This is a genomic window from Skermanella rosea (assembly GCF_016806835.2).
Taxonomy (GTDB): Bacteria; Pseudomonadota; Alphaproteobacteria; order Azospirillales; family Azospirillaceae; genus Skermanella; species Skermanella rosea.
Genome location: NZ_CP086111.1, coordinates 284,316 through 338,978 on the forward strand (window position 1 = coordinate 284,316; position 54,663 = coordinate 338,978).

Consider the following 54,663-nt stretch of genomic DNA (forward strand, 5'->3'; position numbering starts at 1 on the left):
TCCCAAGCGCGCCCGCGCCTTCACCGACTGCGGCGTGGAGGTGGTGTCCCTGGTGCCCGACGCGTCGGGCGTGCTGGACGTGGCCGGAACGCTGAAGTCGCTGGCGGCGCGGGGCACCACCCGCCTGCTGGTCGAGGGCGGCGCCCGGCTCAGCGCCTCGCTGATGCAGCAGCGGCTGGTCGACCGGCTGGAATGGTTCCGGGCGCCGCGCATGATCGGCGGCGACGGGCTGCCCGCCGTCGTCGGCTTCGGCGTGGACCTGCTGGAGGACACCGCCGACTTCATCCGCGTCGGCGTCCGCCGCGCCGGCGACGACGTGATGGAGAGCTATCGGCGCTGAGGGCGGCGCTGAGCCGGGGCGGGGCGCTCAGGCCGCTCCCAGCAGCGCCGTCCGCGTCCAGGGGTTCACAGAGGCCAGGCGCTGCAGGACCATCGGCCCGACGCAGCCGCCCGCCGTCGCCAGCAGGAAGACCTGCCAGTCGTCGGCGCCGAGCCGCATCAGCAGGATGCGGACGGCCGCCTGGAAGAACATGTGGTGGAGGAAGATCGCGTAGGAATGCTGCCCGACGGTGCGCAGCAGCGGCACCGCCGGCATGGCCCGGACCAGGACCAGCGCCGCCGCCGATCCGGTGACCAGGGCCAGCAGGCTGGTCCGGCCGAATTCCACCGGGATCAGGTGCCACAGGGAAGCCTGGTGGATCAGCGCGCCGGCCGCCAGCATCGCCACGGCCCCGATCCTGGCAGGCGGGGCGGACAAGGCGCCGTGGAACCGCGTGAAGGCGACGCCGAGCAGGAAGTAGGGCAGCAGGTACGCCGCCTGGCTGACCGAGAACAGGTCCACCGTCTTGTACAAGGTGCCGCCGAAAGTCAGGTTCAGCGCCACCGCGGCCGCCGACAGCGCGATGAACGGCGCGGGCCGGAACAGCGCGCCGTGGGCATCCAGGAACCCTATCAGCAGGAAGATCAGCAGCAGCGCCTGCAGGTACCAGAAATGCTGGTAGGGCAGCACCGGGATGGTCAGGAACTCGTACCAGTCCGGCGATGCGGTCGTCCCCGGCGTGACCGCCTGGAGCACGAAGAAGGCCGGTGCGACGATCAGAAGCGGGATGCCGAGCCGGCGCAGCTTCTTGCCGTAGAAATCGGCCAGATGCTCCCGCCGAACCGGCCGCAACGCGTACACCAGGCCGGAGATGAAGGTGAACAGCGGCATCCGCACGAACAGCCAGCTGTCCACGGCGTACCGGTACCAGCTGTCGTCCGGGACCCGCATCGCCACGGACGGATCGTGTCCGATCACATGCAGCGATACCAGCAAAAGGCAGGCGAATCCCCGCAATTCATCAATATTGAATTTATCGCGCATCGCGAAGGTCTTTCAAATAACTGAATTCGTTTCAGTAAAGGGGGCGGGAACAGGTAAGGTTCCAGCATATATTGTTGGTAATGCAGGGTATGAAAGAAGGCTATTTGCCGGATTGGGGCGTGCCTCAATAAAGCTGAGTCGGAACGTGAGTATTTATTTGAAATACTTTGGGCGCCGGTCCCGGCCGTGCGAAACCGTCGGCCTTCCCGGCGCCCCCAGCCCCGCCGGGAAGGCCGCGCCGCGACCCATCCGCAGTTGACTGGCACCGTGTCGGATGCCATGTCATCTCCCCTGCGGCTTACCGTTACGTGGCCGGCATCCGTCGAAGCTGCTAGGCTTGTGCCCATGTTCACCGGAATCATCACAGACGTGGGTCGCGTCGCCGCCGTGGAGCGGCGGGGCGATACCCTTTTCACCATCGAGACAGCCTTCGACATGGGCACCGTCGACATGGGCGCCTCGATCGCGTGCAGCGGCTGCTGCCTGACGGTGATCGACAAGGCGCCCGGCCGGTTCACCATCTCGGCCTCCGGCGAGACCCTGTCCAAGACGACTCTCGGCACCTGGGGGCAGGGTACCGAGATCAACCTGGAGCGGGCGCTTCGGCTCGGCGACGAGCTGGGTGGGCACATCGTTTCCGGACACGTGGACGGCGTCGCCGACGTGGTCTCCGCGGCGCAGGAGGGCGACAGCTGGCGCTACCTGTTCGAGGTGCCGGCCGACCTGGCCCGCTTCGTGGCGCCCAAGGGCTCGGTGGCGCTGGACGGCGTGTCGCTGACCGTCAACGAGGTCGAGGGGCGCCGCTTCGGCGTCAACATCATCCCGCATACCCGGACCCACACCACCTTCCGGACGCTGGGTCCCGGCAGCAGGGTGAACATGGAAGTGGACATGCTGGCCCGCTACGTCGCGCGCCTGGCGGAGAGCCTTTAGATCATGCGGACCGTCAACAAGACCGACCTCGTCGCGGGCCTGCGCAGCCCCCACGACACGGAATACCTCTCGACCACCGAGGAGATCCTCGAGGAGGCCCGTCAGGGGCGCATGTTCATCCTGGTCGACGACGAGGACCGGGAGAACGAGGGCGACCTCGTCATCCCCGCCCAGATGGCGACGGCGGAAGCGATCAACTTCATGGCGAAGTTCGGCCGCGGGCTGATCTGCCTCGCCATGACCGGCGAGCGGATCGAGAAGCTGCGCCTGCCCCTGATGGCCAAGCAGAACGCCTCGCGCCACCAGACCGCCTTCACCGTCTCGATCGAGGCGCGGGAGGGCGTCACCACCGGCATCTCCGCGGCCGACCGGGCGCGCACCATCCAGGTCGCGATCGACCCGGAGATGGGCGCCGACGACATCGCGACTCCCGGCCACGTCTTCCCGCTGATGGCGCGCGACGGCGGCGTGCTGGTCCGCGCCGGCCACACGGAGGCCGCGGTCGACGTCGCCCGCATGGTCGGCCTGAACCCGGCCGGCGTGATCTGCGAGATCATGAACGACGACGGCACCATGGCCCGCCTGCCGGACCTGGTGAAGTTCGCCCAGTTCCACGGGCTGAAGATCGGCACCATCGCCGACCTGATCGCGCACCGCCGCCGGACCGAGACGATCATCGACCGCACGCTGGAGACGGTGCTGGACAGCCGCTACGGCGGCCAGTTCCGCATGATGGTCTATGTCAACAAGGTGCAGTACGCCGAGCACATCGCGCTGGTGAAGGGCGACATCACGGCGCCCGGCCCGGTGCTGGTCCGCATGCATGCGCTGAACGTGCTGGACGACGTGCTGCACGACCGGTCCTGCGACCGGGGCGGGGAGCTCCAGGCGGCGATGCGGGCGATCGGCGAGGCCGGCCGCGGCATCGTCGTGCTGTTGCGCGAGCCCCAGCCGACCAGCCTGTCCAGCCGCGTCAAGGCGCAGCTCGAAGGCATGCCCAACCCGGCGGGCGAACTGCGAGACTACGGCATCGGCGCCCAGATCCTGTTCGACCTTGGCGTGCGGGAGATGATCCTCCTGTCCAACCACAAGAAGACGATCATCGGGCTCGACGGCTACGGCCTCACCGTGGTCGGCCAGCAGCCCATCCCGCTGACCAGTCCTGACGCAACCACTTCCGGAGCCGACTGAGGCATGTCCGCCGTTTCCGACTCAGTAACCCAGATCATGGGTCCCCACGTCCTGATCGTCGAAGCCCGCTTCTACGAGGACATCGCCGACGAACTGGTGCGCGGCGCCATCCTGGCGCTGGAGGCGGCGGGGGCGACCTATGACCGTATCGCGGTGCCCGGCGCCTTCGAGATCCCGGCCGCGATCAATTTCGCGATCCAGGCCGGCGACAACGCCACGCATGCAAACGACGATGCCGGGACGCCGCCGCGCTACGACGGCTACGTGGCACTCGGCTGCGTGATCCGGGGCGAGACGACCCACTACGACTATGTCTGCGTGGAGAGCGCCAGAGGGTTGCAGGATCTCGCCTTGCGCCATAACGCCGCGATCGGCTACGGCATCCTGACGGTCGAGAACGACGACCAGGCCTGGGCGCGCGCCAAGGTGGATCAGAAGAACAAGGGCGGGGCGGTCGCCAACGCGTGCCTTGACATGATCCGGTTGAAGCGCCACTTCGGCCTCACGTCCTGAACGGGACGTTCGGATCAGACATAGACGCGGTTGAAAAGCTCCACCATGGCACAGTCCGACGACGCGCGAGACGGCGCCCCGCCCAAGCGCGGCTCTTCCGGTTCGGGGTCACGCCGCACCGGCGGCGGCTCCGCGAAGGCTCGCCGCAAGGCGGCCCGGCTGGCGGCCGTGCAGGCGCTCTACCAGATCGACCTGACCGGCACCAACGCGGAGTCGGTTCTGGGCGAGTTCATCAAGCACCGGCTGGGGCATGAAGTGGACGGCGACACCTATGTCGCCGCCGACCCCCAGCTGTTCTCCGACATCCTGCGCGGCGCCAGCGCCCGCCGGGCCGAGCTGGACGAGATGCTGGGCACCTGCCTGGACGCCCAATGGCCGGTGGACCGGCTGGAGCTGCTGATGCGCGCCATCCTGCGGGCCGGCGCCTTCGAACTGCTGGTCCATGTGGACACCCATCCGCGCATCGTGATCAGCGAGTATGTGGACGTGTCGCACGCCTTCTTCGCCGGGCGCGAGCCGGCCATGGTCAACGGCGTGCTGGACAAGCTGGCCCGCGCGATCCGGGCCGAGGACCTGGCGACGCCGGACCCGTCCCGTGCCGCTCGGTGAATTCGGCCGGATCGAACGATACCTGAAGCCGCTGGCGGCGGGGTTTCCCGGCGCCCTCGGCCTGACCGACGACGCGGCGGTCTTCGGCATTCCCGCCGGGCAAGAGCTGGTGGTGACCACCGACGCGCTGGTCGCCGGCGTGCATTTCCTGGCCGACGATCCTCCGGCGGACATCGCCGCCAAGATGCTGCGGGTCAACCTGTCCGACCTCGCCGCCATGGCCGCCGAGCCGCTGGCCTATTCCCTGGTCACCAGCCTGCCCGCGGGCCTCGACGACGCTTGGCTGGAGGCATTCGCCGCCCAACTGGCGGAGGACCAGCGGGAATACGGCATCCACCTGATGGGCGGCGACAGCGTGTCCACGCCCGGCCCCGTCACCCTGTCGGTGACCGCCTTCGGCCTGGTGCCCGCCGGCCGGGCGCTGCGCCGGGGCGGGGCGGACCCAGGCGACCTGGTCTTCGTCAGCGGCACCATCGGCGACGCGGTGCTCGGCCTGGCCGTGCTCCAGGGGAACCTGACCGCCGCCGACCCCCGGCCGCTGATCGACCGCTACCGCCGCCCGCGGCCGCGCCTGTCCCTGGTGCCCGTGCTGCGGCGCTTCGCCACGGCCGGCCTCGATGTGTCCGACGGCCTCGTCGCCGACCTGGGCCACCTGTGCGAGGTCTCGGGCCGCGCCGCCGTGATCCATGCGGACCGCGTCCCCCTGTCCGCCGCCACCCGCACCGTCGTGGCCGCCGACGCGACCCTGCTGGCGACGGCGCTGACCGGCGGCGACGACTACGAAATCGTCCTCACGGTGAAGCCGGAGGACCGCGACGCGCTGCTCGCCACGGGCGCCGACGTGACCGAGATCGGCCGCCTTGTTCCCGGCGGCGAGCCCGGAAGCGTCACCGTCCTGAACGCCGCCGGCCAGCCCCTGCCGCTGCCGTCCCGGGGCTGGACGCACTTCTGAAGCCGACGGCGCCGATTTCTCGAAAGCGAAAGAATTTCGGCCACAGATAACGGCGATCGACGGAGATGATCCGGTCGGTATCCCCCTCCATCGCCGTTCATCTGTGGCAAAACCCTTTCCGCCCTTACGGGAACAGCGGCGCCTGCTCCAGGCCCATGGTCTCGATCAGGCCGGCCATCACGTTCATGTTCTGGATCGCTTGGCCCGAGGCGCCCTTGACCAGGTTGTCGATCACCGACAGCACGATCGCGCGGCCCTTGATCCGGTCCGGGAACACGGAAATGTGGATCTGGTTCGATCCGCGGACATGCTTGGTGTGCGGCACCACGCCGGCCGGCAGCACCTGGACGAACGGCTCCGCCTCGAACCGCGCCGCCAGCGCCGCGCGCAGGTCGTCCGGCGTGTTGCCGCCGGCCAGCCTGACATAGGTCGTGACGAACTCGCCCCGGTTCATCGGGATCAGGTGCGGGGTGAAGGCCATGGTCACCGGCTTGCCGGCGGCCAGGCTCAGTTCCTGCTCCATCTCCGGCATGTGGCGGTGGCGGCCGACGCCGTAGGCGTGCATGCCCTCGCTGACCTCGCAGAACAGGTTCTGCTGCTTGGCGTCGCGGCCGGCGCCGCTCACCCCGGACTTGGCGTCCACGATGATGTCGTCGGTCTCGATCAGCCCGTCCAGCACCAGCGGCAGCAGCGGGATCAAGGTGGCGGTCGGGTAGCAGCCGGGATTGGCGACCAGCCGCGCGTTCCGCACGCCCTGCCGGTTGAACTCGGTCAGCCCGTAGACCGCCTCGGCCTGGAGCTCCACCGCCTGGTGCTCGTGGCCGTACCACTCGGCGTAGGTCGCCGCGTCCGACAGCCGGAAATCGGCCGACAGGTCGACGACCCGCAGCGAGTGCGGCAGCGCGCGGATGATCTCCTGCGTGGTGCCGTGGGGCAGGCCGCAGAAGACGAAGTCGATCTCCGACCAGTCGACCTGCTCGACCTTCACCAGATCAGGCATCTTCAGGTAGGCCAGATGGGGAAAGACGTCCGACAGCGGCTTGCCGGCCTGGCGCTCGGCCGTCAGGACGCGGATGTCGGCGGCGGGGTGGCGGGCCAGCATGCGGACCAGTTCGGCACCGGTATAACCGCTGGCTCCCAGGATGGCGATCCGGATCCGATCGACCGTTTCGGGCATGGAACGAACTCCCAAAGGCGAAGAGCGGGACAGAAGAACGGAGGTAATGGCGGCAGGTACGAAAACGAACAGGGCGCCCCGATCGGGACGCCCTGCCGCAGTATAACAGAAATGCGGGGCTTGGTGCCCTGGGTACCCGTTAGCGCTTCGAGAACTGGAAGCTGCGGCGGGCCTTGGCGCGGCCGTACTTCTTACGCTCGACGACGCGGGCGTCGCGGGTCAGGAAGCCGGCGGCCTTCAGCGGCGAGCGCAGGCCCGGCTCGTAGTAGGTCAGCGCCTTCGAGATGCCGTGGCGCACCGCACCGGCCTGGCCCGACAGGCCGCCGCCGGCGACCGTGCAGGTCACGTCGTACTGGTCGATGCGGGCGACGATCTCGAACGGCTGGTTCAACAGCATGCGCAGCACCGGGCGGGCGAAATACACGCCGATGTCGCGGCCGTTGACGGTGACCTTGCCGGAGCCGGGCTTGATCCAGACGCGGGCGACCGCGTTCTTCCGCTTGCCGGTGGCATAGGCGCGGCCCTGGGCGTCGATCTTCGGCTCGGGCGCCGCGGCGACGGCGTCGACGGCGGTGACCGTGGAGGAGGCGCCGCCGGTCAGGTTCTTCAGATCGGCAAGGGTGGTGGTGACCTGCGCCATGATTATGCGATCCTCTTGTTCTTCGGGTTCCGGGCGCCGATGTCCAGCACTTCCGGCTGCTGGGCTTCGTGCGGATGGGCGGTGCCGCCGTATACCTTCAGGTTGCCCATCTGCTTGCGGCCCAGCGGACCGCGCGGAACCATGCGCTCGACCGCCTTGATGATCACGCGCTCGGGATACTTGCCATCCAGGATCTGCCCCTTGGAACGGCCCTTGATGCCGCCGGGATAGCCGGTGTGCCAGTAGAAGATGTCGTCGTTGCGCTTGTTGCCGGTCAGGCGGACCTTCTCGGCATTGATGACGATGATGTTATCGCCGCAGTCGACGTGCGGGGTATAGAACGGCTTGTGCTTGCCGCGCAGGATGTTGGCGATGATGCTCGCCATACGTCCGAGGACGAGGCCTTCCGCGTCGATTACGAACCACTTCTTTTCGACTTCGGACGGCTTCAGGGACAGGGTCTTCATTGCCACTCTCTCAAGAAATACCGGTAACGGCACGAGAGCGGGACTCCCCTGCCGAAGTTGGGCGCTGTTCTAGGGTGCCGGCAGGGTGCAAGTCAACCGAAAAGCGCCACCATGGCAGGGATTTAGCGTTGCGGTATCATAATACCGTTCGGTTTATGCCCTTGTTGGAAAAGGCTTTTTTCGATTGGTTTCACCATGCGGTATCAAGATACCGCACCCGTCTCAAGCCAGCATGGTGACGGGAGGGCGGTCGGGCGGGATGCTGTAGGTGCCGGTGACGTGGGCGACCGGGTCGTCCTCGCCCTCGGAATAGAGCAGGATGTCGCCATAGGCCAGCCGCTTGCCCAGCTTCAGCACGCGCGCTTCCGCGATTACCGCCCGCTGGCCGGGCCTGCGCAGGAAATTGATGGTCATGCTGGTGGTGACCGCCAGCTCGACCCGGCCGATCAGGCTGAGCACGGCGCCGTAGAGCGCCACGTCGGCAAGGCCGAACAAGGCGGGACCCGTCACGGTGCCGCCCGGCCGCACGAAATCCTGGCGGTAGGGCATGCGCAGCCGGATCGTCCCGGCGCCCACGCTCTCGACCGCGACGCCATAGCTGCCGACCAGCGGCACGCCCTCCCGGATCAGCGTTTCCAGTTCCGCCGCCGCGATCGCCGACTCACCCATTTCCCAGGCCCCCCGTCATCTCGTCTCTTGAATCCCTTCGTCGCATGGTTTCCCATGCGCGTCACCATCCAAGCGCACCATCGCCCCAAGCGAACCATCACACAGCCAAAATGAACGGGAGACCGCCACCATGACAGCCACAGGCTCGGCCCCGGCCGCCGCCCGCCCCGCGGAACCGATCCTCCTGCGCGAGGTCCGCGACGGCGTGGCGACGCTGACGCTGAACCGGCCCGCCGCCCGCAACGCGCTCTCCATGGAGCTGATGACCCTGCTGATCGAGGAGCTGGAGGATATCCGCGACGACGCCGGGATCGCGGTGGTGGTGCTGGCCGGGGCCGGCCCGGCCTTCTGCGCCGGCCACGACCTGAAGGAGATCCGCGCCAACCCCGGGCGGGAGACCTACGAGGCGCTGTTCCGCCAGTGCTCCCGCCTGATGCTGACGATCACCCGCCTGCGCCAGCCGGTGATCGCCCGGGTCCACGGCATCGCCACGGCGGCCGGCTGCCAGCTGGTCGCGACCTGCGACCTCGCCGTCGCGGCGGACACCACCCGCTTCGCGACCCCCGGCGTCAATATCGGCCTGTTCTGCTCCACCCCCATGGTGGCGCTGTCCCGCGCGGTCGGCCGCAAGCACGCGATGGAGATGCTGCTGACCGGCGACATGATCGGCGCCGGCGACGCCGTGATGTTCGGCCTGATCAACCAGGCGGTGCCCGAAGCCGAGCTGGACGCGACCGTCCAGGATCTCGCCGCCCGCATCGCGTCCAAGTCGCCGCTGACCCTGGCGATCGGCAAGGAGGCCTTCTACCGCCAGCTCGACATGGGCCTGGACGACGCCTACGCCTATGCCAGCGACGTCATGACCAGGAACATGCTGGCCCGCGACGCGGAGGAGGGGATCGACGCCTTCCTCGCCAAGCGCCCGCCGGTGTGGGAAGGCCGGTAGGGAGGGACTGCCTGAGACCCTGGCTTCATTGCCTGCCGTAGACGATGTCTGCCAGGAAGATGAGGGAGTTGCCCACAAATGCGCGCAAGTAGGCCAGAATGTTTTTCAGGTCTTATCTGTGTCCATCTGCGTGAATCTGTGGATGAATGATGATCCCTGCCGCTGACGACGCTGGGCCGGGAAGAAGGAGTTTTGCCACAGATTACGGCGATATCCTCAGATGATCCGGGCCGTATCTTTGTCCATCGCCGTAATCTCTGGCAAGAACCTGAAATACGCTTGCGTCCCTCCCGATGTACCGGACCGCACCCCTGGACCGGGACACGGAAAATGATGACGATCCATGACATTTCGCCCCTTCCGCCGGGGGTGGGCGGCGGGACCGCCGCCGCGCGCCGGCAAGGCCGCGCCCCGCCGCATCCCCCGAAAGCGCCGAATATCGCCGCCGGGCTTTGATGTATCGCAATGTCGGGACCGACCTGTCCGGTTCACACTGCGTTCCGTGATCCGCGGCGTGCGCGCCGGCGGAGACGGCGATGCAGACCCGAGGCGGACGGAATGACGACGACGACCCAGATCCACGGCGCGGCGGAGGAGCAGGCTCCCAAGTCGCTTTTCAAGAACCGGGAGAAAGTCTACCCGCGATCGGTCGCGGGCAAGTTCCGAAACCTCAAATGGGCCGCCGTCGTCGTCCTGCTCGGCATCTACTACCTGGTTCCCTGGATCCGCTGGGACCGCGGGCCGACCGCGCCGGACCAGGCGGTGCTGGTCGACATGACGGGGCCGCGCCTGTATTTCTTCTTCATCGAGATCTGGCCGCAGGAGATCTACTACCTCACCGGGCTGCTGATCATGGCCGCGGTCGGGCTGTTCCTCGCCACCTCGTTGGCCGGGCGCATCTGGTGCGGCTACGCCTGCCCGCAGACCGTGTGGACCGACCTCTACATGTGGGTCGAGCGCAAGATCGAGGGCGACCGGTCGGAACGCATCCGGCTGGACAAGGGGCCGTGGACCGGGTCCAAGGCGCTGAAGAAGATCGCGAAGCATTCGTCCTGGCTCGTCATCGCCTTCCTGACCGGCGGCGCCTGGGCGATGTACTTCACCGACGCGCCGACGCTGGTCTACAACCTGTTCCACTTCCAGCTCGACAGCCAGTCGATCTTCTTCATCTCCCTGCTGACCTTCACCACCTACCTGCTGGGCGGCTGGGCGCGCGAGCAGGTCTGCACCTACATGTGCCCCTGGCCGCGCTTCCAGAGCGCCATGATCGACGAGGACAGCCTGATCGTCACTTACGAGGGCTGGCGGGGCGAGCCGCGCGGGGCCAAGCGCAAGGACCAGTCCTGGGAAGGGCGGGGCGACTGCATCGACTGCAAGGCCTGCGTCCATGTCTGCCCGACCGGCATCGACATCCGCGACGGGCTCCAGATGGAATGCATCGGCTGCGGCCTGTGCGTCGACGCCTGCAACGACATCATGACGAAGATCGGCCGGCCGCTCAATCTCGTCACCTTCGACACGCACAACAACCAGGTCGCCCGCTCCTGCGGGGAGAAGACCAGCGTCAAGCTGCTGCGGCCGCGCACCGTCATCTACGGCCTGATCCTGGTCGTCCTGCTTGGCCTGATGGCCGCAGGCCTGATCTTCCGCCCGCAGCTCGACATCAGCGTGCTGCGCGACCGCGCGCCGCTGTTCGTCACGCTGTCGGACGGCGACATCCGCAACGGCTACACCTTCAAGATCTCCAACATGACCCGGTACCAGAAGGAATACAGCCTTCAGCTCGCCGGCGTGCCCGGCGCCACCCTGTCGGTGATCGGCCAGGACGAGAGGCTGGACCGGATCGAACTCTCCGCCAAGCCGGACACCGTCGCGACGTACCGGATCTACGTGCGGACCCCGCCGGCCGCCCTCAAGGCGACCTCGACCCCCGTCACCTTCACCCTGACCGACCAGCAGACCTCCGAGACGGCGGGCTACGACTCGGTCTTCATCGGCCCGGACAAGTGACGTCACGATGGACCCCATGAGCAGCACCATGAACATCGACCAGCAGCAGTCCCGCCCGGGCGGAAGATCGCCGGGGTGGTGGTACCCGTGGATCTTCGTCGCCTTCTTCTTCGTCACCGTCGGGGTGAACGCGACGATGGTCTATTTCGCGATGAACACCTGGACCGGGCTGGAAACCCAGCACTACTGGCAGCGCGGCACCACCTACAACGCCGCCATCGAGGGCGCCCGCCGCCAGCAGGAACGCGGCTGGCAGGTCGGGATCGACTTCCAGGCGGCGGCCCTGCAGGGCCGGCTGACGGTGGACCTGAAGGACCATCACGGCAACCTCCTGAACGGCGCCACGGTGACCGCCCGGGTCGTCCGCCCGACCAGCGAGGGCCACGACTTCGCGGTCGACCTGACCTACCAGGGCCAGGGCCGCTACGGCGCGGAGTTCGCGATGCCGTTGGCCGGCCAGTGGGACATCCGGATCGTCGCCGACCATCCCCAGGGAGACTACCAGGAAGTCCGCCGGGTCGTGGTCAAGGGGTGATGACCCGGGCATGAGCACCTCAACCGCTTCCATTCCCGCCTCCACGCTTCCCGGCACCTGCCTCCATTGCGGCCAGGAGGTCCCCGGCCGGGGCGCCGGCTTCTGCTGCTCCGGCTGCGAGGCCGCCTGGGCGCTGATCCGCGACCTGGGGCTGGACACCTACTACGCCCGCCGCTCCATCGATCCCGACGCGCGGCCGATCCGCCCGGACGAGGACGCGGCCCCCGCCGACTTCTCGGCCCATGTCTCGGCCGGCGCCGACGGGCGGGCCAGCCTGCACCTGATGGTGGACGGCCTGCAATGCGCCGCCTGCGTCTGGCTGATCGAGACCGTGCTGCGCCGGCAGCCCGGCGTCACCCATGCCCGGCTCAACATGACGACCCGCCGGCTGACCGTGACCTGGGACCCGGCCGTGACCGACGCCGCCGGGGTCGCCGGCGCCGTGGTCCGCCTGGGCTACCGGCTGGTGCCGTTCGATCCGGCGAAGCTGGAGGCGGCCGAGGCGGTGAAGGAACGCGAGCTGCTGCGGGCGCTCGGCGTCTCCGGCTTCGCCGCCGCCAACGTGATGCTGCTGTCGGTCGCGATCTGGGCCGGGCACTCCCAGGGGATGGGGCCGGCGACCCGCGACCTGATGCACTGGGTCTCGGCCCTGATCGCGATGCCGGCGATCCTCTACGCCGCCCGTCCGTTCGCCCGCTCCGCGTGGGCGGCGCTGTCGGCCCGGCGCACCAACATGGACGTGCCGATCTCCATCGGCGTGACGCTCGCGACCGGGATGAGCCTGGCCGAGACGATCCGCGGCGCGGAGCACGCCTATTTCGACAGCGCCGTGACGCTGCTGTTCTTCCTGCTGATCGGGCGCTATCTGGACCTGCGGGCGCGGGGTCGGGCGCGGTCCGCGGCCGAGCACCTGCTGGCGCTGGGCTCCTCGGCGGTCACCGTGATCGACGCCGACGGGCGCGGGCGCGTCGTCCGGCCGGGCGAGGTCGCCGCCGGCATGACCGTGCTGGTCGCCGCCGGGGAGCGCATCCCCGTGGACGGCCGGGTCTCCGACGGCGTCTCGGACATCGATACCGGCCTGATCACCGGGGAGAGCGTGCCGGGCGCCGCCAGGCCGGGCGACCAGGTGTTCGCCGGGACCCTCAACCTGACCGCGCCGCTCCGGCTGACCGTCACCGCCGTGGGCGAAGGTACCCTGCTGGCCGAGATCGTGCGGATGATGGAGGTCGCGGAGCAGGGCAGGGCGCGCTACGTGGCCCTGGCCGACCGGGTGTCGCGGGGCTATGCGCCGGTGGTCCACCTGACCGCCCTGGCGACCTTCCTCGGCTGGGTGGTCCTGGCCGGCAGCCCGTGGCAGCCGGCCCTGCTCAACGCCATCGCTGTGCTGATCATCACCTGCCCCTGCGCGCTGGCGCTGGCGGTGCCGGTGGTCCAGGTGATCGCCAGCGGCCGGCTGATGCGCCAGGGCATCCTGCTGAAGTCGGCCACGGCGCTGGAGCGGCTGACCGGAGTCGATACCGTCGTGTTCGACAAGACCGGCACCCTGACCGAGGGGCGGCCCGAACTCCAGGGTGCCGACGGGGCGGAGGACGCGGACCTGCGGCTTGCCGCCGCGATCGCCGGGGCCAGCCGCCACCCCCTGGCGCGGGCCCTGTGCCGTGCCGTGCCGGGGGTTCCGGTGGCGTCCGGCGTGCGCGAGGTGCCCGGCGCCGGCCTCGGCCTCGATGGGCCGGGAGGGGAGATCCGGCTGGGCAGCCGCCGCTTCACCGGCGCGGAAGAGGGGGGCGAGTCGGCCGGCGAGTCGGCCGGTCCGGAGCTGTGGCTGGCCCGGCCGGGCCGCCGCCCCGTCCGCTTCGCCTTCAGCGATGCCCTGCGGCCCGACGCCGTCGAGGTGGTTGCGGCCCTGCGGGCCGGCGGCAAGCGGGTTCTGCTGCTGTCCGGCGACCGGCGTCCCGCCGTGGCGGCCTGCGCCGCCCGCCTGGGCATCGAGGAGTGGCGGGCCGCCCAGGCGCCGGCCGACAAGGCCGCCTGCCTGGAGGAGCTGGCCCGGTCCGGGGCCACCGTGCTGATGGTCGGCGACGGCCTCAACGACGCGCCGGCGCTCGCCGCGGCCCATGTCTCCATGTCGCCGGCCACCGCGGCGGACGTCAGCCAGACGGCGGCCGACGTGGTGTTCCAGGGTATCAGGCTGAGACCGATCCTGGAGGCGCTGGACGTCGCGCGGCGGTCGGACCGGCTGGTCCGCCAGAACTTCGCCCTGACCTTCCTCTATAACTTATTGACTATACCGGTGGCGGTGGCCGGGCTGGTGACTCCGCTGATCGCGGCGCTCGCCATGTCCTCGTCGTCGCTGATCGTCATCCTCAACGCCCTGCGCCTCGCCCGGCGCCGGGCCAACCCGGGACAGTCCCATGGACGTGCTCATATATCTCATTCCCTTGGCGGTGGGCCTGGGACTCCTGGGCCTTCTGGGCTTCCTGTGGTGCCTGAGGTCCGGCCAGTTTGACGACCTCGACGGAGCCGCCAACCGCATCCTGTTCGACGATGACGAGCGTGTAACACCGCAGCCGCGAAACGACCAAAAATAACCCCTATGAGAATGGTTATATTCAGGCGTGTTGCAATCTTGCGAAAAATCCAATTTATAACCAGAATGGAATAGGGAAGCAGAAGGGCGGGGGGAATTGCGATGCCTCCATTCGACATGGGCAGGGTGCGCGACAAGGGTGCTGCCGCGGAGACGACGCCCTGCGGCGCGTGTCCGGTTCGGACGCTGACGGTCTGTGCGGCGTTGGAGGCGGACGAGGTGCGTCGGCTCGCCGATATCGTCCAGATGCAGCGCATGGAGGGCAACCAGACGATCTTCGCCGAAGGCGATCAGGCGGACGCCCTGTTCAACGTGACCTCCGGCACGGTCAAGCTCTACAAGCTGCTGCCCGACGGACGCCGCCAGATCACGGGGTTCCTGGTCACCGGCGACTTCCTCGGGCTCGCCATGAACGAGAGCTACGCCTATTCGGCGGAAACGGTGACGCCCACGTCGCTCTGCAGGTTCCCGCGCCGCAAGATGGAGGCGCTGCTGGACGAGTTCCCCAAGATGCAGCGGCGCCTGTTCTCCATGGCGTCCAACGAGCTGGCGGCGGCGCAGGACCAGATGCTGCTGCTCGGCCGCAAGACCGCGCGGGAGAAGATCTGTTCGTTCCTGCTGATGCTGTCGCAGCGCCAGTCGCGCCGGGGCCACAAGGAGAACCCGGTCTACGTCCCGATGAGCCGGGCCGACATCGCCGACTATCTCGGCCTCACGACCGAGACCGTCAGCCGGACCTTCACCCAGCTCAAGACCTCCCAGGCGATCTCGCTCCAGGAGGGCAACCGGATCCAGATCGCCGACATGGACGGCATCTACGACATGGCCGAAGGCGTCTGATCGCTCCCGGCCGCCGCGGTTTTCCCCGGGTTCGCCGGGAACCGAGCCGTCAGGGTTCCGCCTTGTCGCCCGCCGGCCGCTCCTCCGTCCTCAGGGCGTCGGCCAGCCTCGCCTGGGCGGTGCCCGGCTGCATCGGTTTCTGCTGGCTCTCGTGCGGCGACCAGCCGGCAAGATAGAGCACCTGGAAGGTCGCGGTCACCCGCCCATCGGGTTCGGAGAACAGCTCGGCATAGCGCCGCGCGGCGTCGATCAGCAGGGCCCGCGGAGTCGGCCGCCGGCGGCGGTTGAGCCCGGCGTTCGTCTCGCCCATGCCGCGCAGGTCGGCCATCAGCTTGAAGGCGCTGTCGTAGGTCACGGTCAGCGTGTCGCTGTCCACCACCGGCAGGCTGAAGCCGGCGCGCTGGAGCAGGCCGCCGGCGTCCCGGACTTCCGCGAAGGGGGAGATGCGGGCGCTGACCCCGCCGGTCAAGTCCAGTTCCGCCTCCATCAGGCAGCGCCGCAGCTCGAACAGGGTGTCGCCGCCCAGCATGGCGCCGATGAACATGCCGTCCGGCTTCAGCGCGCGGCGGAGCTGGAGCAGCGCCCCCGGCAGGTCGTTGACCCAGTGGAGGCTGAGGTTGCTGACCGCGAGGTCGAAGCTGCCGTCGGCGAACGGCAGCAGTTCCTCGTCGCCGGCCACGCACAGGCCCCCGGCGGCGGCGGCCATGGCGGGCGACAGGTCGCACTGGACCAGCCGCTCGATCCCCTTCCGCCCGCGCAGCGCGCGGCCGACCTCGCCGGTGTGGCAGCCCAGGTCGAGCGCCGTGGGGAAGTCGCGGACGACGTCCTCCAGCCGGTCGGCCAGCCGCTCCGCGATCTCCTCGAACAGGAAATTGTAACCGGCGAAACCGGCCGCGGCCCGGTCCCGGTGGCGGCGGACCGCGGCGCGGTCGAACACGTTCATGATGTCGCTGTCGTCCATCTCCCCTATATGGAGGTTCCCCCGCGCCGCACAACACGTGACGGGTGCGGTCGGGGTGCGGCATCCGGACCGTTGCCGCCGGGCGGGGGCGGTTCGATCCTGCGCCATGGACTGGCCGCTGACCGCCTCCCTGACGACCCTGGCGCGCGCGGCGCTCGACGCGGTGCTGCCGCCGCGCTGCCTGTCCTGCGCCGAGTCGGTCGACCGGCAGGGGACGCTGTGCATGCGCTGCTGGGGTGCCCTGACTTTCCTGGCGCCGCCCTGGTGCTCGTGCTGCGGCGAGCCGTTCGAGGGCGTGGTCGATCCCGGCCCGGCCGAGACGCAACGGGCCGAGACGCTGCTGTGCGCCCGCTGCGTCGCCAGCCCGCCGCCGTTCGGCAGGGCCCGGTCGGCGCTCCGCTACGACGACGGCAGCCGCGGCATGATCCTGGGCTTCAAGCATGCCGACCAGACCTATGCCGCCGTCGCCTTCGGCGGCTGGCTCGCCCGGTCCGGGGCGGAACTGCTGGCGCCCGACGCCGTCCTGGCGCCGGTGCCGCTCCACCGGTGGAAACTGTTCGCCCGGCGCTACAACCAGGCGGCGCTGCTCGCCAGGGATGTCGGCCGGCGCTCCGGCGTCGCCGTGTTGCCCGGCCTGCTGGTCCGCCACCGCCGGACCACGCCGCAAGGCGGCCATTCCCGGACCGGCAGGCAGCGGAACGTCCGCGGCGCCTTCCGGGTGCGGCCAAGCCTGGCGGAGCGCATCCGCGGGCGGCCGGTCGTGCTGGTCGACGACGTTCTGACGACGGGGGCCACGGTCTCCGAATGCGCCCGCGTCCTGCTGCGCGCGGGTGCCGCCAGGGTCGACGTCCTCACGCTCGCGCGCGTCATACGGTCCGGCGTCTAGCGAAATCGCCGGTATCGATCATATAACGGGATAGTCAATCCACAGTGGAGCCGGAGTCCATGGCCGAAGTCGTCATTTATACCAGTCCCTGGTGCCCGTACTGCACGCGGGCCAAGAAGCTGCTGGCCGAGAAGGGCGTCCAGTTCGAGGAGATCGACGTGATGATGCAGCCGCGCAAGCGGGTGGAGATGACGCAACTGGCCGAAGGACGGACCTCGGTTCCGCAGATCTTCATCGACTCGAAGCCGATCGGGGGCTGCGACGACCTCTACGCGCTCGACCGGGCCGGCAAGCTCGACCCCATGCTGGGCCGCGCCTGATGACCGGCTCCCCTCCCGCCGCGTCGCTCACCGTCGCCTGCGTCCAGGTCAATGCCGGGCCGGACATCGAGCCGAACCTGACCGCGGTCGGGGACCTCATCCTGCGCGCGCGCGAGGCCGGGGCCGATTTCATCACGACGCCGGAGAATGTCAGCATGATGGTGCTGGGCCGCAGCCGCGTCCTGCGGCGGGCCCGGCCGGAAGGCGACCATCCGGCGGTCCCCTTCTTCCGCGACATGGCCAGGCGGACCGGGGCATGGCTGCTGGCCGGCTCCCTGGCGGTCAAGCTCGACGAGGAGCGGGTCGCCAACCGCAGCCTGCTGTTCTCGCCCGAGGGCGAGATCGCGGGGCGCTACGACAAGATCCACATGTTCGACGTGGACTTGGCGCGGGGGGAGAGCTACCGCGAGTCGGCGACGTTCCGGCCCGGCGACCGGGCGGTGCTCGCCGCGACGCCCTGGGGCGGGGTCGGCATGACGGTCTGCTACGACCTGCGCTTCGCCTACCTGTACCGCATGCTGGCCCATGCCGGCGCGTCGATCCTGACCGTTCCGTCCGCCTTCACGGTGCCGACCGGCCGGGCGCACTGGCACGTCCTGCTGCGCGCCCGGGCGATCGAGACCGGCTGCTTCGTCGTGGCTCCGGCCCAGTGCGGCACCCATGACGGCGGCCGCACCACCTACGGCCATTCGCTGATCGTCAGCCCGTGGGGCGAGATCCTGGCCGACGGCGGCGAGGAGCCGGGCGTCGTCACCGCCCGCCTCGACCTGGAGGAGGTCGCCAAGGCCCGCGCCCAGGTGCCGTCGCTGAAGCACGACCGGACCGTCGAGCCGCCCGAAGCGGTGACTTGAGCGTCAGCCCGTGAAGCTCCGGATGATCTCCAGGAGCCGTTCGACCTCGATCGGTTTCTGCATCACCACCAGCCTGTCGCCGGCGGGAATGGCCTCCTCCTCGTTCGGCGACATGTAGCCGGTCATCACGACGATCGGGAGGAGGTCGTCGGTCGATCGCAGGTTGCCGATCAGCTCGTGCCCGCCGCCGCGCGGCATCCGCATGTCGGTCACCACGATGTCGGCCGGGTCCTGCCGGTGGATCGCCAGCGCCTCCCTGCCGTCGCAGGCGGTGGTGACGCGGTAGCCCTTGCGGGTCAGGAACCGCTCGAGCGCCATGGCAGCGATCGCCTCGTCGTCCGCGACCAGGACGTGGCTCCTGGGCTGCTCTTGCGTCACGGCATCGGTGTCAGGCATTCGGGTTCTCATGTGATGGTCTGCTGCGGACCGGCAGCAATATCGTGAAGCGGGCTCCCTGGTCCAGGTTTTCGGCGGATATCCGCCCGCCCATCGCGCCGATCAGGCTGGCACAGATCGACAGGCCGAGGCCGACCCCCTTGGTCGCCTCCTTGGTGGTGACGAACGGGTCGAAGATCCGGTCCGCCATTCCCGGCGGAAGGCCGGTTCCGTCGTCGCTGATCGTGATGCGGATCTGGTGCGGGCCTTGCTCCTCGGACAGGCCGACCTCGATGCGCCCGCCCTCGAAGGCAGGGTCGGCGGTCCGGCGGGCGGCGATGGCGTCGTGGGCGTTGCTCAGCAGGTTGATCACGACCTGCTCCAGGCGGCCGGGCCGGCCGGCCACGGCGGGCGCGGCCGGCGGCGCGTCCAGGGCCAGGGCCATGCCCTCGGTCGCGAAATGGCGTTCGAGCAGGCCGACGGCGCGCCGGACCGGCTGGACCGGGTCGAACGGCACGACCTCCGGGCCGTCGCGCCGGCTGAAGGAGCGCATCTGGTCGACGATCTCGCCCATGCGGGCCGCCTGGGTCGAGATCAGCTCCATCCCTTGGCGGAGATAGGCCGCGTCGGCCTCCACGCCCTCCTCCTCCATCAGGAGCCGGTTGTCGTCGGCGGTGATCCTGATGATGTTCAGCGGCTGGCTCATCTCGTGCGCGATGCCGGCGGCCAGGGTGCCCAGCGTGGCCAGCTTGGAGGTCTGGGCCAGCTCCTCCTGGAGCGTGCGGTACTCGGTCATGTCGCGCGACGTGCCGAGCAGCTTCGTCGGACGGCCTTCGGCGTCGAGCACGGGAGCCAGGTTGGTCTGCCAGATGCGCGTGCCGTCCCGGAGATCCAGCGTCTCCTCGTACTGGATCGGCTGCCTTGCCTCGCAGCAGGCGCGGTAGCGCTCGACCAGATGGTCGGCCACGGCAGGCGGGAAAATCTCGTGCGGCGTCCGGCCGGCCACCTCGGTCGAGACCAGGCCGGTCTGGCGCTCGTGGCTGGGGTTGAGCGCTTCGAACCGGAACTCGCCCGGGCCATCCACGCGGACGACGAACAGGCCCTCGGCCAGATGGTGGAAGATGCTGGAATAGTGCAGTTCGCTGGCGCGCAGCCGGCGGTTGGCCTCCGACAGCTCGGCGGTGCGTTCGGCGACCCGGATCTCCAGCGTCTCGTTGGCCCGCTGAAGCGCCGCGTTGGCCGCCTCCAGCTCGGCGGTGCGATCGGCGACCCGGCGCTCCAGCGCCCCGTTCACGAGGCGGACCTCCGCCTCCGCGCGCTGCCGCTCCCGGATCTGCTGTTCGAGCCTGAAATTGGCGTCGCGGAGCTGGGCCGGGCTGGGCAGGGCGAGCGCGTGGGGGATCAGGGGCCAGAGCATGACCGCGGTCACGACCGAGATCGCGGCGGTGAAGGCCTTGACCGCGCCCTGCGCTACGTAGTCCGGGTTCCACAACGTCCAGGCGCCGAAGAAGTGGGTTATCCCGCAGGCCAGGATGAAGCCGCAGAACATCAGGAAAATCCACTTGTAGGCGAGGTCCTCGCGCCGCCATACGAAATAGATCAGGCCGATCGGGATGGAGCAGTAGGCGAGGCCGATCAGAATGTCGGACAGCAGGTGCGTCCAGATCAGCTCCGGTCGCCAGGTCAAGCAAAGGCCGTGGGGCAGGAAGTCGCCGGGCTCGCCGAGGGCGCGAAAGAAGGTTTCCATGCAGTGTCCGGTTTAATATCGCAGTATGCAGCGCACCACGGTTACCAAAAGCCAACCTCTCGCTCGTTCGGGGAACCCAAAACAAGGTTAATAATTGTAAGCCATAGGCACGCGCCTTGTCTCGCCTTATCGTACCGAAGGTTCTGTCCAATCGTGCGCGGCGGTCACTCCTCCGGACGATGCGGCGGGATCGGCCGGGGATGGGGATCGGCCACGGCGCAGAGGCGCTGGACGACCGCCCGCCTCGGGAAATCGATCTCGCCCTGTTCGAAGGCTACCACCTGGAGTTGGTGTCCGACGCGGTCGAGGAGCTCGCCGGGAGCCAGCAGGAAGTCCGGAGAGGAAGGTTTGCCGAACCGCTCGTTGCCCCGCGCGAACGTCTCGTAGATCAGCACGCCGCCGGGTTCCAGCGAGTCCAGCAGCCTGGGAAACAGGGGGCGGTGAAGGTAGTTGGTGACGACCACGGCGGCGAAGCGCCTGTCCGCCGGCAAGGGCCAGGGGCTTCCGTCCTCCAGGTCGGCCTCGATCAGTTCCGGGGAGGAGCCGTTGGCCAGATCGGCGACGCCCGCCAGGGTCCGGTCGACCGCGGTGACCGGGTGTCCCAGCCCGGCGAACAGGCGCGTGTGCCGGCCGGACCCGCAGGCCACGTCGAGCACCGGGCCGCCCTGGCGCACCAGCGGCGCGAAACGGACCACCCACCGGGACGGGGGCGGGGAAAAGGGCGTGGGGGATTCAGTGTGGTCCATGGTCCGTCAACCCGCTTGTGCTTTCACCTTGGCCTAACCAATTCGTACATATATGACAGTCCGGTCAGATCGGTGAACATTCGGCGGCGCCGCCGCCGGGAGCGGAACGAGTAACGGTCGATGATCCTCTTCGATCTCAAGTGCCAGGCCGGCCACGTCTTCGAAGCCTGGTTCAGGAACAGCGGCGCCTACGAGGCCCAGGCGTCCGCGCAGGAGATCTCATGCCCGATCTGCGGGGACGTCAGGATCGGCAAGGCGCCCATGGCCCCGCGCATCGCGAAGTCGCGCGACGCCGCCGAGGGTACCGACGAGGCGGCCCGGCGCAAGGCCGAGATCCTGCGCGAACTGAAGGACCTGCGCCGCAAGGTCGAGGAGAACTGCGACTATGTCGGCGACCGCTTCGCCGAGGAGGCCCGGCGCATCCATTACGGCGAGGTCGAAAGCCGCGGCATCTACGGGGAGGCGACCGAAGCCGAGTCGTCGGAGCTGAAGGAGGAAGGCATCACCGTCGAGCGCATCCCCTGGGTTCCGACGACCAACTCCTGACGGCGGGACGGCCGTCGTCAGGCATCCGGGCGTTCGCGGCGGCGCAGCGGGACCAGGTTGATGGCGGCGGGATTCTGACGCCAGCCCTGGAGGATCGGCAGGGCCGATTCCGGAGTCAGGCGGTCGTAGAGCGCCAGCACCCGTGACAATTCGCGCGGATCGACGATCTGCTCGCCCGGCCGGGCCGCCCGGCTCAGCAGGAAGATCGAGGCGAAGAAGCCCTTGTCGATCCTCAGCGCCCGGCAGGCCAGCGTCATGGCTTCGCCGCCGGTCTCGGCGATCAGCTGGTGCATGGCTTCCGGACCCAGGCCGGCGATCCGGCCGAACAGCGCCTTGAACAGGTCGATCTGGCCGAGCCGCAGGGTCTGGATCAGCACCTGCGGCGTGATGGCGCCTGCCTCGGCCATCCGCTCGACCGTTTCCAGCTGGTCGGCGGTCAGGCTGGTCCGCCCGCGCGTCCCGTCGATCAGATCCTGGAGCGTGGCCTGGAGCGCCGCGTCGAGCTGCGCCCTCGGGATGGCGAAGCGGTCCAGGATGGTCCGCCGAAGCTCCTGCGAGACGAGCCAGTAGATCTTCGTCGCCAGTTCCGGCGTCAGTTCGGGCCGCCCGAGCAGGGGGGACCGCAGGGGCGGCACCCGGCGCGCGACGTTGGTCAGGCGGATCATGGCCTGTCCGGACAGGCTGGCGCCCCGGTTGCCCAGCAGCGTCTCGGCGACGCGCGTGTTGCCGGTTTCGATGAGGACGTCGCTGAGCGCCGTGCTGATCCTGGGCCGGCCGGCGACCGCCAGCTGGTGGGCTTCGGCGTGGGCGCGGACGATCGCGATCAGGTCCTCGTCCTCGAGCACTTCGCTGCGCAGCAGGATCGGCCGAGCGATCTCGATCTGGTCGTTCGCCAGGGTCACGATCAGGTCCCGGGGCGCTTCGGCGTGGGGCGCCAGCCGTTCGGCGAGCGACCGCCGGACGTCCATCTCGGCGTCGCGCAGCACTTGGCGGAGGATGTCGACCACCAGGTCGCGCTCGCGGTCGGACAGGCTGTGCCCCGCGAAATAGAAATCGCCGACCTTGTCGGCCAGAGCCCGCCGTCCGGTCTGGCTCCTGTCCCGCGCCATCTCGAACAGATCGGCCAGATGCGCCATTGTACCGCCGCCTGTCCTTGCTTCCGATCCGGGTTCCGCCACGCCTCCGCTCATCGGCGCCCTCCGGCCGGGGCGCGCCGGGAGATGTCCCGGCCGCCTTGGCGATGCGCCGCAGGACGGTCCTTTCGATCGGCCGGCATTTCCTGGGAAACCAAAACCAAACACTTCATCTTCGCGACCCTTCTGGTCGGCCGGTCATCGGATCGGAACCGTGTTCCCGCTGACTTCGCAGCGTGAAGAGCATGCGGAATCTTCCTTAGTAAAATGTTAATCCGCCGGTCCGCCATCGCCGTGTCCGTGACTGGCCCTCAGATTCCCTGACATTTTAAACTATTTGACTCGAACCCGCAGGACGCCGGAGAATAGGGCGACGAAGGTCTTTCATCTTACTGGAAGGCGACATCGCCGCAGCCTCATGGGTATGGCTTTCTCCCGCCTGTACGGGTTATACTCCCAAAGGACTAATCCTTGTTCGGAATGCACCGGGCTCGTGCGATACCCGGCTTCCGCAACGCCTCCAGGAGATCGCCATGCAAGTGCAAGCATCGGGAGTCGGTCCCGCATCGGGCTACTCCAGCCCCCTTCAATCACCCGCGACACGTCCCCAGGACGAGCAGCAGGGCGGCCAGGGGGGCGGCCAGGCCGTCGGCGCAGCGCAAAGCGGCACGCCGGAGAACCAGCCGGTGACGGACCCCTTCGCAACCCGCGGCCGGAACGTGAACATCACGGTCTGAAGTCCCCGTCCGAAGGCATCGGCGCGTTCCGCTTGCCCGCCCTCACGGGCTGCGCCACATTACGGCCATGACTTCCGATCCAAAGCCGAGCGGGCCGACAGTCCGCATCATCCCCGAGGGCGACGACCGTCACCGCCTCGTATGCCCCGATTGCGGCTTCATCAATTACGAGAACCCGAAGATCGTGGTGGGTTCGGTGGCCGCGTGGGAGGACCGCATCCTGCTGTGCCGCCGGGCGATCGAGCCGAGCAAGGGGCTGTGGACCCTGCCGGCCGGCTACATGGAACTGAACGAGACGACCGCCGAGGGGGCGACCCGCGAAGCCTGGGAGGAGGCGCGGGCAAGGATCGAGATCGATTGCCTGCTCGCCGTGTACGAAATCCCGCGCATCAGCCAGGTCCAGCTCATCTACCGCGCGCGGCTCCGGTCGCCGGACGTGGCGGCGGGACCTGAGAGCCTGGAGGTGGGGCTTTTCAGGTGGGACGAGATCCCGTGGGACCTGATCGCCTTCCCGACCGTGCGCTGGGCCCTGGACGAGTTCAACAGCCGGCGCCGCGAGCACGAGTTCAGTCCGGCGACCAACCCGGAACCGGAACCGCCGCCGCCCACGGGCCTGTAGGGGCCGGCCGTCAGGTTCATCTTCTGGAAACCCTGATCGCCGATAAAGGTTCGGGATCGGCGCGGCGAGCCCATGCCGCGCCCGGCAGACCAGGACAGATCGTGCCCAGCAGAGAGCAGAACCCGCCGGCCGACGGCCCGCTCGATTACGAGACCTCGAAGCGCATGGCCCAAAGCGAGGACACCGCCGTCCGCGCGCGGGTGGCCGGGCGCGAGGATGTCAGGCCGGAACTGCTCTACTATCTCGCGATCGATCCCGCGGTGGAGGTGCGCCGCGAAGTGGCGGCCAACCCCTCGGCGCCGGCTCAGGCCAGCGCGGTTCTGGCGCGCGACAACGACGAGAGCGTGCGCCGCCTGCTGGCGGACAAGCTGAGCCGCCTGCTGCCCGACCTCTCGCGCGAGGCGCAGGGCCAGCTCTTTCAGCTCACGGTAAGGACGCTGGAGCAGCTGGCGCGCGACCAGGCGGTCGGCGTCCGGCAGGCGCTGGCGTCCAGCCTGAAGGACGTCGCCTGCGCGCCGCCCGACCTTTGCACGCATCTGGCGCGCGACGTCGAGCGGGAGGTCGCCGAGCCGATCCTGCACTACTGCGCCACGCTGACCGACAAGGACCTGCTGAGCATCATCGCCAACCAGCCGAAATCCTGGGTGCTCAGCGCGATCGCCCAGCGCGACGGCGTCTCCGGCCCGGTCGCGGCGGCCTTGTACGAGACGGGCGACGTCGAGGCATCGACCGCGTTGCTCGACAACCACGGCGCCCTGATCCCGGAGAGTACCCTGTCCGGCATGGTCGAGCAGTCGGCCGCCCGCCCGTCCTGGCAGGAACCGCTGGCCAGGCGGCCCAGGCTGCCCGGCCGCTTGGCGGTCCGGCTCGCCGAGTTCGTCGACCAGCACGTGCTGACCATCCTGCGCCAGCGCCGCGACCTGGACGCCGAGACCGCGGCCGAGGTGGTCAGCGTCGCCCGGCGCCGGATCGACTACCTGGACCAGAGGTCCGAGGGCGAGTCGCCCGAGCACCGCGCCCGCCGGCTGTTCATGGTCGGACAGCTCGACGAGAGCGCCATCAGCGACGCGCTGTCGTGGAACGACATGGTGTTCGTCAAGCTGGGCCTGGCGCTGATGGCCGGCATCGCGCCGTCCCTGGTGGAGGAGATCATCGCCGCGCAGAGCCCCAAGGGGGTCACGGCGCTGGCCTGGCGGGCGGGCCTGAGCATGCGGTGCGCCATGCAGCTCCAGTCGCGCGCCGCCAACATCCCGCCGCGCATGCTGCTGAATGCCCGCAACGGCGTGGATTATCCGCTGACCCCGGTCGAGATGACCTGGCAATTGGAGTTCTACGGGGTCAGGCTTTAGGAGCAAGCGGGCTCCGACCTCCTTCACCCTGGGGCGGCGATGCCGTGCCGGCTCCCCGGGCGGATCGGCCCGGGGCGCTTCCGCGGGCAACTCCAACATGAAGATTTCCAGAACGGCCTTTCGGCCGGCGGTATGTTTCGCCCGCGCCGCACGTAGCTATACGAATCTGTCTGGAACGCCCTCCGGCCGGCCGACTTTCGGGCACTGCGTCAATCTGCCGCCACAACCGGAAACTGCCCCCGAAGCACCCCGGAACGGCCTTCCGGCCGACCGCCGGGGTCCCCCGCGCGGGGACCGGCGACGCTCACATTCCGGGACGCGGCACCCGATCGACCGGCCGCTCGACCGGAACGTTTTCCTCGAAGCTCACGACCGGGGAGGCCAGGATGTCGAAGCAGCGCTGCCGTGCCGCGAGCTGTTCGAGCGTCGGCTCGTCCCGGACGAACGGTTCCTGGAACCAGGCGGTCGCGCGCTCCCAGGAGGGGATGTCGACCCGCAGCAAAGTCAGCAGGGACCTGCATTCGAAGGTTTCCGCGGCATCCGAGCCCGGGGTCACGGAGGTGAAGGCGGGCGGGGTCGGCTGGGCCCGCCGGGAGGCCGGGTCGGGCGCCGTTCCGGGGGATGGTGATACCACTTGGGCTTGTACCGGCAGCGAGGCCGCGAGCAGTGCCGCCGCACCGCACAAGCGGGAAGTCCAGGTCAACATGAGCGCTCTCCTCAGCCAAATTTGGTATTACCATCCAAACCTTAAGCGGGGTCCGCGGGTTCCCGAAGCGCGATTCCGGGGAGGGTCGGCGCGATGGTCGTGAGCGGGTGCTACTCAACCGCCGCTCGGTTATGCCCGGCCCGTCCCCCTTGCCCTCGGCACGGAATCGGAGTACGTAGCCGCGCGGATTTGAGGGCCGATCTCAGGACCGGCCGGCCCGGACCAAAGCGACCCTCGCTCCCTCGTAAACAAAGCTCGGCAACACTTGGGGAACGCTTCATGGCACGCAATAAGATCGCGCTCGTCGGCGCCGGCCAGATCGGTGGCACGCTCGCCCTGCTGGCAGGCTTGAAGGAACTCGGCGACATCGCCGTGTTCGACATCGCGGAAGGCATGCCGGACGGCAAGGCGCTGGACATCGCGCAGTCCGCCCCGGTCGAGGGGTTCGATGCCAAGCTGGTCGGCGGCAGCGACTACTCGATCATCGAGGGCGCCGACGTCGTGATCGTGACCGCCGGCGTTCCCCGCAAGCCCGGCATGAGCCGTGACGACCTGATCGGCATCAACACCGGCGTGATGAAGACGGTCGGCGAGAACATCGGCAAGTACGCCCCCAATGCCTTCGTCATCGTCATCACCAACCCGCTCGACGTGATGGTGTGGGTGCTGCAGCAGGCGTCCGGCCTGCCCACCAGCAAGGTCGTCGGCATGGCCGGCGTGCTTGACAGCGCGCGGTTCCGCACCTTCCTGGCCCAGGAATTCGACGTCTCGGTCGAGGACGTGACGGCCTTCGTGCTGGGCGGCCACGGCGACACCATGGTGCCGCTGGTGCGCTACTCCACCGTCGCCGGCATCCCGCTGCCCGACTTGGTCAAGATGGGCTGGACCACCCAGGAGAAGCTGGACGCGATCGTCCAGCGCACCCGCGACGGCGGCGCCGAGATCGTCAAGCTGCTGAAGACCGGCTCGGCCTTCTACGCCCCGGCCGCGTCCGCCATCGCGATGGCGGACAGCTACCTGAAGGACAAGAAGCGCGTCCTGCCGGTCGCGGCCCACCTGACCGGCCAGTACGGCGTGGACGACCTGTATGTCGGCGTGCCGGTCGTGATCGGCGCCGGCGGCGTCGAGAAGATCGTCGAGATCGAGCTGAACCCCGACGAGAAGGCCATGTTCGACCATTCGGTCGGGGCCGTGAAGACCCTGGTAGAGGTCGTCAAGAAGATGGAAAGCGAGAAGTCCGCCTGACAGCGGCCTTCGGGAGGCCGCCGCTCCGGGCGGCCTTTTTAGTATCCCGACTGGCCGCCCGGCATAGCCGGTACGGCCGAGCCCGGTTCAATCGGCGCGCGGAGGGTGCTAGACTGAGCGGCCGGCACCGCCGCAACCCGGACGGAACGGGCCAGGTATTCTTAAGCCGGGGTGCCTCGTTTGCCACCCGTCACCAGATAGCCGCCATCAGATAGACGGACGTCCATGAACATTCATGAATATCAGGCCAAAAACCTGCTGAAAAAATACGGTGTGTCGGTGCCGCGCGGCGGCGTCGCCTATACCATTCCCGAGGCCGAGCAAGTCGCGAAGGATCTGGGCGGACCGGTCTGGGTGGTGAAGTCCCAGATCCATGCCGGCGGCCGGGGTGCCGGGCGCTTCGCCGACAATCCCGACGGCAAGGGCGGCGTCCGCGTCGTCAAGTCCGTCGAGGACGTCTCGTCCAACGCCAAGGAGATGCTCGGCCACGTCCTGGTGACCAAGCAGACCGGCCCGGCCGGCAAGGAAGTCAAGCGCCTCTACATCGAGGAAGGCTGCGACATCAAGCGCGAGCTTTACCTGGGCCTGCTGCTGGACCGCGCCACCTCCCGCGTCACCGTGATGGCCTCGACCGAGGGCGGCATGGAGATCGAGGAGGTCGCCCACAACACGCCGGAGAAGATCCTGAAGGTCGCGGTCGACCCGGCGACCGGCATCTCCGGCTTCCACGCCCGCAAGATCGCCTTCGGCCTGGGCCTGGAAGGCAAGCAGGTGAACGCCGCGGTCAAGCTGATCCTGGCGACGTACAAGGCCTTCGTGGACCTGGACGCCTCGATCGTCGAGATCAACCCGCTGGTGGTGACCGGCTCGGGCGACATCATCGCGCTCGACGCCAAGATGAACTTCGACGACAACGCCCTGTTCCGCCACAAGGACGTGGAGGAGTTGCGCGACGCCGACGAGGAGGAAGCCTCCGAGCTGGAAGCCGCCAAGCACGGCCTCAACTACATCAAGCTCGACGGCTCGATCGGCTGCATGGTCAACGGCGCCGGACTGGCGATGGCGACCATGGACATCATCAAGCTGTACGGCGGCGAGCCGGCCAACTTCCTGGATGTCGGCGGCGGCGCCACGCGCGAGCGGGTCACCACCGCGTTCAAGCTGATCCTGTCGGACAAGAACGTCGAAGGCATCCTGGTCAACATCTTCGGCGGCATCATGCGCTGCGACGTGATCGCCGAGGGCGTCGTCGCCGCGGCCCGCGAAGTCTCCCTCCATGTCCCGCTGGTCGTCCGCCTCGAAGGCACCAACGTCGACCTGGGCAAGAAGATCCTCAGTGAATCGGGCCTCCCCATCCTGTCCGCCGACAATCTGGCGGATGCGGCGGAAAAGGTCGTCAAAGCGGTGAAGGAAGCGGCGTAAATGGCTGTCCTCGTCAATTCCCAAACGAAAGTCATCTGCCAGGGCTTCACCGGCGCGCAGGGGACCTTCCACTCCGAGCAGGCTATCGCCTACGGCACGCAGATGGTCGGCGGCGTGACCCCCGGCAAGGGCGGCACCAAGCACCTCGACCTGCCGGTGTTCGACACCGTCGCGGAGGCGGTCCACACGACCGGCGCCAACGCCAGCGTGATCTACGTCCCGCCGCCGTTCGCGGCCGACGCGATCCTGGAGGCGATCGACGCCGAGATCGCCCTTGTCGTCTGCATCACCGAGGGCATCCCCGTCCTCGACATGGTGACCGTCAAGCGCGCCCTGGCCGGCTCCAAGACCCGCCTGATCGGTCCGAACTGCCCGGGCGTCATCACCCCGGACGAGTGCAAGATCGGCATCATGCCCGGCCATATCCACCGCCGCGGCAAGATCGGTGTTGTCTCCCGCTCCGGCACCCTCACATATGAAGCGGTGGCGCAGACCACGGCGGCGGGCCTGGGGCAGTCGACCTGCATCGGCATCGGCGGCGACCCGGTCAACGGCACCAACTTCGTGGACAGCCTGGAGCTGTTCCTGGACGATCCGGAGACCGAAGGCATCATCATGATCGGCGAGATCGGCGGCGACGCCGAGGTCAAGGGAGCCGAATTCCTCAGGGACAGCAAGACGAAGAAGCCGGTCGTCGGCTTCATCGCCGGCCGCACCGCTCCTCCGGGACGCCGGATGGGACATGCCGGCGCCGTGATCTCCGGCGGCAACGACACCGCCGACTTCAAGGTCGAGGCGCTGAAGTCCGCCGGCATCCACGTTGCCGACAGCCCGGCCAGCCTGGGCAGCACCATGCTGAAGGCTCTGAAGGGTTGATCCCGATCAGCCCGGGCCGGTCCCCGACCGGCCCGTCGGAGCCGTAAACCCTTGCCAGAAAGAGGGCGCGGGCGCCAACGCCCGCGTCATTAACAAATGTCAGCGATCGCAGCGACCCCTGATCAGTCATCGTTCCTTTTCGGCTCGAACGCCACTTTCATCGCCGAGCTGTACGCCCGTTATCTCAAGGACCCGCAGTCCGTCGACCAGAGCTGGAGCAGCTTCTTCGGCGAACTGAACGACGACGCGCGGGAGGTGCTGGACGAACTGCGCGGGGCGAGCTGGGCGCCCAACACCACGGCGGTGATCGGCGAGGAACCCGCCCCCGCCGCCAAGCCGAACGGTTCGGCGCAGGCCAAGGCCAACGGCCACGCCGCCCCGAACGGCGCCGCGGCGCCGGCTGCCGTGATCGACCAGGACCAGCTCCGCGCCGCCACGCTGGACAGCCTGCGGGCGCTGATGCTGATCCGCGTCTACCGCGTCCGCGGCCATCTCCAGGCCACCCTGGACCCGCTGGGGCTGGAGAAGCGCGAGCAGCATCCGGAACTGGATCCCAAGACCTACGGCTTCACCGACGCCGACTGGGACCGCCCGATCTTCATCAACAACGTCCTCGGCATGGAGACGGCGACGCTGCGCCAGATCCTGGAGGTGCTGAAGAAGACCTATTGCGGCACCATCGGCGTCGAGTTCATGCACATCCAGGATCCCGACCAGAAGGCCTGGATCCAGGAGCGCATCGAGGGCGGGCGCAACCACACGGACTTCACGGTCAACGGCAAGAAGGCGATCCTGGAGCGGCTGACCGCGGCCGAGAACTTCGAGCGCTTTCTCGACAAGAAATACACCGGCACCAAGCGCTTCGGCCTGGACGGCGGCGAGGCCCTGATGCCCGCCATGGAGCAGGTGCTGAAGCGCGGCGGCCAGCTTGGACTGCGCGAGGTCGTGCTCGGCATGGCCCACCGCGGCCGCCTGAACGTGCTGGCCAACTTCATGGGCAAGCCGTTCAAGGCGATCTTCTCGGAGTTCCAGGGCAATTCGGCCCATCCGGAGGACGTCCAGGGCTCGGGCGACGTCAAGTACCACCTGGGCACCTCCTCGGACCGCGACTTCGACGGCAACTCCGTCCATCTGTCGCTGAGCCCGAACCCGTCGCACCTGGAGGCGGTCGACCCGGTCGTGATCGGCCGCGTGCGCGCCAAGCAGATCCAGCGCTGCGGCACCGTCCCGCCGACCGACGAGAGCCGCGACGAGGTGCTGGGCATCCTGCTGCACGGCGACGCCGCCTTCGCCGGCCAGGGACTGGTGGCCGAGACGCTGATGATGAGCGAGCTGAAGGGCTATCGCGTCGGCGGCACGATCCACTTCATCATCAACAACCAGATCGGCTTCACCACGATGCCGAGCTATTCGCGCTCGGGGCCGTACTGCACCGACGTCGCGAAGATGATCCAGGCGCCGATCTTCCACGTCAACGGCGACGACCCGGAAGCGGTCGTCCACGTCGCCCGGATCGCGATCGAGTTCCGCCAGAAGTTCAAGAAGGACGTGGTCGTCGACCTGTTCTGCTATCGCCGCCACGGCCACAACGAGGGTGACGAGCCCGCGTTCACCCAGCCGCTGATGTACAAGGCGATCCGCAGCCACGCCACGACCCGCGAGATCTACGCGAAGAAGCTGATCGACGAGAACGTCATCACGGCGGAGGAGTCGGAGAAGATCGTCGCCGACTTCTACAAGAAGCTGGAGGACGAGTTCGAGGTCGCCAGCCATTACAAGCCCAACCGCGCCGACTGGCTGGAAGGCAAGTGGTCGGGCCTGGAGGCGGCGTCGGGCGACGACCGCCGCGGCAACACCGCGGTCGAGCTGGACGTGCTGCGCGAGGTCGGCAAGGCGATCTCGACCGAGCCGAAGCACATCAAGATCAATTCCAAGATCGCCCGCCAGCTCAAGGCCAAGGCCCAGGCGATCGAGAGCGGCGAGGGCATCGACTGGGCGACCGCCGAGGCACTGGCGTTCGGCACCCTGTGCGTCGAGGGCACGCCGGTCCGGCTGTCCGGCCAGGACGTCGGCCGCGGCACCTTCTCCCAGCGGCACTCGGTGCTGGTCGACCAGGAGACCGAGGAGCGCTTCATCCCGCTCAACAACATCCGGGAAGGCCAGGCGATCTACGAGGTCCACGACAGCCCGCTGTCGGAAGCGGCGGTGCTGGGCTTCGAGTACGGCGTCTCGCTGGCCGAGCCGCACGAACTGGTGATCTGGGAGGCGCAGTTCGGCGACTTCGCCAACGGCGCCCAGGTGATCATCGACCAGTTCATCAGCTCGGGCGAGTCCAAGTGGCTGCGCATGTCCGGCCTGGTGATGCTGCTGCCCCACGGCTACGAGGGGCAGGGGCCGGAGCACAGCTCCGCCCGGCTGGAGCGGTACCTGCAGATGTGCGGCGAGGACAACTGGCAGATCCTGAACTGCACGACGCCGGCCAACTATTTCCACGCGCTGCGCCGGCAGGTCCGCCGCGACTTCCGCAAGCCGCTGGTCGTGTTCGAGCCGAAGTCGCTGCTGCGCCACAAGCTGGCGGTGTCGAAGCTGGAGGATTTCGGTCCCGGCACCTCGTTCCACCGCATCCTGAGCGAGCCGTACGAGCTGGTCGCCGACGACCAGGTCAAGCGGGTCGTGCTGTGCACCGGCAAGGTCTATTACGACCTGCTGCAGGAGCGCGAGACGCGGGGCATCAAGGACGTGGCGATCGTCCGGCTGGAGCAGCTCTACCCGTTCCCGCGCACCTCGCTGACCCGCGAGCTGTCCCGCTACGCCAACGCCGACGTGGTCTGGTGCCAGGAAGAGCCGCGCAACATGGGGGCCTGGACCTTCATCGACCGCCGGCTCGAGGACTGCATGGTGGCGGCCCAGCTCAAGGCGAGCCGTCCGCTCTATGCCGGCCGCATCGAGGCGGCCTCCCCGGCGACCGGCCTGCTGAAGCGGCACAACCGCGAGCAGGCGCAGCTCGTCGACGAGGCGCTGACCGTCAAGTAACCGGACCTGCGGGGGCGCCGTCCTGCGGCCGCCCCCGCATCTCCCAACAAAACCGAGCGAACCGCTCACATAAAAAGGTTTGAAATCATGGCCCTGGAAATCACGGTCCCCGTCCTCGGTGAATCGGTCAGCGAAGCCACCGTCGCGAAGTGGCTGAAGAAGGTTGGCGACTCGGTCGCCATGGACGAGCCCCTGCTGGAACTGGAAACCGACAAGGTCACGCTGGAGGTCAACGCCACCTCCGCCGGCACGCTGGCCGAGATCGTCGCCGAGGAAGGCGCCACGGTCGAGGTCGGGGCCCTGCTGGGCACCCTGTCCGACGGCGCCGGCGCCCCGGCCGCCAAGCCGGCGGAATCGAAGCCCGAAGCCAAGGCCGAGCCCGCCCCGGCCCCCGCCCCCGCGCCGGCGGCTCCCGCCGCCCCGGCCGCCGAGCAGCACGACACCCTGTCCCCGGCGGTGCGCAAGCTGATCGACGACAACAAGCTGAAGGCGGCGGACATCACGGCGACCGGCAAGGACGGCCGCCTGACCAAGGAAGACGTGCTGCGCTACCTGGAGAGCCGTCCGACCCAGATGCCGGCCGCTCCCGCTCCGGCCCCCGCGGCCAAGCCGGCGCCGAAGCCCGCCGTTCCGGCCGGCCCGCGCGCCCGCGCCGCCCAGGAGGAGCGCGTCCGCATGACGCGCCTGCGCCAGCGCATCGCCGAGCGGCTGAAGGAGGCCCAGGACACCGCGGCCATGCTGACCACCTTCAACGAGGTGGACATGACCAACCTGCTGGCCGTGCGCAATTCCTACAAGGACGTGTTCGAGAAGAAGCACGGCGTCAAGCTGGGCTTCATGTCGTTCTTCGTGAAGGCCTGCATCACGGCGCTCCAGGAGCTCCCGGCGGTCAACGCCGAGATCGAGGGCACCGACATCATCTACAAGAACTACTATGACATCGGCGTCGCCGTCGGCACGCCGAGCGGCCTGGTGGTTCCGGTGGTTCGCGACGCCGACAAGCTGAACTTCGCCGGGGTCGAGAAGACCATCGGCGCCCTCGGCAAGAAGGCGAGGGACGGCAAGCTGTCCATGGAGGAGCTGTCGGGCGGCACCTTCACGATCTCCAACGGCGGCGTCTACGGCTCGCTGATGTCGACCCCGATCATCAACCCGCCGCAGTCGGCCATCCTGGGCATGCACAAGACCATGGAACGCCCGATGGTGGTCAACGGCAAGATCGAGGCCCGGCCGATGATGTACTTGGCGCTGAGCTACGACCACCGCATCATCGACGGCAAGGAAGCGGTCACCTTCCTGGTCCGCGTCAAGGAGTGCATCGAGGACCCGCAGCGCATCCTGCTGGACGTCTGATCGACGCCTCGCCGCGCAAGAGAAGTCCACGCCCCGGCCGCTCCCATGGCCGGGGCGTCGTTTTATCCCCATCGGGCAGGGGCGGAAGGCAGCATGAACGCTCTGGAGCACGGCATCACCGAGGAGGTGGTCACCGACTTCGTCGCCGAGGCCCTGGCGTCGTTTCCGGAGCCGCCGTCGCCGGCGCTGAGCCGGACCGACGCCCGGGTGGTGCTGGCCCAGGCCAAGCTGTCCGGCGCCTGGAGCGGGACGGTCGCCTTCCGGGTGCCGTCGCCGCTGGCGGCCTGCCTCGCCTCCGCGCTGTTCGGCATCCCCGCCGAGGAAACCACGCCCGCCGAACGGACCGACGTGGTGGCCGAACTGTGCAACACGGTCGCGGGAAACGTGAAGGGCCTGGTCCGCGGCGCCGCCGTCCTGTCCCTGCCGTCCGTGGCCGAGCGCGGGCCCGAGGCGGTGGGCCACCATACCGCATCCCCCGCGGGCAGCGTCGCGGTTAATCTCGTCCATCCATTCCTGGGGCGGTTCATCGTGGTTCAAATCATCGATCATCGGGACGGCGAGCCGTGAAGCTTCCCGCCAAGGTCCAAGTCCTGCTGGCCGATGACTCACGGGCCATGCGAGCGCTCATCAAGGGCAATTTCGTCTGGCCGGGCACCAGCTTCCAGTTCACCGAGGTGGACAACGGGACCGACGCGCTGGCCGCCTACCGCACGCGGCGGTACGACCTCGTATTGCTCGACATCCACATGCCGGGCCTCGACGGGTTGCAGACGCTGCGCGCGATCCGGTCCTACGACGCTTGCGCGCTGGTCTTCATGATCTCGTCGGACACCAGCGCCGCGGCCAGCGGGACCGCGCAGGACTACGGCGCCCAGGGCTTCGTGACCAAGCCGATCAGCGCCGGGTCGCTGAACCGGATCATGACCAGCCTGGAGGAGGTCCGACGTCCCTTCGCGGTGCTGACCGCGGACGACAGCCGCACCGGCCAGGCGCTGCTGAAGCGCGGGCTCGACCTGCTGGGGATCGAGAGCATGGTGACCGGCGCCGACGACGGCCGGATGGCGGTCGAGGCCTGCAACCGGGAATATTTCGACATCGTCTTCCTGGACGTCCACATGCCGGACATGACGGGCATCCAGGCGCTGAAGGCGATCAAGGCGCTGCGGCGCGACGCCTATGTGGTGATGGTGACGTCGGACGCGTCCATGGAGACCGTGCGCGACGCGCGGTCGCTGGGGGCCGACGACTACCTGCTCAAGCCCGTCCAGCAGCCCAACCTCAAGAAGGTCTGGTCACGCTTCCGCGTCATGGCGCCGCAATATGTCGGTCACGGCCAGACCATCTTCTGAACCGGGCCTTCCGAACCGGGCTATGCCACGGCGCTGAGCAGCGGCAGGGTCAGGTTGTCCTCCTCGGAGTCCAGGTACTCGATGCGGAAGGGCGCGCGGACGCCGCCGTTCAGCAGTTCGGCGCATTCCAGCCCCTTGCGGACGCGCTGCTCGGCCGGCTGGCCGGTGGTGGAGGCCAGCGAACCCAGCGCATAGTCGGCGCCGCAGCCGATCGCGTGGAAGCCGCGGGTCGTCTCGCAGACCTGATAGTCGCTCTGGATCGAGAACAGCCGGCCCTCGTAGGCTACCAGGAAGCTGCCGCCCTGCTCGGCGTCGTTGTTGCGCTGGGCGTAGCCGCCCTCCTTGAGGCAGTTCCGGACCTCGTCCACGAAGTCGGTGACCATGAAGCGGAACACGTCCATCCCTTCGGGCCGCTTCGGCGGACGCAGCCGGAACGCCAGCAACTGGCCCATGCGGAACGAACTGGTGAAGCCGATCAGGAAGTCGCCGTTGCGGAAGACCTTGGGGTCGGCGCGCACGGTGATGTCCAAACCGGAAACTCCGGCGCTGTCGCCGCCCATCCATACGCGGCGGCCTTCGATCAATCCAACGATGCAGGTCATGGGTTCCCCGAACTGGCAAATCAACCAGAGGGAGAATGACGGCTGTATGGTTAATAAAAACCTACCAAAATTGGACGAGAGTCACCGGCGCCGGGCCGACAGCATTCCCTTCGTCCGGCCTTCGCGCGCGGCGAGGTCCTTCTTGAACTGCTCGAAGGAGAAGAAGATGCTGGAGATCCCGTCCGCCGTGCCGTCCCCGTAATAGACGTCCATCTTGATCCGCCCCTCTGGAGTGCGGATCAGGGCCTCGTAGCGGCTGAACATCGCCTCGAAGACGGTGCAGAAGTCCTGGTCGGTGAATTTGTAGACATTGGCCTCGATGCTGCCGACGATCGCGGCGGTGAAGGTCTGGCGCTGGTGGTTGAACTGCCTGAAGCGCAGCAGCATGCGGATGAAGATCTTGTCCGCCAGCATGCTCATGGTCTCGTCCGCCCGGATCAGCGGCCACATCTGGGTATCGTCGTCGGTCCCGATGGTGGCGAAGATCGCCTGGGCCTGGCTGTTCAGCATCTCGTACTCGGCATTGCTGAACAGGGTCGTGACGTTGCGCTGGATGCCGCGGACGATGACCTGGGGGAAGTGCTTGCCGCTGATCGGGTCCATGCGGGACGGGATGCTGGTGATCAGCAGCGAGAAGACGAAACGGGTCAGGAAATCCTTACGGCGGGCGTCGGGGTTGTAGGCGCGGGCGCCATGCTTGTCCAGGCACAGCCGGCAGTTGGCCTTGAAGGCGGGCAGCGTCTTCGGCCAGAATCCCTCGATCAGGGTGAAGGCTCGGTCGAGCTCGTCGCGGGTGATGTGGTCCTTGCGCTCGAACTGGACCGCCAGCGCCTCGTAGAAGGTACGGATCAGCGTCCGCGCCAGATCATGCTGGGTCTGATGGAACGTCTCGTCGGCCATGTTCTTGCTTCAAATGTCTGCCGGAAAGCGACGTCTTATGCGCTCCGTCCTATAGCGCCAGCATGATGAGCGCCGATCGGGTTAAGGAAGATTTACGGTGGTGCCGCGCCACCCGGGGGGACCGTGCGACCCATCGCCGCGCAGCTGCCCTGCGTGTCGCCAAGTGTCGTGGATATCAGGGTTTTCGGGCATTTCCATGGACTTGTGACAGTCACGACGATTGCCACGGGCCGCCCGAGAGGCCATAAATCGCATCCGCAAAGCACGGCCACGCTCGCGAGCTGCCCACGGAGGCGAAGAAGAAAAATGCCTGAGAAAACCTACGACGTTGTAGTCATCGGCGGCGGTCCCGGCGGATACGTCGCCGCGATCCGCGCAGCTCAGCTCGGCCTGAAGACGGCCTGCGTGGAAATGCGCAAGACGCTGGGGGGGACTTGCCTCAATGTAGGCTGCATCCCGTCCAAGGCGCTGCTCACCAGTTCGGAAAAGTTCGAGGAAGCCAAGCACAGCTTCGCGTCGCACGGCATCAAGCTGGGTTCCGTCGAGCTGGACCTGCCCGTGATGATGGCCAACAAGAACAAGGTCGTCGAGGACAACACCAAGGGCATCGAGTTCCTGTTCAAGAAGAACAAGGTCGACTGGCTGAAGGGCCGCGGCCGCATCACCGCCAGGAACGAGGTGACGATCGAGGGCGACGGCGGCAGCGAGACCGTCGGCGCCAAGAACATCATCATCGCCACCGGTTCGGAATCGATGCCGGTCCCCGGCGTCGAGGTCGACGAGCAGCGCATCGTCACCTCCACCGGCGCGCTGGAACTGGCCGAGGTGCCCAAGCGCTTCGCGGTGATCGGCGGCGGCGTGATCGGGCTGGAGATGGCCTCGGTCTGGGGCCGGCTGGGCGCCGAGGTCACCGTGATCGAGTTCCTGGACCGGATCCTGCCGGGCATGGACGGCGAAGTGTCCAAGCAGATGCAGCGCATCCTGGGCAAGCAGGGCATGACCTTCAAGCTGAACACCAAGGTCACGGCGGCCGCGGTGGGCAACGCGGGCGTCACCCTGACGGTCGAGCCGTCCAAGGGCGGCGAGGCCCAGCAGATCGAGGCCGACGTCGTCCTGGTCGCGATCGGCCGCCGGCCCTATACCGCCGGGCTGGGCCTGGAGGAGATGGGCGTCGAGATCAACCAGCGCGGCCGGATCGTCACCTCCCACCACTGGGAGACCAACGTCCCCGGCATCTATGCCATCGGCGACGTGATCGAGGGGCAGATGCTGGCCCACAAGGCCGAGGACGAGGGCGTCGCGGTGGCCGAGCTGATCGCGGGCCAGTCGGCCCACATCAACTACGACGCCATCCCCGGCGTGGTCTATACCTGGCCGGAGGCCTCCACCGTCGGCAAGACGGAGGAGCAGCTGAAGGCCGCGGGCGTCAAGTACAAGGTCGGCAAGTTCCCCTTCACCGCCAACGGCCGCGCCCGCGCCCTGGGCATGACCGAAGGCTTCGTGAAGATGCTGGCCGACGCCGCGACCGACCGCGTGCTGGGCGTCCACATCGTCGGCGCCAGCGCCGGCGACCTGATCGCCGAGCTGGCGCTGGCGATGGAGTTCGGTGCGTCCGCCGAGGACATCGCGCGGACCTGCCACGCCCACCCGACCCTGAACGAGGCGGTCAAGGAAGCGGCCCTGGCGGTGGATGGCCGACCCCTCCACATGTAAGTCGGAGCCGGCGGCCGGGAGGTCCTCTCCCGGCCGGCTGGCCCTGGTGCTGTGCCTTGCCGAGGTGCTCGGCATGGCCGGCACCATGAGCTTCCCGGCGCTGCTGCCGACCTTCTTCGCGGAGTGGCGCCTGGGCACGGTGGAGGCCGGCTGGATCAACGGCGTGTTCCACGGCGGCTACGTCGCCGCCGTGCCGGTCCTGGTCACCCTGACCGACCGGATCGATCCCCGGCGGATATACCTGTTCTCGACGGCGCTGGCGGCTCTGGCGCTGCTGGGCTTCGCGCTGTTCGCGGACGGGTTCTGGACCGCCATGCTGTTCAGGGCGCTGGGCGGCGTGGGGCTGGCCGGAACCTACATGCCGGGGCTGCGCATCCTGTCCGACCATACGGCGGGTCCGCGCCAGGGGCGCTACCTGTCCTTCTACACGGCCAGCTACGCGCTGGGCTCCAGCGCCTCCGTGCTGATCGCCGGGCTGGCGGGGGCGGAGTTCGGCTGGCGGGCGGCCTTCCTGGCCTCCGCGGCGGCGACCGCCGCGGCACTGGCCCTCGCCTGGTGGGGGATCCCCCGGGCACCGGCCGAGCGTCCTGTGGCGGCAGAGACCGCGCTGCTCGATTTCCGGCCCGTGCTGCGCCACCGGGCGGCCATGGGCTACATCCTGGCCTATTCGGCGCACTGCTACGAACTGTTCGGCCTGCGGGCCTGGCTGGTGGCCTTCCTCGCCTTCGCCTTCGCGACCAGCGCCGGGACCGTGCCCGACGGGACCGTCCCGGCGGTGGTCACGACGCTGGGCACCGTCATCCTGCTACTGGGGCTTCCGGCCAGCATCCTCGGCAACGAGGCCGCCACCCGTTACGGCCGGCGCCGCGTCCTGGTCGCGATCATGGCGGGGTCGGCGCTGCTGGCCTGCGGCGTCGGTTTCTCGGCGAGCCTGCCGTTCTGGCTGGCGGTCTGCGTCGTCGCGCTCTACGGTGTCACGGTGACCGCCGACAGCGCGTCGCTGACCGTCGGCGCCGTCACCAACGCCCTGCCGGGCCGGCGGGGCGCCACCATGGCGGTCCACTCCTTCCTCGGCTTCGGGGCGGCCTTCGTGGGCTCGGTGATGTTCGGGGTGGTCCTGGACGCGGCAGGCGGCGGGGAGAGCCACCTGGCCTGGGGTCTGGCCTTCGTCTCGCAGGGACTGGTGGTCGCGCTGGGGCCGGTGGCGCTGCTCGTCCTGGGCGACATGGGAAGTGGCGGGAGAGACGGCGGAAAGCGCTAGTCTCCCGCGGGCTTCCTGCGGGCGCGGGGATGGGCGCTCTCGTAGACGCCGAGCATCTGGTCCGCGTCCACCTCGGTATAGCGCTGGGTGCTGGACAGGGAGGCGTGGCCGAGCAGGTCCTGGATCGCGCGAAGGTCGCTGCCGTCGGCCAGCAGATGGGTCGCGAAGCTGTGGCGCAGGGCATGGGGCGTCGCGGTGTCGGGCAGGCCCATCAGATGCCGGATCTCCCGCATCTGCTTCTGGGCGATGCCGGCCCGGAGCCGGCCGCCGCGCACCCCGACGAACAGCGGGCCGTCCGCGGGCAGGGCGTAGGGACAGGCGGCGACATACTCGGCCAGGGCGTCGCGCACCACCGGCAGCACCGGCACCATGCGCTGCTTGCTGCCCTTGCCCGTCACCATCAGGGTATCGTCGGCCGGCATGTCGCGCCGGTTCAGGCTCAACGCCTCGTCGATGCGCAGGCCGCAGCCATAGAGCAGGGTGAACAGCGCGCGGTCGCGCTTGCCGACCCAGGGCTCGTTGGCCCAGGCCTCGGCGTTGGGCAGCAATGCCGCGGCGTCGGCCACCGTGAGGGGCTTGGGCAGCCGGTCGGGCAGCTTGGGCGCCCGGATCAAGCCGACCGCGGCGTTGTGCATCCGTCCGCTGCGGTCGAGCCAGCGGAAGAAGTTGCGGATGCCCGACAGCGCCCGCGCCCGGCTCGCCGTGCCCAGGCCATCCGCCGCCTGGCGGGCCAGCCAGGCGCGGAAATCCATCAGCCGGGCGGCGCTGAGGTCGTTCAGCGCCGGCGGGCGGCCATGATACCCGGTCAGGAATTCCAGGAATCCCGACAGATCGGCGGTGTACGCCGTCAGCGTGTGGCGCGAGACGCGCTTCTCCATCTCCAGCCAGCGGCGCCACGCGGCGATCGCCGCCGTGACGTCCTCGGCGCAGGAGAAGCCGATTACTCCGGCAGGTCGAGCCATGCCCGGATGCTGCGCTCGATCACCCGGCCCAGGAAGCAGACCAGTTCGGTCCCCTGGCCGGAATGGAACATGTCGGGATCGCGGCTGCCGAAGGCGAGCAGCCCCGGCGGCGTATCCTCGCTGACCTGGATGCGGATCAGCGCCTGCGAGCGTACCAGCCCGGCCGCGGCGCCGAAGATCGCCGGGTCGCCGCGGGTGTCGGAATAAAGCATCACGTCGCGCTTGCCCAGCCACCCGTCGACCGTACCCGCCTCGACCACCCGTACGCCCGAGGTGTGTACGTGCGGCCGGTCGTCGCCGTTCGCCTCCACCGCCAGGCCGGCGACGTCAAGATCCAACAGGACCGCCAGATCCGTCGTGATGGTCTGGATCAGCTGCTCGAAGGACCGTGCGTCCAGCAGGAACAGCACGGCGGCATGGATCCGGTTCTGGTTGTTGATGTTGGCGCGGGTGGTGGTGATCAGCTCCCGCTGCTGCTCCTTCAGGCGCCCGACCTCGCCCCGAAGCCGCTCGACCATGAAGTACTGGAAATCCACCACCCCCTTGCCGTGCGCCATGGCGGGAGGCGTCAGGTGCTGGACAAGGTCGGCGTGCTGGGCCAGGAAATCGGGATGCTCGCGCAGATATGCCGCGACATCCTCAGCAGTCAGCGCGTCCATCGTCCTTTGGCTATGTCCGGTTTCCCGAGCCATCAGCGTCGGCCCTCTCCCATTGTCGAACCCCATGCCCGTTCCAAGCGGAACTTACTCCATCAGGCGTTAACGTTGTGAGCCTACTCGGCGGCCTTGTCCAGAATCGTCTGTCCAGTGCCCGCCCAATCGGCGACGAACTGGTCCAGGCCCTTCTCGGTCAGGGGATGCTTGAACAGCTGGCGCAGCACCGACGGCGGCATGGTCGCGACGTGGGCGCCCATCTTGGCGCTCTCGGTGATGTGGATCGGGTGGCGGATCGAGGCGACGAGCACTTCGGTGGTGATGCCGGGATACTGGTCGTAGATCTGCACGATGTCGGAGATCAGCGACAGCCCGTCATAACCGATGTCGTCCAGCCGGCCGACGAAGGGGGAGATGAAGGTGGCGCCGGCCTTGGCCGCCAGCAGCGCCTGCGCGGCGGAGAAGCACAAGGTGACATTGACCATCGTGCCGCCGGACGACAGGATGTTGCAGACCTTCAGCCCGGCCGGGGTCAGCGGCACCTTGACCGCGATGTTCGGCGCCAGGGTCGCCAGGTACTTGCCCTCGGCCAGCATCGTGTCGAAATCGATCGCGGCGACCTCGGCGCTCACCGGGCCGGGTACGATCTGGCAGATTTCCTTGACCAGCTCGATGAAGTTGCGGCCGGACTTGGCGACCAGGGACGGGTTGGTGGTAACACCGTCCAGGAGGCCGGTATCGGCGAGGTCCCGGATTTCGGCGAGGTCTGCGGTATCGATGAAGAACTTCATCAGGAAAAGATCCTTGATTGAGCGAAGCGGCGATTGCGGCGGGCGCCTGCGCGGCAGCCGGCCCGGAAACTCGGGAACACTCTAGCCCATGGTGGATCAGGGTTCCAGTTCCGCCCCCGGATTCGATTTCGGCGACGGCTGGGAGGCGCGGCCATCGGCTCCGAAGCGGGTCTCCGTGCTGCTGCCGCTGCCCTTGCCGGAGGCGTACGACTACAAGGTGCCGGCCGGGCTCGACGTGGCGCCCGGCGATTATGTCGAGGTGCCGCTCGGCCCCCGCCACCTGCTGGGCGTCGTCTGGGGACCGGGTGCGGGCGAGGTCGCCGACGGAAAGCTGCGGCCGATCGCCCAGCGGTTCGACGTGCCGCCGATGCCGGAAGTCCAGCGGCGCTTCATCGACTGGGTGGCGGCCTACACCATGGCGCCGCCCGGTGCCGTCCTGCGCATGGCCCTGAGCGCGATCGGCGGCATGGAACCGCCCAAGCCGGTGACCGCCTATCGCCTGGGCGATCCCGGGCGGCTGGCCGAGCTGCGCATGACCCCGGCCCGGCGGCGGGTGCTCGACCTGCTGGCCGACGGGCCGCCGCGTCCCCCGGCCGAGCTGGCGCTGGATGCCGGATGCGGCGTCGGCGTGGTCCGCGGACTGGCCGACGCCGGGGTGCTGGAACCGGTGCTGCTGCATCCCACCCGCGACCTGCCGCTGCCGGACTGGAGCCTTCCCGGCCCCCATCTGTCGGGCGAGCAGGCGGCCGGGGCCGCGGCCCTGCGCGCCCGCGTCGCGGCCGACGCCTTCAGCGCCACCCTGCTGGACGGCGTCACCGGGTCGGGGAAGACGGAGGTCTATTTCGAGGGGATCGCGGCGGCGCTGGAGGCCGGCAGGCAGGTGCTGGTCCTGCTGCCGGAGATCGCCCTGTCGGCCCAGTGGCTGGAGCGGTTCGCCCTCCGCTTCGGAGCGCCGCCGCACCAATGGCACAGCGACCTGTCCGGCGCCCAGCGGCGCGCCACCTGGCGCGACGTGGCGACCGGCGCCGCGCGCGTGGTGGTGGGGGCGAGGTCAGCTCTGTTCCTGCCCTATCCCGAGCTGGGCCTGATCCTGATCGACGAGGAGCACGACCCCTCGTTCAAGCAGGAGGACGGGGTGATCTACAATGCCCGCGACATGGCGGTGGCCCGGGCGCACCTGGCCGGCATCCCGATCGTCCTGGTCTCGGCGACGCCGTCGCTCGAATCGGCGATCAACGCCGAGTCCCACCGCTACGGCCGGATCGACCTGCCGGCCCGCCACGGCGGCGCCAGCATGCCGGAGATGAAGCTGATCGACCTGCGGCTCGACCGGCCGCCGCGCAACCGCTGGCTCGCGCCGTCGCTCGTCCAGGCCTTGACCGAGACCTTCTCCGCGGGGGAACAGGGAATGCTGTTCCTCAACCGGCGGGGCTATGCGCCGCTGACCCTGTGCCGCAACTGCGGCCATCGGCTGCAATGCCCGAACTGCACGGCCTGGCTGGTCGAGCACCGCCTGGCCGGAAAGCTGCAATGCCACCACTGCGACTTCACGGTGAAGCTGCTGGACGTTTGCCCCTCCTGCGGCGCCGAGGGCTCGCTGACCGCCTGCGGTCCCGGCGTGGAGCGGATCGCCGAGGAGGTGACCCAGCTGTTCCCCGACCAGCGCACCGCCCTGATGACCAGCGACAGCCTGGTCGGCCCGCACGCGATCCGCGAGATGGTCCGCCGCGTCCAGGACCACGAGATCGACCTGCTGATCGGCACCCAGGTGATGGCGAAGGGCCACCATTTCCCCATGCTGACGCTGGTCGGCGTGGTCGATGCCGACCTGGGGCTCGGCGGCGGCGACCTGCGCGCGGCCGAGCGGACGTACCAGCTGCTCCAGCAGGTCGCGGGCCGGGCGGGGCGGGCGGAGCGCCCGGGGCGGGTCTTCCTCCAGACCTACATGCCGGAGCATCCGGTGCTCCAGGCGCTGGTGTCGGGCGACCGGGATTCGTTCTACGAGCGCGAGGCGGAGGAGCGCCATGTCCACGCCATGCCGCCGTTCGGCCGGCTGGCCGCGCTGATCGTGTCCGGCGAGGAGGAGGGGGCGGTGGAGGCCGTCGCTCGCGCCCTGGGGCGTGCGGCGCCGCGCTCCGAGACCGTCCAGGTGCTGGGACCCGCGCCGGCGCCCTATGCCCTGTTGCGCGGCCGGCACCGGCGGAGGCTGCTGCTGAAGGCGCCCCGCGCCGTGTCGGTCCAGCCGCTGATCGCCGATTGGCTGGCGCGGGTGGAGGTGCCGGGGACGGTGAGGGTGCAGGTGGATATCGACCCCTACAGCTTTCTATAGGGCGCCTGCGATTGCATTCGATCCATCGAAAGTGTTATAGGCAAACCTTGCGATTCGGCCCTGCTTGTAACTACAATGCAACTACACGCGAGGCGTCATGGACCTGGAATTCGAGTGGTCCGAGGCTAAGCGGCAAGCGACGCTTGAAGCGCGTGGGGTGGACTTTCTGCGCATGCGCGAGCTTTTCGATGGAAGACCGGTGGTCGTCTATCTTTCGGCCCGTGGCGCGGAAGAGCGGTGGGTCAGTGTCTGCCGGATCGAGGACAAGTTTTTTGCCGTGGTCTGGACGATCCGGGAAGAGCGTATCCGGATCATTTCCGCCAGGAGGGCAAGGTATGGTGAAGAGAGACGATACCGTGCGGTATACCGCATCGGAAATTGACGCGATGATCGCGAGGGGCGAGGATCGAACCGACTGGTCGCGCGAGGATACCGACGAAGAGATCGAGGCCCAGATCGCTTCCGATCCCGATCTGGCGGTGCCGGACAACTGGGAGGAACTGTCCGTGCCCGGCTTTCCCTTTCCCCTGCCGTCGCGCGAGAACAAGCGCCAGGTCACGGTGCGCTACGACGCCGAGGTGGTGGATTTCTTCAAGGCCCAGGGGCGCGGCTGGCAGAGCCGCATGAACGCCGTGCTGCGCGCCTTCGTGGAAAGCCAGCGGAACGGCGGCCGGTCCCGCTGAGCCGCCTTCAAGCCTCCCGCAGCGCCGGGGCCGGGACGCGGGCCGGACGGGTGCGCCAGATCGACAGGCACTCGGTGGAGGTGGAGCCGCTGCCGATGCTGTGCCAGCCCTGGCGGTCGTGGAACCACAGGGTATAGGTTCCCCGACGGTCGCGCTCGAACCGGAAGACGGGGCGGTCCAGATGGGGGAAGGTGACCAGCAGCAGGTCGCCTTCGGGGCTGGTCTGGCGGGACACGCCGGCCCACAGCCCGCGTTCCATGCGCGGCCGGGCGATCTCGTAGAATTCCGCAAGGTCGGCCGGGGTGAAGCGGGCCAGGCTGAAGGCGACGACGGTCATGGTCAGGTGATCCGGAGGCGTGATCAGAGGGAAAATCCGAAGGGCGATACCGGCGGGACCGGTTGCCGCACCGCCAGCCGGCGGCACCCCCAAAGATGCGCATCCAAAGTTAATTAGCGCTTAATCGCGGTCCGGATCGCCTCCGCTCCCCGGCCTTAGTGTCGCAGGCCGGCCGGTGCCGCCCGCGGAACGGTAAAGCCGGGGGTGTTTCGGCCCCAACTGCCCGGTTTTGCTGGATTTGAGTCGGTTGCGCGCACCCGCTCCCTGTGTTATGTGACCGCTCGCCGTCAGGGGAGGGGGCCTGCCCGACGCATGTCTTCTCCTCCAAGGCCCTAAAAATCAACAAGGTCTATGGACCGAACCGAGGTACCGCGTGGCATCCGAAGGTACAGGAGTATCCGGGCTGGCAGGGCGATACGCGACTGCCCTGTTTGAGCTTGCGGACGAAAACAAGGCGCTGGACCAGGTCGCCCAGGATCTGGCCGCCATCAAGCAGATGCTCGTCGAAAGTCCCGAACTGGACCGTATGGTACGCAGCCCCGTGCTGTCCCGCGGCGACCAGAGCCGGGCGATGGGCGCTCTCCTCCGCCAGGCCGGCGTGTCCGAGCTGACGCAGCGGTTCGTCGGGCTGGTCGCCCAGAACCGCCGGCTGTTCGCGCTGCGCGGCATGATCGACGGCTACCTTGCCGAGCTGGCGCGCCGCCGCGGTCAGATGACCGCCGACGTGACCTCGGCATACCGCCTGTCCGATCCCCAGGTCCAGGCCCTCACAGATGCCCTCAGGGCCCAGATGGGGTCCAAGATCGAGGTCCGGGTCACCGTCGACCCGTCCCTGATCGGCGGCATGATCGTCAAAGTCGGTTCGCGCATGGTCGACAGCTCCGTGCGCACCAAGCTGAACAAGCTGCAAATCGCCATGAAAGGGGTTGGCTGATGGAAATCCGCGCCGCGGAGATTTCCGCGATCCTCAAGCAACAGATCGCGAATTTCGGGAATGAGGCGGATGTCGCCGAAGTCGGCCAGGTCCTCTCGGTCGGCGACGGCGTCGCCCGCGTTTACGGCCTCGACAACGTCAAGGCCGGCGAGATGGTCGAGTTCCCCAACGGTCTCAAGGGGATGGCGCTGAACCTCGAGACCGACAATGTCGGTGTCGTGATCTTCGGCGACGACCGTGACATCAAGGAAGGCGACGTCGTCAAGCGCACCGGCGCCATCGTCGAGGTTCCGATCGGCCGCGGCCTGCTGGGCCGCGTCGTGGACGGCCTGGGCAACCCGATCGACGGCAAGGGCCCGCTGACCGACGTGGTCATGAGCCGCGTCGAGGTGAAGGCGCCCGGCATCATCCCGCGCAAGTCGGTGCACGAGCCGATGCAGACCGGCCTGAAGGCCATCGACGCGCTGGTTCCGATCGGGCGCGGCCAGCGCGAGCTGATCATCGGCGACCGCCAGACCGGCAAGAGCGCCGTCGCCATCGACGCCTTCCTGAACCAGAAGGGCATCAACCAGGGCGACGACGAGAGCAAGAAGCTCTACTGCATCTATGTCGCCGTCGGCCAGAAGCGCTCGACCGTCGCCCAGATCGTGAAGACGCTGGAAGACTCCGGCGCGCTGGAATACTCGATCGTGGTCGCCGCGACCGCGTCGGAGCCGGCGCCGCTGCAGTTCCTGGCGCCCTACACCGGCTGCGCCATGGGCGAGTTCTTCCGCGACAACGGCATGCATGCGCTGATCGTCTATGACGACCTGTCCAAGCAGGCCGTGGCCTACCGCCAGATGTCGCTGCTGCTGCGCCGTCCGCCGGGACGCGAAGCCTATCCGGGCGACGTGTTCTACCTGCACTCCCGCCTGCTCGAGCGTGCGGCGAAGATGAACGACGCCAAGGGCGCCGGTTCGCTGACGGCATTGCCGATCATCGAGACGCAGGCCGGCGACGTGTCGGCCTACATCCCGACGAACGTCATCTCGATCACCGACGGCCAGATCTTCCTGGAGACCGGCCTGTTCTACCGCGGCATCCGCCCGGCCATCAACGTCGGCCTGTCGGTCAGCCGCGTCGGTTCGGCCGCGCAGATCAAGGCGATGAAGCAGGTCGCCGGCACCATCAAGCTGGAACTGGCCCAGTACCGCGAGATGGCCGCCTTCGCGCAGTTCGCCTCGGACCTGGACGCCTCGACCCAGCGGCTGCTGAACCGCGGCGCCCGCCTGACCGAGCTGCTGAAGCAGGGCCAGTTCTCGCCGCTGCCGGTGGAAGAGCAGGTGGTTTCGATCTTCGCCGGCGTGCGCGGCTACCTCGACAAGGTCAAGGTCGAGGACGTCAACCGGTTCGAAGCCAGGCTGCTGGATGATGTCCGCTCCAAGGGGGCGAACATCCTCGACGCCATCCGCACCGAGAAGGCGCTCTCCAAGGAGACCGAGGAGAAGCTGAAGGGCTTCCTCGACAACTTCTCCAAGGTGTTCGTCTAAGCTCGAAGCGGTCCCTGGATGCGACCCCCGGTGTTCCGGGGGTCGCATCGGGGATCAGGAAGGCAGGGCTCCAACCCCCGGTGTGATGAAGGCCTCGAATGCCAAGCCTTAAGGACCTTAAAAACCGTATCTCCAGCGTCAAGTCGACGCAGAAGATCACGGCCGCCATGAAGATGGTCGCCGCCTCCAAGCTGCGCCGCGCGCAGGAACAGGCGGAGGCCGGCCGTCCCTACGCCGAGCGCATGGGCCGTATGCTCGCGTCGCTCGCCGCCAACGTGTCGAGCAACGGCGAAGGTCCGAAGCTGATGACCGGTACCGGAAAGCAGGACGTGCACCTGCTGGTCGTCATCACGTCGGACCGTGGCCTGTGCGGCGGCTTCAACGGAACCATCGTGCGCGAGGCGCGGCGCCAGATCGCCCGGCTCGAAAGCGAGGGGAAGACCGTCAAGGTGCTGACCGTCGGCCGCAAAGGCCGCGACCAGCTGCGCCGGACCAACCCGAACAGCGTCATCCAGTCCTACGAGGATATCGGGCGCAAGCGGCTGTCGTTCGCCGAGGCCGACATGATCACCGCCAAGGTGCTCGAGCTGTTCGATGCCGGCGAGTACGACGTGGCGTCGGTGATCTACAACAAGTTCAAGTCGGCGATGACCCAGGTCGTCACCGTCCAGCAGGTGATCCCGTTCGCCATGCCGGAAGGCGAGACCGCCGGGACCCAGGCCGCCGATCAGGGCGAGGCGAAGGCGCTGTACGAGTTCGAGCCGGAGGAGGACCAGATCCTCGCCGACCTGCTGCCGAAGAACCTGTCGATCCAGGTCTATCGCGCGCTGCTCGAAAGCGCCGCCAGCGAGCAGGGCGCCCGGATGACCGCGATGGACAGCGCCACCCGCAACGCCGGCGACATGATCAACAAGCTGACGCTGACCTACAACCGGACCCGCCAGGCCGTCATCACCAAGGAGCTGATCGAGATCATCTCCGGTGCCGAGGCGATCTAAGGTCTGCAAGCGTCCGACACTGATATCTGGTTCCGAGGGAGCGAACCCACATGACTGCTGCAATCCAGACCGGCACTACGCCGAGCAACGCCATGCCCAGCAATGCCATCGGCAAGATCACACAGATCACCGGCGCGGTCGTCGACGTCCAGTTCGAAGCCGACCTGCCCGCGATCCTGAACGCCCTGCATACCCAGAACGAGGGCAAGACGCTGGTGCTCGAAGTGGCCCAGCACCTGGGTGAGAACACCGTCCGCGCGATCGCGATGGACACGACCGACGGCCTCGTCCGCGGCCAGTCGGTCACCGACACCGGCAGCCCGATCTCGGTGCCGGTCGGCCCGGCCACCCTGGGCCGCATCCTGAACGTGATCGGCGAGCCGATCGACGAGCGCGGCGAGGTCGGCAACACCTCGACCCTCCCGATCCACCGCTCCGCCCCGGACTTCGTCGACCAGTCGACCGAAGCCCAGGTCCTGGTCACGGGCATCAAGGTCATCGACCTGCTGGCGCCCTACGCCAAGGGCGGCAAGATCGGCCTGTTCGGCGGCGCCGGCGTCGGCAAGACCGTCACCATCATGGAGCTGATCAACAACGTCGCGAAGGCGCACGGCGGCGTGTCGGTCTTCGCGGGCGTGGGCGAGCGGACCCGCGAGGGCAACGACCTCTACCACGAGATGATCGAGGGCGGCGTCATCAAGACCGACGGCCCGGGCTCCAAGGTGGCGCTGGTCTATGGCCAGATGAACGAGCCGCCGGGCGCCCGCGCGCGCGTCGGCCTGACCGGCCTGACCCTGGCGGAGTATTTCCGCGACGAGGAAGGCCAGGACGTGCTGTTCTTCGTGGACAACATCTTCCGCTTCACCCAGGCGGGTTCGGAAGTGTCCGCGCTGCTCGGCCGCATCCCCTCCGCGGTGGGTTACCAGCCGACGCTGGCGACCGACATGGGCGCCCTGCAGGAGCGCATCACCTCCACCAAGAAGGGCTCGATCACCTCGGTGCAGGCGATCTACGTGCCGGCCGACGACTTGACCGACCCGGCGCCCGCCACCTCGTTCGCCCACCTGGACGCCACCACCGTGCTGTCGCGCTCGATCGCCGAAATGGCGATCTTCCCGGCCGTGGACCCGCTGGACAGCACCAGCCGGATCCTCGACCCGCGCGTCGTCGGCGATGAGCACTACCAGGTCGCCCGCTCGGTCCAGAAGGTCCTGCAGACCTACAAGTCGCTGCAGGACATCATCGCGATCCTGGGCATGGACGAGCTGTCGGAAGACGACAAGCTGGTCGTCGCCCGCGCCCGCAAGATCCAGCGCTTCCTGTCGCAGCCGTTCCACGTCGCCGAGGTGTTCACCGGCACCCCGGGCGTGCTGGTCAGCCTGGAAGACACGATCAAGGGCTTCAAGGGCATCGTCAACGGCGAGTACGACCATCTTCCCGAGGCCGCCTTCTACATGGTCGGCAAGATCGAGGAAGCGGTCGAGAAGGCCCGCAAGATGGCCGCCGAGGCCGCGTAAGTACCGAAGGCCGAAGGGGCTCGACCGCCCCTTCGCCTTGTTTGACGCCTAACTCAGGAACGAGAGCTATCCATGGCCGACAAAGTCGAGTTCGAGCTGGTTTCGCCGGAAAAGCTGCTGGTCTCCCAGCCGGTCGACATGGTCGTGGTGCCGGGCGGCGAGGGTAACTTCGGTGTGCTGGCCGGTCACGCGCCGATGATCACCACGGTGCGCCCCGGCGTCATCGACATCTTCGAGGGGGACCGGGTCGTCGACCGGATCTTCGTCGCCGGCGGCTTCGCCGAGGTGACCGAGACCCGCTGCACCGTCCTGGCCGAGCAGGCGACCAACCTGAGCGAACTGGACCGCGCCGCGGTCGAGCAGGAGGTCAGGGACGTGGGCGAAGACGTGGAGGACGCCAAGTCGGACAGCGAGCGCGCCGCGGCGGAGGGCCGTCTGGCGGTCGCCCGCGCCAAGCTCGAGGCGATCACCGGCACCACCGCGCACTGATGCCCGCTCTGGCGTTGTAAAACGCGCACAGAGGGATAATCTGCAGACCTGATATCGATGGCCTGGCCGCCAAGGCCGGGCCATCGGTCTTTCAGGGTCAACAAACGTCGGCTTGGGGAAGAATGGGCTATCAACACTGGACGCTGGAGGATCTTCCTTGGGACCGGATCGATCGTTCCAAAGCGGATGCGGAGATCCTGAAGATCATCAAGGCCGCGGCTCTCGTTGAGTACAACGGCAGGGACTACGCGACCTACCTGTGCAACGTCTTCAACGACGATCCCGAGTTCCAGCAGGTGGCCCGGGACTGGGCGGAGGAAGAGGTCCAGCATGGTGCCGCGCTCGGCCGCTGGGCCGAGATCGTCGACCCCTCCTTCTCCCTTGAGGACGCCTTCAGGCGGTTCACCGACGGCTACAAGATCAAGCTGGAAGCGACGGAATCGGTCCGTGGATCGCGCAGCGGCGAACTGATCGCCCGCTGCATGGTCGAGACCGGCACCAGCTCCTACTACACGGCCCTGGGCGATGCCACCGATGAGCCTGTGCTGAAGGAGATCTGCCGGCGCATCGCGACCGACGAACTCCGCCATTACAAGCTGTTCTACCAGCACCTCAAGCGCTACATGGAGCGGGAGGACCTTGGCCGGCTGTCCCGGCTGCGCATCGCGCTGGGCCGGATCAACGAGTCCGAGGACGACGAGCTCGCCTATGCCTACTACGCGGCCAACGGCTCCGACGCGCCCTACGACCGCGAGACCAACACCCGTGCCTATATGCGCCGGGCCTATGCCTATTACCGCCCGACCCATGTGGACCGGGGCGTCGCGATGATCTTCAAGGCGGTCGGCCTGAAGCCCCACACCACGCTGTACCGGGCGGCCACGCGGATGGCTTGGTGGTATCTGGACAGCAGGCTGAAGAAGCTGACCAAGGAAGCGGCCTGAACCCCGGCGAGCGTCGGGCCGAAAGACCCGACGCTCGCCGGGGCGGTGGAACGATCAGATCTCCAGGAGAAGGTCGCTGGACAGTTCCACCCGGCGCATCATGGACTCCTTGAGCTTGAGCATCGCGCGGTGCTCGAGCTGGCGGACGCGCTCCTTGCTGACGCCCAGTTCCTTGCCCAACTCCTCCAGGGTGGCTCCGTCGTCGCGCAGGCGACGCTGGGCGATGATGGTCCGCTCGCGGGGGCTCAGCTCGCCCAGGGCTTCGGCGAGCCACTTGGAGCGTGTGTTGCTGTCCCGCATGCCGATCACGACGTCTTCGGGGCTGGGACGCTGGTCGGCGAGGAAATCCTGCCAGTCGTCCTCGCTGCTGTCGCTGATCGGGGCGTTCAACGACTGGTCGGCGCCGCTCAGGCGCATCTCCATCGCCTCCACCTCATGGACCTCGACCTTCAGTTCGGTCGCGATCTTCACCCGGCCGGCCTGGGTCAGGGCGCCGTTGCTGGACGCGTCCTCGATCTTGGCGCGCAGGCGGCGCAGGTTGAAGAACAGGCTCTTCTGGGCGGCGGTGGTACCGGTCCGCACGATCGACCAGTTGCGCAGGATATAGTCCTGCATGGCCGAGCGGATCCACCAGGCGGCATAGGTCGAGAACCGTACCTCGCGGTCCGGCTCGAACCGGGCGGCGGCCTGCATCAGGCCGACATTGCCCTCCTGGACCAGGTCCCCCATGGGCAGGCCGTAGTTCCGGAAGCGGGACGCGGTGGAGACGACCAGACGGGTATAGGCGCGGACGAGATCGTGAAGTGCCGACTCGTTGCCGTCTTCCCGCCAGTTGCGTGCCAGTTCGAATTCGTGGTCGCGGGAAAGGAGAGGTTCCCGCATCGAGGCCTTGATGAAAGTCAGATTGGCCCGCTGTGTTTCCGGGTCATCGATATGAGCCATCGTCCTGTCCTTCCCCCTGATGGACGCGCGACCTCGGCGATGGCCCTGTCCATGAGGGTCAACACCGGCGGGTGCCGTCGGTTGCTTCAGATACGCAGCCGGGACGGACCCGGATCACATCGGGAAGGAAGTTTTTTCAGCCGGCAGGACGACGCTTCAGACCTCTATCAGCTCCAGGATCTCCCCCGAGGCGGCCAGGCAGCCGCAGACCAACGGGCCGCCGAAACCGCATCCGCCATCCAGGGTGACCGTGAAGTCACCAGCCTGGATACCTCCCCGTCCCGGGTCATACCCGCGGACGATGCGGCGGAACTGGTCGTAGGGCTGGTCGATGCGCCCGAATCCGGTACCGCCCCACCAGAAGGTGTCGCCCTGGGCTCCCAGCGGCCGGGAGGTCTCGATACCGGAGGAGACCAGCAGGACGCCCACGGGGATGCGTTCGGCCGGCCCGGCACCGGGCTGGCTGGTGTAGGCGGCGCGGCGCAACGCGCTCATCACGTTTTCGTGACCGGGATGCCCGCGCATGGCGCCCCGCAGGCTGTTGGTCCACCGCGTGATCGCGACGGCCCCGTCACGCGCGGCGGCCAAGCCCTGGTCCGGGTTGCCGCCATAGGCACTCAGGGTCGCGTCGGCGCCCTGCCGGAGCATCCAGCTCAGGACGACGGCCGGATCGGGCGCGAACTGGAGCTGGAGCAGCTTCTGCCACATCTCCTCCTGGGCGCCGCGGAGATAGACGACATCCTCCGCCAGCATGCCGGGCATCGCGATGAGGGCCCGGCGGAACGACAGCAACTCGTCCATCGTTTCCCGCACCGCGGCACCCCGGCCGATCATGTTGCCGGTATAGACGAGCCGATCGCCAGGCGTGAACCGCCGACCGATGTCGGCATGCAATGCCGCCAGACGGTCGACTTCGCCATGGACGGCACCCACGGCCCAGATCCGTTTGGGATGGCCGATATCTGCAAATTTCTGATTGTCTGACATCAGGACGCGTAAACGCAACTCCGGTCCGGCATGGACTATGGCCGGAGTTTAGGCGCCCGGCGTGCCCAGCAAAAGCCGATAAAAGGGAGTGGCCGGGGATTGTTGCGATCCCCGGCCCCCAGCCTCCACGCAGCTCAGGCGGCGGCCTTGGTCAGGACGGCCTCGAGCCGTTCGGTGGCCTTCATCTCGTCGATCTTCTCGACGGCGGCCAACTCCCGGGCGAGCCGCTCCAGTGCCGCCTGATAGATCTGGCGCTCGCTGTAGGACTGGTCGGGCTGGTCGCTGCCGCGATAAAGGTCGCGCACCACTTCGGCGATCGAGACAGGGTCGCCGGAATTGATCTTGGCCTCGTATTCCTGGGCGCGGCGGCTCCACATGGCGCGGCGGGCGCGCGAGCGGCCCTGGA

At 68.2% G+C, this 54,663-nt stretch carries 57 protein-coding genes (2 of these 57 running past the window's edge); 37 read left to right on the forward strand and 20 right to left on the reverse strand.

The features are described 5' to 3' along the window. Positions 1-340 carry the final stretch of a bifunctional diaminohydroxyphosphoribosylaminopyrimidine deaminase/5-amino-6-(5-phosphoribosylamino)uracil reductase RibD gene (ribD, locus tag JL101_RS01330; RefSeq protein ID WP_228435237.1) on the forward strand. The gene continues 785 nt to the left of window position 1, outside the view, so only the last 340 of its 1,125 coding nucleotides appear in the window; the start codon falls outside the window, past its left edge; its stop codon occupies positions 338-340. Between the two features lie 27 nt (positions 341-367). On the opposite strand, the gene JL101_RS01335 is transcribed toward ribD, so the two are convergent. Further along, positions 368-1,363, reverse strand: coding sequence for an acyltransferase family protein (locus JL101_RS01335; protein WP_203096748.1), 996 nt, complete (start codon positions 1,361-1,363; stop codon positions 368-370). Positions 1,364-1,708: 345 nt separating this feature from the next. Here JL101_RS01335 and JL101_RS01340 point away from each other — a divergent pair, with 345 nt between their 5' ends. Genes JL101_RS01340 through thiL form a run of 5 tightly spaced genes read left to right on the forward strand, consistent with a single transcriptional unit; the run spans position 1,709 to position 5,561 of the window. Further along, the gene (locus JL101_RS01340; protein WP_203096749.1) at positions 1,709-2,296 is read left to right on the forward strand and encodes a riboflavin synthase; all 588 of its coding nucleotides are present in this window, start codon (positions 1,709-1,711) and stop codon (positions 2,294-2,296) included. A 3-nt stretch (positions 2,297-2,299) separates the two neighbouring features. Further along, positions 2,300-3,487, forward strand: a complete 1,188-nt coding sequence (gene ribB, locus JL101_RS01345; RefSeq protein WP_203096750.1) for a 3,4-dihydroxy-2-butanone-4-phosphate synthase — start codon at positions 2,300-2,302, stop codon at positions 3,485-3,487. Between the two features lie 3 nt (positions 3,488-3,490). Further along, on the forward strand, positions 3,491-4,000 hold the full coding sequence (locus tag JL101_RS01350; protein WP_203096751.1) for a 6,7-dimethyl-8-ribityllumazine synthase: 510 nt from the start codon (positions 3,491-3,493) through the stop codon (positions 3,998-4,000). A gap of 45 nt (positions 4,001-4,045) precedes the next feature. Continuing rightward, positions 4,046-4,609: a transcription antitermination factor NusB gene (gene nusB, locus JL101_RS01355; RefSeq protein WP_203096752.1), complete on the forward strand. Its 564-nt coding sequence runs from the start codon at positions 4,046-4,048 to the stop codon at positions 4,607-4,609. Continuing rightward, the gene (gene thiL, locus JL101_RS01360; RefSeq protein WP_203096753.1) at positions 4,596-5,561 is read left to right on the forward strand and encodes a thiamine-phosphate kinase; all 966 of its coding nucleotides are present in this window, start codon (positions 4,596-4,598) and stop codon (positions 5,559-5,561) included. Before nusB ends, thiL begins: the two co-directional genes overlap by 14 nt. Before the next feature lie 124 nt (positions 5,562-5,685). On the opposite strand, the gene argC is transcribed toward thiL, so the two are convergent. The 4 genes from argC to JL101_RS01380 all read right to left on the reverse strand — a co-directional run bounded on the left by argC (position 5,686) and on the right by JL101_RS01380 (position 8,514). Next, positions 5,686-6,738 (reverse strand): N-acetyl-gamma-glutamyl-phosphate reductase, encoded by a 1,053-nt coding sequence (argC, locus tag JL101_RS01365; RefSeq protein ID WP_203096754.1) that lies wholly within the window; start codon positions 6,736-6,738, stop codon positions 5,686-5,688. Between the two features lie 139 nt (positions 6,739-6,877). Continuing rightward, positions 6,878-7,378: a 30S ribosomal protein S9 gene (rpsI, locus tag JL101_RS01370; RefSeq protein ID WP_158047277.1), complete on the reverse strand. Its 501-nt coding sequence runs from the start codon at positions 7,376-7,378 to the stop codon at positions 6,878-6,880. 2 nt (positions 7,379-7,380) lie between these two features. Further along, positions 7,381-7,845: a 50S ribosomal protein L13 gene (gene rplM, locus JL101_RS01375; protein WP_202680678.1), complete on the reverse strand. Its 465-nt coding sequence runs from the start codon at positions 7,843-7,845 to the stop codon at positions 7,381-7,383. A 222-nt stretch (positions 7,846-8,067) separates the two neighbouring features. Then, positions 8,068-8,514 carry a PaaI family thioesterase gene (locus JL101_RS01380; RefSeq protein WP_203096755.1) on the reverse strand — a complete coding sequence of 149 codons (447 nt, stop codon included), beginning with the start codon at positions 8,512-8,514 and terminating at the stop codon, positions 8,068-8,070. Between the two features lie 130 nt (positions 8,515-8,644). Here JL101_RS01380 and JL101_RS01385 point away from each other — a divergent pair, with 130 nt between their 5' ends. The 6 genes from JL101_RS01385 (at position 8,645) to JL101_RS01410 (ending at position 15,432) form a co-directional block, all read left to right on the forward strand. After that, positions 8,645-9,460, forward strand: coding sequence for an enoyl-CoA hydratase (locus JL101_RS01385; protein ID WP_203096756.1), 816 nt, complete (start codon positions 8,645-8,647; stop codon positions 9,458-9,460). A gap of 558 nt (positions 9,461-10,018) precedes the next feature. Beyond that, positions 10,019-11,470 (forward strand): cytochrome c oxidase accessory protein CcoG, encoded by a 1,452-nt coding sequence (gene ccoG / locus JL101_RS01390; RefSeq protein WP_203096757.1) that lies wholly within the window; start codon positions 10,019-10,021, stop codon positions 11,468-11,470. A gap of 16 nt (positions 11,471-11,486) precedes the next feature. Beyond that, complete coding sequence (locus tag JL101_RS01395; protein ID WP_203096758.1) at positions 11,487-12,005, forward strand: FixH family protein; 519 nt, start codon at positions 11,487-11,489, stop codon at positions 12,003-12,005. Between the two features lie 10 nt (positions 12,006-12,015). Further along, positions 12,016-14,511, forward strand: a complete 2,496-nt coding sequence (locus JL101_RS01400) for a heavy metal translocating P-type ATPase (RefSeq protein WP_203096759.1) — start codon at positions 12,016-12,018, stop codon at positions 14,509-14,511. After that, positions 14,450-14,593, forward strand: a complete 144-nt coding sequence (ccoS, locus tag JL101_RS01405; RefSeq protein WP_267133559.1) for a cbb3-type cytochrome oxidase assembly protein CcoS — start codon at positions 14,450-14,452, stop codon at positions 14,591-14,593. The genes JL101_RS01400 and ccoS overlap by 62 nt, the downstream gene beginning before the upstream one ends. 101 nt (positions 14,594-14,694) lie before the next feature. Further along, positions 14,695-15,432 carry a Crp/Fnr family transcriptional regulator gene (locus tag JL101_RS01410; protein ID WP_201074632.1) on the forward strand — a complete coding sequence of 246 codons (738 nt, stop codon included), beginning with the start codon at positions 14,695-14,697 and terminating at the stop codon, positions 15,430-15,432. A 49-nt stretch (positions 15,433-15,481) separates the two neighbouring features. Here the strand turns inward: JL101_RS01410 and JL101_RS01415 are convergent, their stop codons facing one another. Beyond that, positions 15,482-16,393, reverse strand: coding sequence for a methyltransferase domain-containing protein (locus JL101_RS01415; protein ID WP_203096760.1), 912 nt, complete (start codon positions 16,391-16,393; stop codon positions 15,482-15,484). Between the two features lie 106 nt (positions 16,394-16,499). Here JL101_RS01415 and JL101_RS01420 point away from each other — a divergent pair, with 106 nt between their 5' ends. From JL101_RS01420 to JL101_RS01430, 3 genes are read left to right on the forward strand one after another with little or no spacing between them, the layout of a single operon-like run. Beyond that, complete coding sequence (locus JL101_RS01420) at positions 16,500-17,279, forward strand: ComF family protein (RefSeq protein ID WP_203096761.1); 780 nt, start codon at positions 16,500-16,502, stop codon at positions 17,277-17,279. Between the two features lie 59 nt (positions 17,280-17,338). Then, entirely contained in the window at positions 17,339-17,599 is a 261-nt protein-coding gene (gene grxC, locus JL101_RS01425) for a glutaredoxin 3 (RefSeq protein ID WP_203096762.1), read from the forward strand. Beyond that, a complete protein-coding gene (locus JL101_RS01430; RefSeq protein WP_203096763.1) occupies positions 17,599-18,450 on the forward strand; it encodes a carbon-nitrogen hydrolase family protein in 852 nt (283 codons plus the stop codon). Before grxC ends, JL101_RS01430 begins: the two co-directional genes overlap by 1 nt. Positions 18,451-18,453: 3 nt before the next feature. Here the strand turns inward: JL101_RS01430 and JL101_RS01435 are convergent, their stop codons facing one another. The 3 genes from JL101_RS01435 to JL101_RS01445 all read right to left on the reverse strand — a co-directional run bounded on the left by JL101_RS01435 (position 18,454) and on the right by JL101_RS01445 (position 21,318). Continuing rightward, positions 18,454-18,846 carry a response regulator gene (locus tag JL101_RS01435; protein ID WP_203096764.1) on the reverse strand — a complete coding sequence of 131 codons (393 nt, stop codon included), beginning with the start codon at positions 18,844-18,846 and terminating at the stop codon, positions 18,454-18,456. Then, complete coding sequence (locus JL101_RS01440; RefSeq protein ID WP_203096765.1) at positions 18,839-20,572, reverse strand: two-component system sensor histidine kinase NtrB; 1,734 nt, start codon at positions 20,570-20,572, stop codon at positions 18,839-18,841. The genes JL101_RS01435 and JL101_RS01440 overlap by 8 nt, the downstream gene beginning before the upstream one ends. Before the next feature lie 164 nt (positions 20,573-20,736). Beyond that, positions 20,737-21,318 carry a class I SAM-dependent methyltransferase gene (locus JL101_RS01445; RefSeq protein ID WP_203096766.1) on the reverse strand — a complete coding sequence of 194 codons (582 nt, stop codon included), beginning with the start codon at positions 21,316-21,318 and terminating at the stop codon, positions 20,737-20,739. A 120-nt stretch (positions 21,319-21,438) separates the two neighbouring features. Between JL101_RS01445 and JL101_RS01450 the strand changes: the two genes are divergently transcribed. After that, complete coding sequence (locus JL101_RS01450) at positions 21,439-21,864, forward strand: DUF1178 family protein (protein WP_203096767.1); 426 nt, start codon at positions 21,439-21,441, stop codon at positions 21,862-21,864. Positions 21,865-21,881: 17 nt separating this feature from the next. Here the strand turns inward: JL101_RS01450 and JL101_RS01455 are convergent, their stop codons facing one another. After that, positions 21,882-23,000 carry a DUF2336 domain-containing protein gene (locus tag JL101_RS01455; RefSeq protein WP_203096768.1) on the reverse strand — a complete coding sequence of 373 codons (1,119 nt, stop codon included), beginning with the start codon at positions 22,998-23,000 and terminating at the stop codon, positions 21,882-21,884. Between the two features lie 530 nt (positions 23,001-23,530). Here JL101_RS01455 and JL101_RS01460 point away from each other — a divergent pair. The 3 genes from JL101_RS01460 (at position 23,531) to JL101_RS01470 (ending at position 25,702) form a co-directional block, all read left to right on the forward strand. Then, positions 23,531-23,734 carry a hypothetical protein gene (locus tag JL101_RS01460; RefSeq protein ID WP_203096769.1) on the forward strand — a complete coding sequence of 68 codons (204 nt, stop codon included), beginning with the start codon at positions 23,531-23,533 and terminating at the stop codon, positions 23,732-23,734. Positions 23,735-23,801: 67 nt separating this feature from the next. Then, the gene (locus JL101_RS01465; RefSeq protein WP_203096770.1) at positions 23,802-24,353 is read left to right on the forward strand and encodes an NUDIX hydrolase; all 552 of its coding nucleotides are present in this window, start codon (positions 23,802-23,804) and stop codon (positions 24,351-24,353) included. Between the two features lie 101 nt (positions 24,354-24,454). Further along, on the forward strand, positions 24,455-25,702 hold the full coding sequence (locus tag JL101_RS01470) for a DUF2336 domain-containing protein (RefSeq protein ID WP_228435238.1): 1,248 nt from the start codon (positions 24,455-24,457) through the stop codon (positions 25,700-25,702). 304 nt (positions 25,703-26,006) lie between these two features. Here JL101_RS01470 and JL101_RS01475 read toward each other — a convergent pair whose 3' ends face one another. Then, complete coding sequence (locus JL101_RS01475) at positions 26,007-26,408, reverse strand: hypothetical protein (protein WP_203096771.1); 402 nt, start codon at positions 26,406-26,408, stop codon at positions 26,007-26,009. Positions 26,409-26,687: 279 nt separating this feature from the next. Between JL101_RS01475 and mdh the strand changes: the two genes are divergently transcribed. From mdh to JL101_RS01510, 7 genes are all read left to right on the forward strand, one after another. Further along, on the forward strand, positions 26,688-27,653 hold the full coding sequence (mdh, locus tag JL101_RS01480; protein WP_201074573.1) for a malate dehydrogenase: 966 nt from the start codon (positions 26,688-26,690) through the stop codon (positions 27,651-27,653). Between the two features lie 225 nt (positions 27,654-27,878). Beyond that, positions 27,879-29,075: an ADP-forming succinate--CoA ligase subunit beta gene (gene sucC, locus JL101_RS01485; protein WP_203096772.1), complete on the forward strand. Its 1,197-nt coding sequence runs from the start codon at positions 27,879-27,881 to the stop codon at positions 29,073-29,075. Continuing rightward, on the forward strand, positions 29,076-29,951 hold the full coding sequence (sucD, locus tag JL101_RS01490) for a succinate--CoA ligase subunit alpha (RefSeq protein WP_202680647.1): 876 nt from the start codon (positions 29,076-29,078) through the stop codon (positions 29,949-29,951). A gap of 96 nt (positions 29,952-30,047) precedes the next feature. After that, a complete protein-coding gene (locus tag JL101_RS01495; RefSeq protein ID WP_203096773.1) occupies positions 30,048-32,984 on the forward strand; it encodes a 2-oxoglutarate dehydrogenase E1 component in 2,937 nt (978 codons plus the stop codon). Between the two features lie 87 nt (positions 32,985-33,071). Beyond that, positions 33,072-34,337, forward strand: coding sequence for a 2-oxoglutarate dehydrogenase complex dihydrolipoyllysine-residue succinyltransferase (odhB, locus tag JL101_RS01500; protein ID WP_203096774.1), 1,266 nt, complete (start codon positions 33,072-33,074; stop codon positions 34,335-34,337). A 93-nt stretch (positions 34,338-34,430) separates the two neighbouring features. Beyond that, the gene (locus JL101_RS01505; protein ID WP_203096775.1) at positions 34,431-34,904 is read left to right on the forward strand and encodes a chemotaxis protein CheX; all 474 of its coding nucleotides are present in this window, start codon (positions 34,431-34,433) and stop codon (positions 34,902-34,904) included. Beyond that, complete coding sequence (locus JL101_RS01510; protein WP_203096776.1) at positions 34,901-35,686, forward strand: response regulator; 786 nt, start codon at positions 34,901-34,903, stop codon at positions 35,684-35,686. The genes JL101_RS01505 and JL101_RS01510 overlap by 4 nt, the downstream gene beginning before the upstream one ends. A 20-nt stretch (positions 35,687-35,706) precedes the next feature. Here the strand turns inward: JL101_RS01510 and JL101_RS01515 are convergent, their stop codons facing one another. Both JL101_RS01515 and JL101_RS01520 read right to left on the reverse strand, forming a co-directional pair. Next, positions 35,707-36,288 (reverse strand): hypothetical protein, encoded by a 582-nt coding sequence (locus JL101_RS01515; RefSeq protein ID WP_203096777.1) that lies wholly within the window; start codon positions 36,286-36,288, stop codon positions 35,707-35,709. Between the two features lie 81 nt (positions 36,289-36,369). Then, a complete protein-coding gene (locus JL101_RS01520) occupies positions 36,370-37,188 on the reverse strand; it encodes a hypothetical protein (RefSeq protein ID WP_203096778.1) in 819 nt (272 codons plus the stop codon). Between the two features lie 306 nt (positions 37,189-37,494). Between JL101_RS01520 and lpdA the strand changes: the two genes are divergently transcribed. After that, on the forward strand, positions 37,495-38,901 hold the full coding sequence (gene lpdA / locus JL101_RS01525; RefSeq protein ID WP_203096779.1) for a dihydrolipoyl dehydrogenase: 1,407 nt from the start codon (positions 37,495-37,497) through the stop codon (positions 38,899-38,901). Continuing rightward, complete coding sequence (locus JL101_RS01530) at positions 38,879-40,162, forward strand: MFS transporter (RefSeq protein WP_228435239.1); 1,284 nt, start codon at positions 38,879-38,881, stop codon at positions 40,160-40,162. Before lpdA ends, JL101_RS01530 begins: the two co-directional genes overlap by 23 nt. Here the strand turns inward: JL101_RS01530 and JL101_RS01535 are convergent. The 3 genes from JL101_RS01535 to fsa all read right to left on the reverse strand — a co-directional run bounded on the left by JL101_RS01535 (position 40,159) and on the right by fsa (position 42,568). Continuing rightward, positions 40,159-41,124 carry a tyrosine recombinase XerC gene (locus tag JL101_RS01535; RefSeq protein ID WP_203096780.1) on the reverse strand — a complete coding sequence of 322 codons (966 nt, stop codon included), beginning with the start codon at positions 41,122-41,124 and terminating at the stop codon, positions 40,159-40,161. The genes JL101_RS01530 and JL101_RS01535 overlap by 4 nt on opposite strands. After that, entirely contained in the window at positions 41,103-41,783 is a 681-nt protein-coding gene (locus JL101_RS01540; RefSeq protein WP_267133544.1) for a DUF484 family protein, read from the reverse strand. Before JL101_RS01540 ends, JL101_RS01535 begins: the two co-directional genes overlap by 22 nt. 113 nt (positions 41,784-41,896) lie before the next feature. Beyond that, positions 41,897-42,568, reverse strand: coding sequence for a fructose-6-phosphate aldolase (gene fsa / locus JL101_RS01545; protein WP_203096782.1), 672 nt, complete (start codon positions 42,566-42,568; stop codon positions 41,897-41,899). Between the two features lie 88 nt (positions 42,569-42,656). Here fsa and JL101_RS01550 point away from each other — a divergent pair, with 88 nt between their 5' ends. The 3 genes from JL101_RS01550 to JL101_RS01560 all read left to right on the forward strand — a co-directional run bounded on the left by JL101_RS01550 (position 42,657) and on the right by JL101_RS01560 (position 45,580). Further along, positions 42,657-44,897: a primosomal protein N' gene (locus JL101_RS01550; protein WP_203096783.1), complete on the forward strand. Its 2,241-nt coding sequence runs from the start codon at positions 42,657-42,659 to the stop codon at positions 44,895-44,897. A 97-nt stretch (positions 44,898-44,994) separates the two neighbouring features. Beyond that, entirely contained in the window at positions 44,995-45,279 is a 285-nt protein-coding gene (locus JL101_RS01555; RefSeq protein WP_203096784.1) for a BrnT family toxin, read from the forward strand. A 4-nt stretch (positions 45,280-45,283) separates the two neighbouring features. After that, positions 45,284-45,580, forward strand: a complete 297-nt coding sequence (locus tag JL101_RS01560) for a BrnA antitoxin family protein (RefSeq protein WP_201074528.1) — start codon at positions 45,284-45,286, stop codon at positions 45,578-45,580. A gap of 7 nt (positions 45,581-45,587) precedes the next feature. Here JL101_RS01560 and JL101_RS01565 read toward each other — a convergent pair whose 3' ends face one another. Beyond that, the gene (locus JL101_RS01565) at positions 45,588-45,917 is read right to left on the reverse strand and encodes a hypothetical protein (protein ID WP_201074526.1); all 330 of its coding nucleotides are present in this window, start codon (positions 45,915-45,917) and stop codon (positions 45,588-45,590) included. 373 nt (positions 45,918-46,290) lie between these two features. Here JL101_RS01565 and JL101_RS01570 point away from each other — a divergent pair, with 373 nt between their 5' ends. The 6 genes from JL101_RS01570 (at position 46,291) to JL101_RS01595 (ending at position 52,328) form a co-directional block, all read left to right on the forward strand. Next, positions 46,291-46,851, forward strand: coding sequence for a F0F1 ATP synthase subunit delta (locus JL101_RS01570; RefSeq protein WP_201074524.1), 561 nt, complete (start codon positions 46,291-46,293; stop codon positions 46,849-46,851). Then, a complete protein-coding gene (gene atpA / locus JL101_RS01575; RefSeq protein ID WP_203096785.1) occupies positions 46,851-48,380 on the forward strand; it encodes a F0F1 ATP synthase subunit alpha in 1,530 nt (509 codons plus the stop codon). The genes JL101_RS01570 and atpA overlap by 1 nt, the downstream gene beginning before the upstream one ends. Before the next feature lie 98 nt (positions 48,381-48,478). After that, a complete protein-coding gene (locus tag JL101_RS01580; RefSeq protein ID WP_203096786.1) occupies positions 48,479-49,378 on the forward strand; it encodes a F0F1 ATP synthase subunit gamma in 900 nt (299 codons plus the stop codon). Between the two features lie 92 nt (positions 49,379-49,470). Further along, on the forward strand, positions 49,471-50,895 hold the full coding sequence (gene atpD, locus JL101_RS01585) for a F0F1 ATP synthase subunit beta (protein ID WP_203096963.1): 1,425 nt from the start codon (positions 49,471-49,473) through the stop codon (positions 50,893-50,895). A gap of 72 nt (positions 50,896-50,967) precedes the next feature. Continuing rightward, a complete protein-coding gene (locus tag JL101_RS01590; RefSeq protein WP_203096787.1) occupies positions 50,968-51,384 on the forward strand; it encodes a F0F1 ATP synthase subunit epsilon in 417 nt (138 codons plus the stop codon). Positions 51,385-51,506: 122 nt separating this feature from the next. Further along, complete coding sequence (locus JL101_RS01595; RefSeq protein ID WP_203096788.1) at positions 51,507-52,328, forward strand: ferritin-like domain-containing protein; 822 nt, start codon at positions 51,507-51,509, stop codon at positions 52,326-52,328. 54 nt (positions 52,329-52,382) lie between these two features. On the opposite strand, the gene JL101_RS01600 is transcribed toward JL101_RS01595, so the two are convergent. From JL101_RS01600 to JL101_RS01610, 3 genes are all read right to left on the reverse strand, one after another. After that, entirely contained in the window at positions 52,383-53,270 is an 888-nt protein-coding gene (locus JL101_RS01600) for an RNA polymerase factor sigma-32 (RefSeq protein WP_203096789.1), read from the reverse strand. A gap of 156 nt (positions 53,271-53,426) precedes the next feature. Beyond that, entirely contained in the window at positions 53,427-54,203 is a 777-nt protein-coding gene (locus JL101_RS01605; RefSeq protein WP_228435240.1) for a hypothetical protein, read from the reverse strand. A 188-nt stretch (positions 54,204-54,391) separates the two neighbouring features. After that, positions 54,392-54,663 carry the 3' portion of a CarD family transcriptional regulator gene (locus JL101_RS01610; protein WP_201074515.1) on the reverse strand. It continues 232 nt past the right edge of the window, so only the last 272 of its 504 coding nucleotides appear in the window; its start codon lies beyond the right edge, outside the window; its stop codon occupies positions 54,392-54,394.

Excerpts from the sequence above, each read along its gene's own strand:
- JL101_RS01530 (WP_228435239.1), top strand. The coding sequence starts at position 38,879 with ATGGCCGACCCCTCCACATGTAAGTCGGAGCCGGCGGCCGGGAGGTCC.
- JL101_RS01445 (WP_203096766.1), bottom strand. The coding sequence starts at position 21,318 with ATGGACCACACTGAATCCCCCACGCCCTTTTCCCCGCCCCCGTCCCGG.
- atpA (WP_203096785.1), top strand. The coding sequence starts at position 46,851 with ATGGAAATCCGCGCCGCGGAGATTTCCGCGATCCTCAAGCAACAGATC.
- JL101_RS01580 (WP_203096786.1), top strand. The coding sequence starts at position 48,479 with ATGCCAAGCCTTAAGGACCTTAAAAACCGTATCTCCAGCGTCAAGTCG.
- JL101_RS01400 (WP_203096759.1), top strand. The coding sequence starts at position 12,016 with ATGAGCACCTCAACCGCTTCCATTCCCGCCTCCACGCTTCCCGGCACC.
- JL101_RS01455 (WP_203096768.1), bottom strand. The coding sequence starts at position 23,000 with ATGGCGCATCTGGCCGATCTGTTCGAGATGGCGCGGGACAGGAGCCAG.
- rplM (WP_202680678.1), bottom strand. The coding sequence starts at position 7,845 with ATGAAGACCCTGTCCCTGAAGCCGTCCGAAGTCGAAAAGAAGTGGTTC.
- JL101_RS01460 (WP_203096769.1), top strand. The coding sequence starts at position 23,531 with ATGCAAGTGCAAGCATCGGGAGTCGGTCCCGCATCGGGCTACTCCAGC.
- JL101_RS01465 (WP_203096770.1), top strand. The coding sequence starts at position 23,802 with ATGACTTCCGATCCAAAGCCGAGCGGGCCGACAGTCCGCATCATCCCC.
- JL101_RS01505 (WP_203096775.1), top strand. The coding sequence starts at position 34,431 with ATGAACGCTCTGGAGCACGGCATCACCGAGGAGGTGGTCACCGACTTC.
- JL101_RS01475 (WP_203096771.1), bottom strand. The coding sequence starts at position 26,408 with ATGTTGACCTGGACTTCCCGCTTGTGCGGTGCGGCGGCACTGCTCGCG.
- fsa (WP_203096782.1), bottom strand. The coding sequence starts at position 42,568 with ATGAAGTTCTTCATCGATACCGCAGACCTCGCCGAAATCCGGGACCTC.
- sucD (WP_202680647.1), top strand. The coding sequence starts at position 29,076 with ATGGCTGTCCTCGTCAATTCCCAAACGAAAGTCATCTGCCAGGGCTTC.
- JL101_RS01540 (WP_267133544.1), bottom strand. The coding sequence starts at position 41,783 with ATGGACGCGCTGACTGCTGAGGATGTCGCGGCATATCTGCGCGAGCAT.
- JL101_RS01395 (WP_203096758.1), top strand. The coding sequence starts at position 11,487 with ATGAGCAGCACCATGAACATCGACCAGCAGCAGTCCCGCCCGGGCGGA.
- JL101_RS01555 (WP_203096784.1), top strand. The coding sequence starts at position 44,995 with ATGGACCTGGAATTCGAGTGGTCCGAGGCTAAGCGGCAAGCGACGCTT.
- JL101_RS01415 (WP_203096760.1), bottom strand. The coding sequence starts at position 16,393 with ATGGACGACAGCGACATCATGAACGTGTTCGACCGCGCCGCGGTCCGC.
- JL101_RS01350 (WP_203096751.1), top strand. The coding sequence starts at position 3,491 with ATGTCCGCCGTTTCCGACTCAGTAACCCAGATCATGGGTCCCCACGTC.
- grxC (WP_203096762.1), top strand. The coding sequence starts at position 17,339 with ATGGCCGAAGTCGTCATTTATACCAGTCCCTGGTGCCCGTACTGCACG.
- JL101_RS01550 (WP_203096783.1), top strand. The coding sequence starts at position 42,657 with ATGGTGGATCAGGGTTCCAGTTCCGCCCCCGGATTCGATTTCGGCGAC.
- JL101_RS01440 (WP_203096765.1), bottom strand. The coding sequence starts at position 20,572 with ATGGAAACCTTCTTTCGCGCCCTCGGCGAGCCCGGCGACTTCCTGCCC.
- odhB (WP_203096774.1), top strand. The coding sequence starts at position 33,072 with ATGGCCCTGGAAATCACGGTCCCCGTCCTCGGTGAATCGGTCAGCGAA.
- nusB (WP_203096752.1), top strand. The coding sequence starts at position 4,046 with ATGGCACAGTCCGACGACGCGCGAGACGGCGCCCCGCCCAAGCGCGGC.
- argC (WP_203096754.1), bottom strand. The coding sequence starts at position 6,738 with ATGCCCGAAACGGTCGATCGGATCCGGATCGCCATCCTGGGAGCCAGC.
- mdh (WP_201074573.1), top strand. The coding sequence starts at position 26,688 with ATGGCACGCAATAAGATCGCGCTCGTCGGCGCCGGCCAGATCGGTGGC.
- JL101_RS01565 (WP_201074526.1), bottom strand. The coding sequence starts at position 45,917 with ATGACCGTCGTCGCCTTCAGCCTGGCCCGCTTCACCCCGGCCGACCTT.
- JL101_RS01560 (WP_201074528.1), top strand. The coding sequence starts at position 45,284 with ATGATCGCGAGGGGCGAGGATCGAACCGACTGGTCGCGCGAGGATACC.
- JL101_RS01450 (WP_203096767.1), top strand. The coding sequence starts at position 21,439 with ATGATCCTCTTCGATCTCAAGTGCCAGGCCGGCCACGTCTTCGAAGCC.
- JL101_RS01340 (WP_203096749.1), top strand. The coding sequence starts at position 1,709 with ATGTTCACCGGAATCATCACAGACGTGGGTCGCGTCGCCGCCGTGGAG.
- atpD (WP_203096963.1), top strand. The coding sequence starts at position 49,471 with ATGCCCAGCAATGCCATCGGCAAGATCACACAGATCACCGGCGCGGTC.
- JL101_RS01430 (WP_203096763.1), top strand. The coding sequence starts at position 17,599 with ATGACCGGCTCCCCTCCCGCCGCGTCGCTCACCGTCGCCTGCGTCCAG.
- JL101_RS01420 (WP_203096761.1), top strand. The coding sequence starts at position 16,500 with ATGGACTGGCCGCTGACCGCCTCCCTGACGACCCTGGCGCGCGCGGCG.
- JL101_RS01380 (WP_203096755.1), bottom strand. The coding sequence starts at position 8,514 with ATGGGTGAGTCGGCGATCGCGGCGGCGGAACTGGAAACGCTGATCCGG.
- JL101_RS01590 (WP_203096787.1), top strand. The coding sequence starts at position 50,968 with ATGGCCGACAAAGTCGAGTTCGAGCTGGTTTCGCCGGAAAAGCTGCTG.
- JL101_RS01435 (WP_203096764.1), bottom strand. The coding sequence starts at position 18,846 with ATGCCTGACACCGATGCCGTGACGCAAGAGCAGCCCAGGAGCCACGTC.
- JL101_RS01535 (WP_203096780.1), bottom strand. The coding sequence starts at position 41,124 with ATGGCTCGACCTGCCGGAGTAATCGGCTTCTCCTGCGCCGAGGACGTC.
- JL101_RS01595 (WP_203096788.1), top strand. The coding sequence starts at position 51,507 with ATGGGCTATCAACACTGGACGCTGGAGGATCTTCCTTGGGACCGGATC.
- rpsI (WP_158047277.1), bottom strand. The coding sequence starts at position 7,378 with ATGGCGCAGGTCACCACCACCCTTGCCGATCTGAAGAACCTGACCGGC.
- JL101_RS01335 (WP_203096748.1), bottom strand. The coding sequence starts at position 1,363 with ATGCGCGATAAATTCAATATTGATGAATTGCGGGGATTCGCCTGCCTT.
- ribB (WP_203096750.1), top strand. The coding sequence starts at position 2,300 with ATGCGGACCGTCAACAAGACCGACCTCGTCGCGGGCCTGCGCAGCCCC.
- JL101_RS01410 (WP_201074632.1), top strand. The coding sequence starts at position 14,695 with ATGCCTCCATTCGACATGGGCAGGGTGCGCGACAAGGGTGCTGCCGCG.
- lpdA (WP_203096779.1), top strand. The coding sequence starts at position 37,495 with ATGCCTGAGAAAACCTACGACGTTGTAGTCATCGGCGGCGGTCCCGGC.
- JL101_RS01495 (WP_203096773.1), top strand. The coding sequence starts at position 30,048 with ATGTCAGCGATCGCAGCGACCCCTGATCAGTCATCGTTCCTTTTCGGC.
- JL101_RS01520 (WP_203096778.1), bottom strand. The coding sequence starts at position 37,188 with ATGGCCGACGAGACGTTCCATCAGACCCAGCATGATCTGGCGCGGACG.
- ccoG (WP_203096757.1), top strand. The coding sequence starts at position 10,019 with ATGACGACGACGACCCAGATCCACGGCGCGGCGGAGGAGCAGGCTCCC.
- JL101_RS01515 (WP_203096777.1), bottom strand. The coding sequence starts at position 36,288 with ATGACCTGCATCGTTGGATTGATCGAAGGCCGCCGCGTATGGATGGGC.
- JL101_RS01600 (WP_203096789.1), bottom strand. The coding sequence starts at position 53,270 with ATGGCTCATATCGATGACCCGGAAACACAGCGGGCCAATCTGACTTTC.
- JL101_RS01385 (WP_203096756.1), top strand. The coding sequence starts at position 8,645 with ATGACAGCCACAGGCTCGGCCCCGGCCGCCGCCCGCCCCGCGGAACCG.
- sucC (WP_203096772.1), top strand. The coding sequence starts at position 27,879 with ATGAACATTCATGAATATCAGGCCAAAAACCTGCTGAAAAAATACGGT.